At 39.2% G+C, this 57,671-nt stretch carries 55 protein-coding genes (1 of these 55 running past the window's edge); 38 read left to right on the top strand and 17 right to left on the bottom strand.

The genetic code is table 11. The annotated features are described in order from the left end of the window. The 5 genes from mutY to HMJ38_RS16045 all read left to right on the top strand — a co-directional run. Positions 1 to 229: the final stretch of an A/G-specific adenine glycosylase gene (gene mutY / locus HMJ38_RS16065; RefSeq protein WP_194975440.1), read on the top strand. The gene continues 845 nt to the left of window position 1, outside the view; 229 of the gene's 1,074 nt are visible here — the last part of the coding sequence; its start codon lies off the left edge, out of view; it ends in the stop codon at positions 227 to 229. Positions 230 to 280: 51 nt separating this feature from the next. Continuing rightward, the gene (locus HMJ38_RS16060; protein ID WP_194975439.1) at positions 281 to 724 is read left to right on the top strand and encodes a single-stranded DNA-binding protein; all 444 of its coding nucleotides are present in this window, start codon (positions 281 to 283) and stop codon (positions 722 to 724) included. Positions 725 to 787: 63 nt separating this feature from the next. Next, positions 788 to 2,137, top strand: a complete 1,350-nt coding sequence (gene gldE, locus HMJ38_RS16055) for a gliding motility-associated protein GldE (RefSeq protein WP_194975438.1) — start codon at positions 788 to 790, stop codon at positions 2,135 to 2,137. Between the two features lie 400 nt (positions 2,138 to 2,537). Then, positions 2,538 to 7,028, top strand: a complete 4,491-nt coding sequence (gene gltB / locus HMJ38_RS16050; protein ID WP_194975499.1) for a glutamate synthase large subunit — start codon at positions 2,538 to 2,540, stop codon at positions 7,026 to 7,028. Between the two features lies 1 nt (position 7,029). Then, positions 7,030 to 8,505: a glutamate synthase subunit beta gene (locus HMJ38_RS16045; protein ID WP_194975437.1), complete on the top strand. Its 1,476-nt coding sequence runs from the start codon at positions 7,030 to 7,032 to the stop codon at positions 8,503 to 8,505. Positions 8,506 to 8,660: 155 nt separating this feature from the next. Here the strand turns inward: HMJ38_RS16045 and HMJ38_RS16040 are convergent, their stop codons facing one another. Then, positions 8,661 to 9,116 carry a Spy/CpxP family protein refolding chaperone gene (locus HMJ38_RS16040; protein WP_194975436.1) on the bottom strand — a complete coding sequence of 152 codons (456 nt, stop codon included), beginning with the start codon at positions 9,114 to 9,116 and terminating at the stop codon, positions 8,661 to 8,663. A gap of 205 nt (positions 9,117 to 9,321) precedes the next feature. On the opposite strand from HMJ38_RS16040, the gene HMJ38_RS16035 reads away from it, so the two are divergent. Further along, positions 9,322 to 9,762, top strand: a complete 441-nt coding sequence (locus HMJ38_RS16035) for a gamma-glutamylcyclotransferase family protein (RefSeq protein WP_194975435.1) — start codon at positions 9,322 to 9,324, stop codon at positions 9,760 to 9,762. A gap of 2 nt (positions 9,763 to 9,764) precedes the next feature. Here HMJ38_RS16035 and HMJ38_RS16030 read toward each other — a convergent pair whose 3' ends face one another. Then, positions 9,765 to 11,108, bottom strand: a complete 1,344-nt coding sequence (locus tag HMJ38_RS16030) for an NAD(P)/FAD-dependent oxidoreductase (RefSeq protein ID WP_194975434.1) — start codon at positions 11,106 to 11,108, stop codon at positions 9,765 to 9,767. A 153-nt stretch (positions 11,109 to 11,261) separates the two neighbouring features. Between HMJ38_RS16030 and HMJ38_RS16025 the strand changes: the two genes are divergently transcribed. The 4 genes from HMJ38_RS16025 (at position 11,262) to HMJ38_RS16010 (ending at position 13,239) form a co-directional block, all read left to right on the top strand. Next, positions 11,262 to 11,969: a YebC/PmpR family DNA-binding transcriptional regulator gene (locus HMJ38_RS16025; RefSeq protein WP_194975433.1), complete on the top strand. Its 708-nt coding sequence runs from the start codon at positions 11,262 to 11,264 to the stop codon at positions 11,967 to 11,969. A gap of 67 nt (positions 11,970 to 12,036) precedes the next feature. Next, on the top strand, positions 12,037 to 12,606 hold the full coding sequence (yjjX, locus tag HMJ38_RS16020) for an inosine/xanthosine triphosphatase (protein WP_194975432.1): 570 nt from the start codon (positions 12,037 to 12,039) through the stop codon (positions 12,604 to 12,606). 80 nt (positions 12,607 to 12,686) lie between these two features. Next, on the top strand, positions 12,687 to 13,001 hold the full coding sequence (locus tag HMJ38_RS16015) for a thioredoxin family protein (protein ID WP_194975431.1): 315 nt from the start codon (positions 12,687 to 12,689) through the stop codon (positions 12,999 to 13,001). Beyond that, on the top strand, positions 12,982 to 13,239 hold the full coding sequence (locus HMJ38_RS16010; protein ID WP_194975430.1) for a DUF6952 family protein: 258 nt from the start codon (positions 12,982 to 12,984) through the stop codon (positions 13,237 to 13,239). Before HMJ38_RS16015 ends, HMJ38_RS16010 begins: the two co-directional genes overlap by 20 nt. A gap of 62 nt (positions 13,240 to 13,301) precedes the next feature. On the opposite strand, the gene HMJ38_RS16005 is transcribed toward HMJ38_RS16010, so the two are convergent. After that, a complete protein-coding gene (locus tag HMJ38_RS16005; protein ID WP_194975429.1) occupies positions 13,302 to 14,282 on the bottom strand; it encodes an NTPase in 981 nt (326 codons plus the stop codon). Positions 14,283 to 14,492: 210 nt separating this feature from the next. Between HMJ38_RS16005 and HMJ38_RS16000 the strand changes: the two genes are divergently transcribed. From HMJ38_RS16000 to HMJ38_RS15990, 3 genes are all read left to right on the top strand, one after another. Continuing rightward, positions 14,493 to 15,404, top strand: coding sequence for a M28 family peptidase (locus HMJ38_RS16000; RefSeq protein WP_194975428.1), 912 nt, complete (start codon positions 14,493 to 14,495; stop codon positions 15,402 to 15,404). 711 nt (positions 15,405 to 16,115) lie between these two features. Then, positions 16,116 to 16,607 (top strand): TlpA family protein disulfide reductase, encoded by a 492-nt coding sequence (locus tag HMJ38_RS15995; RefSeq protein WP_194975427.1) that lies wholly within the window; start codon positions 16,116 to 16,118, stop codon positions 16,605 to 16,607. 6 nt (positions 16,608 to 16,613) lie between these two features. After that, the gene (locus HMJ38_RS15990; protein ID WP_194975426.1) at positions 16,614 to 17,237 is read left to right on the top strand and encodes a thioredoxin family protein; all 624 of its coding nucleotides are present in this window, start codon (positions 16,614 to 16,616) and stop codon (positions 17,235 to 17,237) included. 64 nt (positions 17,238 to 17,301) lie between these two features. Here the strand turns inward: HMJ38_RS15990 and HMJ38_RS15985 are convergent, their stop codons facing one another. Both HMJ38_RS15985 and kynU read right to left on the bottom strand, forming a co-directional pair. Further along, complete coding sequence (locus tag HMJ38_RS15985; RefSeq protein ID WP_194975425.1) at positions 17,302 to 18,657, bottom strand: FAD-dependent oxidoreductase; 1,356 nt, start codon at positions 18,655 to 18,657, stop codon at positions 17,302 to 17,304. 24 nt (positions 18,658 to 18,681) lie between these two features. Beyond that, positions 18,682 to 19,968 carry a kynureninase gene (kynU, locus tag HMJ38_RS15980; protein ID WP_194975424.1) on the bottom strand — a complete coding sequence of 429 codons (1,287 nt, stop codon included), beginning with the start codon at positions 19,966 to 19,968 and terminating at the stop codon, positions 18,682 to 18,684. A 170-nt stretch (positions 19,969 to 20,138) separates the two neighbouring features. Here kynU and HMJ38_RS15975 point away from each other — a divergent pair, with 170 nt between their 5' ends. Continuing rightward, the gene (locus tag HMJ38_RS15975) at positions 20,139 to 20,519 is read left to right on the top strand and encodes a RidA family protein (protein ID WP_194975423.1); all 381 of its coding nucleotides are present in this window, start codon (positions 20,139 to 20,141) and stop codon (positions 20,517 to 20,519) included. A 2-nt stretch (positions 20,520 to 20,521) separates the two neighbouring features. Here HMJ38_RS15975 and HMJ38_RS15970 read toward each other — a convergent pair whose 3' ends face one another. Then, entirely contained in the window at positions 20,522 to 20,965 is a 444-nt protein-coding gene (locus HMJ38_RS15970; protein ID WP_194975422.1) for a DUF2867 domain-containing protein, read from the bottom strand. Between the two features lie 220 nt (positions 20,966 to 21,185). On the opposite strand from HMJ38_RS15970, the gene HMJ38_RS15965 reads away from it, so the two are divergent. From HMJ38_RS15965 to HMJ38_RS15955, 3 genes are all read left to right on the top strand, one after another. After that, positions 21,186 to 21,659, top strand: coding sequence for a hypothetical protein (locus HMJ38_RS15965; protein WP_194975421.1), 474 nt, complete (start codon positions 21,186 to 21,188; stop codon positions 21,657 to 21,659). A gap of 73 nt (positions 21,660 to 21,732) precedes the next feature. After that, positions 21,733 to 23,133, top strand: a complete 1,401-nt coding sequence (gene fumC, locus HMJ38_RS15960) for a class II fumarate hydratase (protein ID WP_194975420.1) — start codon at positions 21,733 to 21,735, stop codon at positions 23,131 to 23,133. An 18-nt stretch (positions 23,134 to 23,151) separates the two neighbouring features. Continuing rightward, complete coding sequence (locus HMJ38_RS15955) at positions 23,152 to 23,469, top strand: hypothetical protein (RefSeq protein WP_194975419.1); 318 nt, start codon at positions 23,152 to 23,154, stop codon at positions 23,467 to 23,469. Between the two features lie 5 nt (positions 23,470 to 23,474). Here the strand turns inward: HMJ38_RS15955 and HMJ38_RS15950 are convergent, their stop codons facing one another. Next, positions 23,475 to 24,356: a sugar phosphate isomerase/epimerase family protein gene (locus HMJ38_RS15950; protein WP_228780094.1), complete on the bottom strand. Its 882-nt coding sequence runs from the start codon at positions 24,354 to 24,356 to the stop codon at positions 23,475 to 23,477. Positions 24,357 to 24,661: 305 nt separating this feature from the next. Between HMJ38_RS15950 and HMJ38_RS15945 the strand changes: the two genes are divergently transcribed. From HMJ38_RS15945 to HMJ38_RS15935, 3 genes are read left to right on the top strand one after another with little or no spacing between them, the layout of a single operon-like run. Continuing rightward, on the top strand, positions 24,662 to 27,505 hold the full coding sequence (locus HMJ38_RS15945; RefSeq protein WP_194975417.1) for a PQQ-dependent sugar dehydrogenase: 2,844 nt from the start codon (positions 24,662 to 24,664) through the stop codon (positions 27,503 to 27,505). A gap of 8 nt (positions 27,506 to 27,513) precedes the next feature. Further along, the gene (locus tag HMJ38_RS15940) at positions 27,514 to 28,284 is read left to right on the top strand and encodes a 3-keto-disaccharide hydrolase (RefSeq protein ID WP_194975416.1); all 771 of its coding nucleotides are present in this window, start codon (positions 27,514 to 27,516) and stop codon (positions 28,282 to 28,284) included. A gap of 1 nt (position 28,285) precedes the next feature. Next, complete coding sequence (locus HMJ38_RS15935) at positions 28,286 to 29,125, top strand: formylglycine-generating enzyme family protein (protein ID WP_194975415.1); 840 nt, start codon at positions 28,286 to 28,288, stop codon at positions 29,123 to 29,125. A gap of 4 nt (positions 29,126 to 29,129) precedes the next feature. Here HMJ38_RS15935 and HMJ38_RS15930 read toward each other — a convergent pair whose 3' ends face one another. Next, entirely contained in the window at positions 29,130 to 29,573 is a 444-nt protein-coding gene (locus HMJ38_RS15930) for a hypothetical protein (RefSeq protein WP_194975414.1), read from the bottom strand. Positions 29,574 to 29,647: 74 nt separating this feature from the next. On the opposite strand from HMJ38_RS15930, the gene HMJ38_RS15925 reads away from it, so the two are divergent. From HMJ38_RS15925 to HMJ38_RS15910, 4 genes are all read left to right on the top strand, one after another. Then, the gene (locus tag HMJ38_RS15925) at positions 29,648 to 31,318 is read left to right on the top strand and encodes an amidase (RefSeq protein WP_194975413.1); all 1,671 of its coding nucleotides are present in this window, start codon (positions 29,648 to 29,650) and stop codon (positions 31,316 to 31,318) included. Positions 31,319 to 31,439: 121 nt separating this feature from the next. Beyond that, positions 31,440 to 32,618, top strand: a complete 1,179-nt coding sequence (gene solA, locus HMJ38_RS15920) for an N-methyl-L-tryptophan oxidase (protein ID WP_194975412.1) — start codon at positions 31,440 to 31,442, stop codon at positions 32,616 to 32,618. A 194-nt stretch (positions 32,619 to 32,812) separates the two neighbouring features. Then, the gene (locus tag HMJ38_RS15915; RefSeq protein WP_194975411.1) at positions 32,813 to 34,639 is read left to right on the top strand and encodes a phosphoenolpyruvate carboxykinase (GTP); all 1,827 of its coding nucleotides are present in this window, start codon (positions 32,813 to 32,815) and stop codon (positions 34,637 to 34,639) included. Between the two features lie 237 nt (positions 34,640 to 34,876). Continuing rightward, positions 34,877 to 36,229, top strand: a complete 1,353-nt coding sequence (locus tag HMJ38_RS15910) for a transglutaminase-like domain-containing protein (RefSeq protein WP_194975498.1) — start codon at positions 34,877 to 34,879, stop codon at positions 36,227 to 36,229. 47 nt (positions 36,230 to 36,276) lie between these two features. On the opposite strand, the gene HMJ38_RS15905 is transcribed toward HMJ38_RS15910, so the two are convergent. The 3 genes from HMJ38_RS15905 to HMJ38_RS15895 all read right to left on the bottom strand — a co-directional run bounded on the left by HMJ38_RS15905 (position 36,277) and on the right by HMJ38_RS15895 (position 39,223). Then, positions 36,277 to 36,486, bottom strand: a complete 210-nt coding sequence (locus HMJ38_RS15905; protein ID WP_194975410.1) for a hypothetical protein — start codon at positions 36,484 to 36,486, stop codon at positions 36,277 to 36,279. Between the two features lie 110 nt (positions 36,487 to 36,596). Next, positions 36,597 to 38,120 (bottom strand): P-loop NTPase family protein, encoded by a 1,524-nt coding sequence (locus HMJ38_RS15900; protein ID WP_194975409.1) that lies wholly within the window; start codon positions 38,118 to 38,120, stop codon positions 36,597 to 36,599. A 2-nt stretch (positions 38,121 to 38,122) separates the two neighbouring features. After that, complete coding sequence (locus tag HMJ38_RS15895; protein ID WP_194975408.1) at positions 38,123 to 39,223, bottom strand: vWA domain-containing protein; 1,101 nt, start codon at positions 39,221 to 39,223, stop codon at positions 38,123 to 38,125. Between the two features lie 64 nt (positions 39,224 to 39,287). On the opposite strand from HMJ38_RS15895, the gene HMJ38_RS15890 reads away from it, so the two are divergent. After that, positions 39,288 to 39,494: a hypothetical protein gene (locus HMJ38_RS15890; protein ID WP_194975407.1), complete on the top strand. Its 207-nt coding sequence runs from the start codon at positions 39,288 to 39,290 to the stop codon at positions 39,492 to 39,494. Beyond that, entirely contained in the window at positions 39,481 to 39,753 is a 273-nt protein-coding gene (locus HMJ38_RS15885) for an acylphosphatase (protein ID WP_228780093.1), read from the top strand. The genes HMJ38_RS15890 and HMJ38_RS15885 overlap by 14 nt, the downstream gene beginning before the upstream one ends. 56 nt (positions 39,754 to 39,809) lie before the next feature. Here the strand turns inward: HMJ38_RS15885 and HMJ38_RS15880 are convergent, their stop codons facing one another. Further along, entirely contained in the window at positions 39,810 to 40,055 is a 246-nt protein-coding gene (locus HMJ38_RS15880; protein ID WP_194975406.1) for a Kazal-type serine protease inhibitor family protein, read from the bottom strand. 194 nt (positions 40,056 to 40,249) lie between these two features. Between HMJ38_RS15880 and HMJ38_RS15875 the strand changes: the two genes are divergently transcribed. The 4 genes from HMJ38_RS15875 to prmC all read left to right on the top strand — a co-directional run bounded on the left by HMJ38_RS15875 (position 40,250) and on the right by prmC (position 43,621). Continuing rightward, positions 40,250 to 42,010 (top strand): carbamoyltransferase family protein, encoded by a 1,761-nt coding sequence (locus HMJ38_RS15875; protein ID WP_194975405.1) that lies wholly within the window; start codon positions 40,250 to 40,252, stop codon positions 42,008 to 42,010. 64 nt (positions 42,011 to 42,074) lie between these two features. Next, on the top strand, positions 42,075 to 42,359 hold the full coding sequence (locus HMJ38_RS15870) for a hypothetical protein (RefSeq protein ID WP_194975404.1): 285 nt from the start codon (positions 42,075 to 42,077) through the stop codon (positions 42,357 to 42,359). A 71-nt stretch (positions 42,360 to 42,430) separates the two neighbouring features. Further along, positions 42,431 to 42,727 (top strand): magnesium citrate secondary transporter, encoded by a 297-nt coding sequence (locus tag HMJ38_RS15865; RefSeq protein WP_317174544.1) that lies wholly within the window; start codon positions 42,431 to 42,433, stop codon positions 42,725 to 42,727. Between the two features lie 51 nt (positions 42,728 to 42,778). Beyond that, positions 42,779 to 43,621, top strand: coding sequence for a peptide chain release factor N(5)-glutamine methyltransferase (gene prmC / locus HMJ38_RS15860; RefSeq protein WP_194975403.1), 843 nt, complete (start codon positions 42,779 to 42,781; stop codon positions 43,619 to 43,621). On the opposite strand, the gene HMJ38_RS15855 is transcribed toward prmC, so the two are convergent. Both HMJ38_RS15855 and HMJ38_RS15850 read right to left on the bottom strand, forming a co-directional pair. After that, positions 43,608 to 44,225 (bottom strand): thiamine pyrophosphokinase, encoded by a 618-nt coding sequence (locus HMJ38_RS15855; protein WP_194975402.1) that lies wholly within the window; start codon positions 44,223 to 44,225, stop codon positions 43,608 to 43,610. The genes prmC and HMJ38_RS15855 overlap by 14 nt on opposite strands. Positions 44,226 to 44,563: 338 nt before the next feature. Next, positions 44,564 to 45,496 (bottom strand): hydrogen peroxide-inducible genes activator, encoded by a 933-nt coding sequence (locus tag HMJ38_RS15850; RefSeq protein WP_194975401.1) that lies wholly within the window; start codon positions 45,494 to 45,496, stop codon positions 44,564 to 44,566. 104 nt (positions 45,497 to 45,600) lie between these two features. On the opposite strand from HMJ38_RS15850, the gene HMJ38_RS15845 reads away from it, so the two are divergent. Genes HMJ38_RS15845 through HMJ38_RS15835 form a run of 3 tightly spaced genes read left to right on the top strand, consistent with a single transcriptional unit; the run spans position 45,601 to position 49,372 of the window. Continuing rightward, positions 45,601 to 46,668 (top strand): Fe(3+) ABC transporter substrate-binding protein, encoded by a 1,068-nt coding sequence (locus HMJ38_RS15845; protein ID WP_194975400.1) that lies wholly within the window; start codon positions 45,601 to 45,603, stop codon positions 46,666 to 46,668. A 9-nt stretch (positions 46,669 to 46,677) separates the two neighbouring features. Further along, on the top strand, positions 46,678 to 48,315 hold the full coding sequence (locus HMJ38_RS15840) for an ABC transporter permease (protein ID WP_194975399.1): 1,638 nt from the start codon (positions 46,678 to 46,680) through the stop codon (positions 48,313 to 48,315). A gap of 19 nt (positions 48,316 to 48,334) precedes the next feature. Further along, positions 48,335 to 49,372 (top strand): ABC transporter ATP-binding protein, encoded by a 1,038-nt coding sequence (locus tag HMJ38_RS15835; RefSeq protein ID WP_194975398.1) that lies wholly within the window; start codon positions 48,335 to 48,337, stop codon positions 49,370 to 49,372. Here HMJ38_RS15835 and HMJ38_RS15830 read toward each other — a convergent pair. From HMJ38_RS15830 to rbsK, 3 genes are all read right to left on the bottom strand, one after another. After that, positions 49,369 to 50,367, bottom strand: coding sequence for a GRP family sugar transporter (locus HMJ38_RS15830; RefSeq protein WP_194975397.1), 999 nt, complete (start codon positions 50,365 to 50,367; stop codon positions 49,369 to 49,371). The two genes, HMJ38_RS15835 and HMJ38_RS15830, sit on opposite strands and share 4 nt — an antisense overlap. A gap of 3 nt (positions 50,368 to 50,370) precedes the next feature. Next, positions 50,371 to 51,372, bottom strand: coding sequence for a nucleoside hydrolase (locus HMJ38_RS15825; protein WP_194975396.1), 1,002 nt, complete (start codon positions 51,370 to 51,372; stop codon positions 50,371 to 50,373). Positions 51,373 to 51,546: 174 nt separating this feature from the next. Then, complete coding sequence (rbsK, locus tag HMJ38_RS15820) at positions 51,547 to 52,452, bottom strand: ribokinase (protein WP_194975395.1); 906 nt, start codon at positions 52,450 to 52,452, stop codon at positions 51,547 to 51,549. 194 nt (positions 52,453 to 52,646) lie between these two features. Between rbsK and HMJ38_RS15815 the strand changes: the two genes are divergently transcribed. The 5 genes from HMJ38_RS15815 to HMJ38_RS15795 all read left to right on the top strand — a co-directional run bounded on the left by HMJ38_RS15815 (position 52,647) and on the right by HMJ38_RS15795 (position 57,241). Continuing rightward, entirely contained in the window at positions 52,647 to 53,954 is a 1,308-nt protein-coding gene (locus HMJ38_RS15815; protein WP_194975394.1) for a Gfo/Idh/MocA family protein, read from the top strand. Positions 53,955 to 53,965: 11 nt separating this feature from the next. Beyond that, positions 53,966 to 54,832, top strand: coding sequence for a sugar phosphate isomerase/epimerase family protein (locus tag HMJ38_RS15810; RefSeq protein ID WP_194975393.1), 867 nt, complete (start codon positions 53,966 to 53,968; stop codon positions 54,830 to 54,832). A gap of 44 nt (positions 54,833 to 54,876) precedes the next feature. Beyond that, positions 54,877 to 56,073 carry a redoxin domain-containing protein gene (locus tag HMJ38_RS15805; RefSeq protein ID WP_194975392.1) on the top strand — a complete coding sequence of 399 codons (1,197 nt, stop codon included), beginning with the start codon at positions 54,877 to 54,879 and terminating at the stop codon, positions 56,071 to 56,073. 306 nt (positions 56,074 to 56,379) lie between these two features. After that, positions 56,380 to 56,814, top strand: coding sequence for a MarR family winged helix-turn-helix transcriptional regulator (locus HMJ38_RS15800; RefSeq protein WP_194975391.1), 435 nt, complete (start codon positions 56,380 to 56,382; stop codon positions 56,812 to 56,814). Between the two features lie 4 nt (positions 56,815 to 56,818). Next, positions 56,819 to 57,241, top strand: coding sequence for an Ohr family peroxiredoxin (locus tag HMJ38_RS15795; protein WP_194975390.1), 423 nt, complete (start codon positions 56,819 to 56,821; stop codon positions 57,239 to 57,241). The last annotated feature ends 430 nt before the right edge of the window (positions 57,242 to 57,671 follow it).

Below are 57,671 nucleotides of genomic sequence, written 5' to 3'. Positions count from 1 at the left end.
GAAAGATTTTGTGACAGGCATTGTCTACAATTCTGAAAAAACCTATAGACATATCCTTACCCATCAAAGAATTTTTGCAAACTTTGTAAGATATTACATCAATGAAAGTTTTCGTGAAGAGTTAAAAAATTGGGCCGATAGAAATGACTTTCAGTTGGTTAGTATAGAAAATTTTGAAAATCTGGCGAAACCCAAATTGATTTCAAAATTTTTGAACGATGAAAAATAATCTTTAAATTTATACAGTAACTTTTTGTTAAACCTTTAAACAAACACAATTATGGCCGGAGTAAACAAGGTAATTTTATTGGGCAATTTGGGGGCAGACCCTGAAGTAAAGCATTTGGAAGGTGATAAAGTTGTCGCAAATCTTAGATTGGCAACTACAGAAGCCTATAAAGACAAGACAGGTAACCGTGTTGAAAACACGGAATGGCATGACCTCGAACTTTGGGATGGTCAGGCAAAAATTGCCGAACAATATCTCAAAAAAGGAATGCAACTTTATGTTGAAGGCAAAATCAAATCTGATTCTTGGCAGGACGAACAGGGTAACAACAGAAAAAGGATCAAGATCAGGGTACTCAGTTTTACCATGTTGGGTGGAAAACCTGAGGGAAGTTCTCCTTCGGGAAATAGCGGCAATTATTCAAATGCCTCATCTTCTAGTCCTGCACCTCAGGTAGCGGAAGCCTCTGTTGAAGATGATGATTTACCCTTCTAATTCAAATAGTTGAAGATTTGAGCCAGAATTTATTAATTTTGCAATCATAATGCTAATAAATTAATGGACGACCCATACCCGAGTCTTTTATTGCTGGCTGAAACCAGTCCGGTTTCAGCCAGTTATCTCCTGATAAATGCAGTTATTTTTATCTTGCTGTTAATTTCATCCGGGTTAGTTTCCGGTTCAGAAGTGGCTTTTTTTTCATTAAACTCAGATGATCTTTCATCTTTAGATGAAAAATCCGATAAAAGAGTTTCTAAAGCTATACACCTCGTAGAATCACCCAAGAATTTATTAAGCACAGTCCTCATCCTGAACAACCTGATCAATATTGGGATCGTAACGCTGACGACGTTTTTATCATGGAACATTTTTGGGTTAGGAGCAACAGGCATTGTTATTATTTTGGTCCAAACTATCGGAGTCACTTTCGCCATTGTCTTCTTTGGTGAAATAGTGCCAAAAGTTTATGCCACCAAAGCAAAAGTGGAATTTTCACTTTTTATGGCCCCATCCATTTATTTCTTTTCTTTATTACTCAGACCAATTACAATTTTCCTGATGTCTATGAGCAATTTCATAGAAAAAAGAATTGAAAAAAAAGGTTACTCACTTTCTGTTGATGAACTAAACCAAGCTTTGGAAATTACGGGAGAAGATACTTCCGAAGAAGAAAAAGATATCCTGAAAGGAATTGTAAATTTTGGAACCTTGTCAGTAAAACAGGTCATGCAGTCAAGGATGGATATTACTGCTGTGGAAATTGAAACGGATTTCCACGAATTGATGGACAAAATCAATAAAAGCGGCTATTCAAGGATTCCGGTATTCCGGGAGACCATTGACAGCATCGAAGGAATTCTCTATATCAAGGACCTCCTGCCACATGTTGAAAAGGATGAAGATTTTGAGTGGTCAAACCTTATCAGGAAAGGTTTTTTTGTGCCAGAAAACAAAAAAGTGGATAGTCTGCTGAAAGATTTTCAAAAAAAACGTGTCCATATGGCCATTGTGGTGGATGAATATGGAGGCACTTCCGGTCTGGTAACCTTAGAGGACCTTATTGAAGAAATTATCGGCGAAATCAATGATGAATTTGATGATGCCGAGGACTATTATTTTAAAGAACTTGATCCTAACACCTATATTTTTGAAGGAAAAATCTCACTGAATGATTTTTCCAAAAAACTGGATCTTGATCCACAGATTTTTGACGAAGTGAAAGGAGAAAGCGAATCCCTAGGCGGTCTCTTGCTGGAAATTAATTCCAATTTGCCCAAGAACGGTTCGAAAATTTATTTTGAATCATTTGAATTCACTATTTTGGCTGTAGATACCAAAAGAATCAAAAAAGTAAAAGTCCATCTGAAATCTGATGAAAAAGAAATGGAAGGTCATAACCTCGACTAAAAAAACCTCTTCTCTCTTTTGTTGGTTTTTGAAAAATTTACAGAATTATATTTTTAAAGTTAATAAGGACAACATTTCGTTAAATGATTTATTAACAAAAACCATATAAAACATCTAAATTATTTTTAGATTTTCTTGATACCACCGATATATGAAAAATTCATGTAAAAGATTCATATTTTGGTTTATTTAAAAACCATATTTTCTAAGTTCAACAAGTTTTTATAAATTTTTGCTTGTATTTTTAACCAAATTTAATTTTTTGTTAATGATAAAATAGGGTTCGATTATATATAAACTATTTATTACAAAGCCACTTTCATTGCATCAATTTTAATAAAAAGAAAATTTTTTGTAATTTTTGCAACTCAAATTAATAAACCTATTAAATCAAATGATGATAAATCAAGGATTATATCGTGATACTTTCGAACACGATTCCTGTGGGATTGGGGCTGTAGTGAGTGTTAAAGGCAATAAGAGTCATGAGATCATCAGCGATGCTCTTTTTATGTTAAGCAACATGGAGCATCGAGGTGGCCGGGGCAGTGACCCGAAAACAGGGGACGGGGCAGGAATTCTGATACAGATTCCGCATCCTTTTCTAAAGGAAGTAACATCAAGGGCTGGATTTCAAATTCCAGATGAGGGTAGTTATGGTGTCGGAATGACTTTCTTTCCAAAAAACAAACAGCTTTATAAAAAATCAAAAGCACTTCTGAATAAAATTATAGCGGAATCCGGCTTCAACTTATTGGGATACAGGGATGTTCCCGTAGACGAAACAGTGCCGGGGTCGGGAGCACTTGAAGTCATGCCTAATATTGAAATGGTTTTTATAAGCCATCAAGAGGGCCTGCAAGGAATCGAGCTTGAGCGAAAGTTATATGTATTGAGGAATTATTCATCAAGAACCATCAATGGGAATATTCCCGGGGTAAATTCGTCATTTTACTTTGCCAGTTTTTCTGCATTTACCTTAATCTATAAAGGACAATTACGAACTGATCAGGTTCTGCCATTTTATAAAGACCTGCAAAACAATAAAATCACCTCTGGACTGGCCATTGTCCATTCCAGATTTTCTACCAATACCTTCCCCAATTGGAGATTGGCGCAGCCTTTTAGATACCTTTCACATAACGGTGAAATCAATACCATCAGAGGTAATCTCAATAAAATGAAGTCAAAAGAGACCTTGATGAAGTCTGCTCATTTCACTGATGACCAATTGGCAAAACTGATGCCCGTCACTAATAAGCATCATTCGGATTCAGCCAATCTAGACGCCATGGTGGAGTTATTGACCTTAAGCGGAAGGCCCCTGCCACATGTAATGATGATGATGGTCCCTGAAGCTTGGCAGGACAACCAAATGATGGACAAAGACAGAAAGGCATTCTATAAATTTCATGCTTCTTTGATGGAGCCTTGGGACGGGCCGGCAGCACTGTTGTTTACAGATGGAAAATCTATAGGAGCAACCTTAGACAGGAACGGATTAAGGCCCTTGCGCTATTTTATTACAAATGATAACAGGTTGATACTTTCATCAGAGGCTGGTGCTTTACCAATTAGGGAGGCAACTATTACCGAAAAGGGTCGAATAAGCCCTGGAAGGATGCTATTGGCAGATCTTCAAAAAGGAAAAATCTTCTTTGATGATGAGATTAAAGCCAGTATCTGCGACAATAAGCCTTACGATAAATGGGTAAGGGAAGAAAGGCTAAAACTTCGTTTAATGCCCGATCCGGAAAAACTGGAATACCCCTATACAACGGAAGACATCAAAAAAAGACAAACTATTTTTGGGTATACTTCGGAAGAAATCAAGGTTGTGCTGTCTCCAATGGGAGAATCCGGCTATGAAGCTATCGGTTCTATGGGTGCTGATACACCCTTGGCCGTATTGTCCAAGCAAAGCCAGCATATCTCCAATTACTTCAAACAGCTGTTTGCACAGGTTAGCAATCCACCAATCGATCCTATCAGGGAAAGACTTGTTATGTCCCTATTTACCAGAATTGGGGAAAGTCATAATATCTTGGCAGAGAGTCCGCGACATTCAAGACAAATCCATATTTCCCAGCCGGTATTATTGAACCATGATTTGGAAAAAATCAAAAACCTGGAGGATGAGGGCTACAGGTCTGTCACTTTATATGCTCATTTTGAGGCAAATCACAAACCCGGAAGTTTACTTGAAGCCTTAAATCAATTATGCAGGGAAGCAGAAGGGGCCATTTATGCCGGAAAAAATGTGATTATCATATCAGACAGAAATAGTTCTGAGTCAAAGGCACCAATACCCTCTCTTTTAGCAATAGGTGCGGTACATCACCACTTGGTCAAAAAGAAATTAAGGACCAGGGCAGGTTTGGTGGTTGAAGCAGGAGATATCCGTGAAACCCATCATTTTGCCACAGTCATTGGTTATGGTGCTTCTGCCATCAATCCTTATATGGCTTTGGAAACACTTTTACACCTTAATGAAAAAGGTGCATTTGGAAAAGAATTGAGTCAAAAGCAATTATTTCAAAATTATCAGACTGCTATCGGTAAAGGTTTGTTGAAAGTGTTGTCCAAAATGGGAATCAGTACGCTACAATCTTATCAAGGTGCACAGATTTTTGAAGCAATTGGCTTAGGGCCTGAGGTAATTGACAGATGCTTTAGAGGAACAGTAAGCAGAATCAGTGGTATTTCATTTGATGAACTGGCCGAAGAAGTATTGATCAGGCACCACGCTGCCTACCATACCGAAAGTCCAATTTTGGAAGCAGGAGGTGTGTACCAATGGAAAAGAAGGGGAGAGAAACATTTATTTAATCCTGAAACCATCCATTTATTACAAAAATCCACCCGTCTCAATGACTATGCTTTATATAAAAAGTTTGCCCAAAAAATCAATGAGCAGACCAAAGATGCCCTGACATTAAGGGGGCTTTTTGAATTCAAAAAGAGAATATCCATTCCCTTGGAAGAAGTGGAGTCAGTTGAGTCCATTATGAAGAGATTTGCCACAGGAGCAATGTCCTTTGGCTCAATATCACATGAGGCCCACAGCACCCTAGCCATTGCCATGAACCGAATTGGGGCTAAGAGCAACAGTGGAGAAGGCGGAGAAGATGAAATTCGTTTTGAAAAAAAAGATAACGGAGATTGGGAAAGATCGGCCATCAAACAGGTCGCATCCGGTCGATTTGGCGTTACCAGTAATTATCTCACCAATGCCGAAGAATTACAGATCAAAATGGCCCAAGGAGCCAAACCTGGAGAAGGTGGACAGCTACCCGGGCATAAAGTCGATGATTGGATTGGAAGGGTTAGGCATTCAACCCCGGGCGTTGGATTGATTTCTCCGCCGCCACACCATGATATTTATTCCATAGAAGATCTTGCTCAGCTGATCTATGATTTGAAAAATGCAAACAGAAAAGCGAGAATCAATGTGAAATTGGTATCTCAAGCAGGAGTGGGTACAGTGGCTGCCGGAGTGGCAAAAGCACAATCAGATGTAATCCTGATTTCAGGTGCAGATGGAGGTACCGGTGCTTCTCCCCTAAGTTCAATCAGACATGCGGGATTACCATGGGAGCTTGGACTTTCGGAAGCACATCAGACCTTGGTCAAAAATAATTTGAGAAGCAGGGTGGTCCTTCAAACAGATGGACAACTGAGAACGGGAAGGGATATTGCCATTGCCACCCTATTGGGTGCTGAAGAATGGGGCATTTCTACCGGTGCCTTGGTAGTGGAAGGCTGTATCATGATGAGGAAGTGCCATTTGAACACATGCCCTGTGGGTATTGCTACCCAAAATCCTGAACTGAGAAAACTATTTACCGGAGATCCTGACCACGTTGTCAATTATTTTATGTTCCTCGCACAAGACCTAAGAGAGATCATGGCTTCACTTGGTTTTTACAGTATTGACGAGATGGTGGGACAGAGTGATGTACTCAAGGCAACCGGAAACATGAACCATTGGAAATGGGACAAAGTGGATCTGAGTCCGATATTCCATAAAGTGGAGGTTCCTGACCACGTGGGTATACATAAGCAGATTGACCAAGAATTTGAATTAAAAAAGGTCCTTGACAGGAAACTGATCAAAGAAGCAATTCCCGCTTTGGAACAAGCCAATCATGTGAGTGGAAGCTTTAAAATCAAAAATACCGACAGGACTGTAGGTGCCATGTTGTCCAATGAAATCTCCAAAATTTACGGTAGTCCAGGACTACCGGACGACACTATCCAATATAAATTTAGCGGTTCCGCCGGTCAGACTTTTGGAGGATTTCTTACCAAGGGTGTAACCTTTGAGCTGGAAGGAGAGTCCAATGACTATTTTGGCAAAGGGCTTTCGGGAGGAAAATTAATCGTTTACCCGAGTAGGAATTCAAATTTTGTAGCACATGATAATATCATCATCGGAAATGTTGCTTTTTATGGCGCTACTTCAGGCCAAGCCTTCATCAATGGTAAAGGCGGAGAAAGGTTCTGTGTAAGAAACTCAGGAGTCAAAACAGTAGTTGAAGGTATTGGAGACCATGGATGTGAATACATGACAGGAGGTCTTGTCATCAATTTGGGAGAAATAGGTAGAAATTTCGCAGCAGGAATGAGTGGAGGAATTGCCTATATCCTCAAAGACTATATTTATTTGATCAATCAGGAAATGGTGGATTTGGATCCTTTGAATGAAGACGATTTTGTCACCATCAAAGATCATTTAAAAGACCACAGAGAGTTGACAAATAGCCAATTGGCCGGTGAATATTTGGACAATTGGGATGAATACCGAGAGCGGTTTATCAAAGTGATTCCAAGGGATTACAAAGAAGTATTGAGAAAAAAAGCATTGGAAAACACAACAACATTAGTGTAAGATGGGAGCGAAAGAAGGATTTATAGTATTCAAAAGGGAGCTGCCCGAAACAAGGACTCCTGAAGAAAGAACTAACGATTACAAAGAAATATATAAGCCGTTTGATGGAGAAAAACTGAATCAACAGGCTGCAAGGTGTATGGATTGTGGGATTCCATTCTGTCATCAAGGGTGTCCCCTTGGCAATGTGATCCCCGATTTCAATGATGCGGTTTACAGAAATGAATGGGAAGAGGCTTTCCATATCTTAAGGAGCACCAATAATTTCCCTGAATTTACGGGAAGAATTTGTCCTGCCCCTTGTGAGGCCTCTTGTGTTTTGGGAATCAATAAAGACCCTGTAGCCATTGAACTGATAGAGAAAAATATTGCTGAGAAAGCCTATGAGATGGGGTTTGTGGTACCAAAACCTCCAAAATCAAGAACAGGAAAAACAGTAGCAGTGATCGGTTCAGGACCTGCAGGATTGGCTGCTGCCGATCAACTCAATCAGGCGGGTCATGAAGTGACAGTATTTGAAAAGGACCACAAAGTGGGTGGACTATTACGCTATGGCATCCCCGACTTCAAAATGGAAAAATGGGTAATTGACAGAAGAGTAGCGGTGATGGAAAAAGAAGGGGTCATATTCAGTACCAATACTGATGTGGGTTTCAATATCAAAGCGGACAATATCCTAAGGAATTTTGATGCTGTTATTTTGGCAACAGGTGCCCAACACCCCCGAGAACTTAAAATAAAGGGGGCAGATCTTAAAGGAGTCCATTTTGCAATGGAGTTTTTGGGAAAACAGAATCAGGTAGTGGGTGGCGAGCTACAGGAAAATCCCATTTCGGCAGAAGGCAAACATGTAATCGTCATCGGCGGTGGAGATACAGGTTCAGATTGTATTGGAACCTCCAATAGGCATGGTGCTGCTTCAATTACGCAATTGGAGTTATTACCAAAACCACCAAAACAAAGGACTATCCTGAATCCATGGCCAGAATGGCCGATGACGTTGAAAACTTCTAGTTCTCATGAAGAAGGAGCGGAAAGGGTTTTCTCTATACTGACCAAAGAATTTATCGGCAACGAAAATGGTGAGGTCACAGGATTGGTTTTGGTAGATTTGGAATGGAAAGAAGAAAATGGCAGGATGCAGTTTGTGGAAGTTCCCGGAACCCAAAGAACCTTACCATGTGACCTTGCATTCTTGGCCATAGGTTATACTGGACCTGCTAAAAATGGATTATTGGAGGCTTTTGGTGTACAGATCTTGGAAAACAGCCTGCCTAAATCCAAAGAATACCAAAGTACAAATAAGAAGGTTTTTCTTGCAGGAGATATGCGGAGAGGCCAATCACTTGTAGTATGGGCTATTTCTGAAGGTAGAGAAGCTGCCGTACGTGTGGATGAGTATCTTCAAGGGACTTCATTTTTACCAAGAAAAGATGAAGGATATTATGAAGTGGAAGAAGAGATGCTGTCAGAATAAATTTCGATAAATAAACCTAAGATAAAAAGTAAGCGTAGTAAGTTTAGTTTATTGAGAAGTTGTTCCCTGATTTTAGGAAAAGCTTCAGCAAAAAAGAGCAGGTCAATGACCTGCTCTTTTGTTTTCAAAATTAACCAACCTTCGTCTATGAAATTCTATTTATTTGCTGATGCACCGGTTCCTCTTCCTCCTCTGAATCCGCCTTTTCCATTCTTAGTGCCCCTTCTCTGATTTTCTCTTTTATGCATTTGTTGCCCTTTTTCTCCATTGGATTCTTTCAATTCCGACCATTTGGTTTTTTGTTCAGGTGTCAGGATTGATTCGATTTGCTCATTTTGAGCTTTTCTCGATTCTTGCATTTCAGTTCGTTTGGCTTCTCGTTCAGCCCTCATAGCTTCCATTTCAACCTGCCTTTTTTGGGCGTTTTCCAAGTTGATCTGGTAAACCTGCTCTTTTTGTGTTTCAGTCAGTTCCAATTCTTCTGACATTCGGTCCGTGGCTTTTTCAGCCCTTTGTTCGGGAGTGGAAGCCTCTCTTTGTTGGCCCCTTTGTGCAGATGCATTGGCAAATGTCAAAGAGAAAATTGTGGCAATTAATATTAGCTTTTTCATGGTTTTATCTTTTTCTGTTTTAAATTAATCTTATAATTCAGCAGATCGATTTGTGAATTTTCCCGGGTATTCATCTTCTCCTTGCTGAGTTATTGTTGATTAGACAGAGTCTTTTATCGAAGGTTTAAGCAAGGGTCATGAATAAAATGTTAATGAATCTTAAAATAATGATGGCGACTTTAACCAATTATGTTTAAATATGGCTATGGAAAAATTTTACTATTTCGGCTATGCCAGTAATCTGCATCAAGCAACTTTGGATAGTCGACTTAAATTTAAAGCTGAGAAAACCGCAGTAGGCGTACTGCCGCATTTTGGATTTAGATTCAATCATTTGAATGATGATGGTTCAGCAAGGGCCAACATCGTACCTAGTCAAAATGAATCAGTATATGGTGTGATTTATGAAATCAGCTCGGAAAATTTTGATCATTTCCTGACCTCTGAACCAGGATATGATTTTGTTAAAAAAGAAATATTTATTAAAAATGGCAAGATTGAGGCTTACACCTTCTTGTCTACCAAAACTGAAATAGGGATATTTCCAAAGGAAGATTATTGGCAGACCATCATTCTAGGAGGCAAAGAGCATAATCTTCCAAATGGCTATTTGGCTCAGATCATCAATCGAGTGGGAAAAGTTTAATTTCAGTCCTCATAGTCTTTTTCTTCCAACATCCACTGTCTTTTGAATTCTTTGACATATCTAGGTCGGATCAAAAGCCTAAGACTGGGATCAAAGGACAGGTACTTCCAAGACCAAGTCAGGAAAACCATAAGTTTGTTTTTTACACCCAAAATAGCCATTAGGTGTACAAATAACCAAACAAACCAAGCGAAAAACCCATGAAAACTGACAAAGGGTAAATCTACGACCGCCATTGATTTACCTACAGTGGCCATAGAACCGAGGTCTTTGTACCTAAAAGGTTTCCAATCCTTGTTGTTTAATTCTGCTTTGAAATTCTTTGCAAGATTAGCTGCCTGTTGAATGGCTACTTGGGCTACTTGGGGATGACCATTTGGAAATTTTTCCTCAGTTTGCAAACATTGGTCACCTAAAACGAAAATATCTTTTTCTTGAACTAACCGATTGAACTCATCCACCAAAAGTCTTCCATTTGGTGCTCTTTGTTCTTTCTCAACACCTATCAGAGAATTGGCCTTAATTCCTGCCGCCCATAACAATGTTAAGGTGTTTATGGATTCTTTATCTTTTAATTTAACCGTTAGCCCATCATAATCTTCCACCATGGTATTGAGCATGACTTCAACTCCAAGATTTCGAAGATATTCCAGCGCCTTTTCCCTCGATTTGGGCAACAATCCCCCTAATAATGAGCCTCCGGCCTCAATCAAAATTACCCTCATATTCTTGAAGCTAAGCTGAGGGTAATCTCTTGGTAGGACTTTGTTTCTGAGTTCTGCTATAGACCCGGCAAGTTCTACTCCAGTAGCCCCTCCCCCGACTATAACCACATTCATGATTGGTTTTCTGTCCTCTTCATTTGAAAGGTTTACAGCCCTCTCATAATTGGAAATAATTTTATTTCTAATATAAAGTGCTTCGGAGGTGGATTTCATTGGAGCACAGAATTTTTGAATATTCGCATTCCCAAAATAGTTGGTGTTTGCTCCTTGGGATAAAACAAGGTAATCATACGAAAGTGAACCCAAATTGGTGTACAGCTGCTTGTTTTTCTTATCCACTTCTTTTACTACAGCCATCCTGAACACAATATTATCGGTTTTGTGAAAAAGTCTTCTCAAAGGAAAAGAAACTGCACTTGGGGATAATGCTGCGGTGGCTACCTGATACAGCAAGGGCTGAAACATGTGATAATTGTTTTTATCCAAAACAACCACCTGAAAATCAGAATGCGCAAGTTTTTGTGCCAATTTTAGACCAGCAAAGCCTGCCCCGACAATTACAATTCTTTTATAGTTTGGATTTGGAATGTTAGGTATAGATTGGATTTCAGAAACTGTCATTCTAAAAATTTATTTAAATTAAAACTATTGTAAATCTATCAATTTTTCGCAAATCCCGGGCTTTTGTGGTAGAATTGTTTGGTTTGAAAAGAGTTCATTTTAGGCCATTTGAAAAGATTTATTAATTTTACCCACCTTTAAAAATGAATAGCAATGGGAAGAGCATTTGAATTCCGAAAAGAAAGAAAATTTAAGCGTTGGAGCCAAATGTCAAAAGTCTTTACGAGACTGGGCAAAGAAATAGTCATGGCCGTCAAGGCCGGTGGTCCTGACCCGTCAAATAATTCAAGACTGAGAACCATTATTCAAAATGCCAAAGGTGCTTCCATGCCAAAAGATCGGATCGAAGCAGCCATCAAAAGAGCCTCCAACAAAGACGAAAAAGACTATGAAGAAATAGTTTATGAAGGCTATGGTCCTTATGGAGTAGCAGTCATTATTGAAACTTCAACAGATAATATCAATAGAACAGTAGCCAATATCAGGAGTTATTTTACCAAATCCAGCGGATCTTTGGGTACATCAGGTTCGGTAAGCTTTATGTTTGACAAAAAGGCTGTTTTCCGATTTGCCCAAGCTGACTTGGATATGGAAGAACTTGAACTTGAACTCATAGATTACGGCTTGGATGAGATTGCAGAAAATGAAGGTGAAATTTTTGTTTATACCGCCTTTGAAGACTTTGGAAAAATGCAGAGTGCACTGGAAGAAAAACACATTGAAATCATTAATGCCGATTTTCAGTGGTTCCCCGCCACGACAGTGGAACTTTCCGAAGAACATGAAGAAGAAATTAATAAATTAATTGAAAGACTTGAGGAAGATGATGACGTCAATCAGGTCTTTACCAATGTAGCATAATTATATCCAATCAAACCTATCTAAAGATTTAATTATCTTTATCAGTATTTATCGTTAACCAAATATCATGATTTTTCCGAAGCGAAAGAATATTAAAGACCAAGAGCGTCAGAATTTAGTTATTGTTGGCAGCAGAAATCCAGTTAAGATCAATTGTACAGAATCAGCTTTCCATCTGATGTTTGAGGGGGCTTATTTAGTCGAAGGATTAAATGTTTCCTCAGATATAGCGTCCCAGCCAATTGGAGATGAACAGACCTTCAAAGGTGCCATGAACAGGGCCAAAAATTCCAAAATGATATTTCCGGAAGCAGATTTCTGGGTTGGTGTCGAAGGTGGTGTTGCGGATTTTAATGGTGAAATGATGGCATTTGCCTGGGCAGTTGTACTTGACAGGGATGGAAAAATTGGTAAAGCGAAAACCTCTGTTTTTTTCCTTCCTCAGGAAGTGGCCAAACTCGTGCGAAAAGGTATGGAACTAGGAGAAGCAGATGACAAATTTTTCCAGAAAGAAAACTCAAAAGAAGGAGAAGGTGCCGTAGGTATCCTTACCAATGGGATTTTAGATAGAAAAAACTATTATCAGCAAGCTGTAGTTTTAGCTTTGATTCCTTTTGTGAATCCTGATATTTATTAATCACAATGGCAGATAGATTTATTCAATTGGTTACTGAATTAATCTAGGCGTACCTTTATGGGAGATTTAATAGAAAGAGAATGTTACAAGAATTAGAGTCAGATATTTTACAACAGATAGTCAGTAATAATGAATTGGTTTTGGTACAGTACGGTGCCACTTGGTGTGGAAACTGTAGAATTATGAAACCAAAAGTTAAAAGGCTTTCCGGAGAATTTGAAAACATTAAGTTTGTTTACGTTGATGCCGAAAAATTTCCTGAATCAAGGAAATTAGCACAGGTAACTAATTTACCTACTTTCGCAGCATTCAAAGGGGGCGTTTTGGTAAATCAAAATCAAACTAATAAAGAGGAAATACTTAAATTACTGATCAATGAGATTGCCGATAATTAAGCATGTCCTGAAATTCATAGAATCCAATGATGAGGATTGGGTTCATGAATCTATAGAGTTGTTGGAAAATATGACGGAAATACCTTCATTGAAAGATGAAGAATTAGAAGTGATGGGAGAATTGCTGTCAAACCTCTATGGTACACTTGAAGTCAATCAAATGATCAAAGAAGGTATGGATAAAAAAGAGGCAATGAATGCTTTTATGAAAAGAGTAACGGGTTCAATAGACAAATAATTAGTCTAGCGGAGAGTAGTTTATCATCCAACGTACCTTTTTAAGCCCTTTATGGGCTTTTTTTATTTCAGGTTTTTAAGGAAATTCTCCAATGAAACCCTCCAATCCGGATCAGCATCCCATACAGGTCCAATGTACAATTCGTTTCTGACCAAAAACCTAATATAATATTTTACTACAATCCTGTTCTGTAGTTCAGGATTTTCAACCGATAATCCCATATTTTGTAAGAGATCAGCTTCCCTTGCTTCGATCCGCATCAAGACAAATTGGATACGGTCTTTGATCAATTCATCGTCTGTTTTGGGATCTGTAAGAAACTCTATTTGATGGGGATACAATTCTGAAAACAACCTCTCCAAGCCTTCCTTTTCAGTTTTCTGTTCGGCAAGGATCAATTCCTTTGATTTTCCTAAAAGATCATATCGAAATGTATTCAGAAAGCCACTTTCTCCTGATGAGCCTGATAAAGGAATGCCTAACTTAAAGACATCCAAGTTCAACGGGTTTTTATTGATAAATTTTGGTGCATTGGCTGCAGCAGTCGCTCCCGATGGAAATTCGGGAACTTCGATCACAAGTAGGTTTTTTGTTCTTTGCTCTTTTCCCAAAATTACCAAAGACTCCTGAAGTTGATCCAGAGAATTTCCTGATAGATTCCAAAGTCCCGAGGTGGGAAGGATATTTCTGTTTTTGGTGTAAGGCCCAATATTCAACTCCACACTTCCATCCCCTTTTCTGGTAAGTATAACAATATTTGCTATTAATCTTTTATTGAACATTTCAGCAAATCCGGCCTGCACATCTTCAGAAATTGCAATATCCTCAAGTTCATAGTAAGCAACAGGATCTCCTCCTGCCTCTACCAAGGCAGGATGGATCTCATCTGCTAAGACAGTCCAGGAAATTGCCGGTCTCGCTTGTGGTGCATTGGAGATCAATACCACAGACTTTCCATCAAGAAAATGATCGGGAAGGGCAGATTGGGCAAATAAGACATTAAAAAAAGCAAAAAGGAACAGCAGCGCTGAAAGATATTTCATGATTGTTAAGATACGAGCGATTAATCCTTAGTATTTTTACGAATATACACAACGGCCAATGATTATCCATAATGAAGCTGGTTTTTAGAAACAAGCTATTCAAGGGAGTCATAATATTCTCTGCACAGTTTAGTTTCAAATTCTTTTCATTACAAATGTGGGAATTGAATCTTTCACAGATATAAATAACGGTCAAATCTAATAACCGATATGAAGAATAATATCAAATTTCTTGCTACAATATTAATAATGGTGCCAATTACCTTATTTGGCCAAAAAATAAATAAGGGGCAACTACTACAAGATATCCAATACCTGTCCTCTGAAGAACTTGAAGGAAGAAAGCCATTATCTGAGGGGAGTTTAAAAAGCCGATCATTTATCAAGGAAAGGTTTGAATCACTTGAAATGTCATCACAATATCCTGATTTTACCCAATACTTTGACTTTCAAAATCAAAGAGAAGGGAAAAAATATGAAAAGGCTGCAAATATTGTAGGTTTTATTCCTGGGTCAGAATCAGACAAATTGATCGTGGTCATGGCACATTATGACCATTTGGGACGCAGGGGCGATAATGTTTTTTTGGGTGCTGATGACAATGCCTCCGGAACTGCAGCAGTTATGGCTATTGCGGCTTATTTTTCAGAAAACAGACCTTTGCATTCCATGATGTTTGTTGCTTTGGATGCCGAAGAAATGGGTCTTCAAGGAGCCAAAGCTTTGGTCGATGATTTTCCCTTTTCCATGGAACAAGTTGTATTGAATATCAATATGGATATGATCAGTAGAAATGAGGACAATGAGATATATGCTGTGGGAACTTATCATAATCCTTATTTAAAACCTTTGATTTCAGAGGTATCGAAAGGAAGAAACCCGATATTACTGTTTGGCCATGATGAACCGGGATCAGGAAGAAATGATTGGACACGCGCTTCCGATCATGCACATTTTCATGATAAAGGGATCCCTTTTATTTATTTTGGGGTAGAAGATCATGAGGATTATCATAAAACAACAGATACCTTTGAAAATATTCAACCTGAATTTTATACAAATACAGTTGAATTGATATTGGATATCATTATTGCCTTGGATATAGGATTGATAAAAATGTGACACATAATAACCTGAGAAGTTTCCTGTAATTGCATTGAATTTTTGGCGATAAATTACCTCATAATTGATTAAATCTAGTGTTTCCATACATTTCTTTATTATTTATAAATTTTTCTTGGTAATATTCAAAATACTTTTTTATCACCTGAATTCATTTGAATAAAATCTTGCCCTTTATAATCGGATTCATTGTTGATTTATGATGACCTATAAATAATTTTTTTAACCGGGTTTTTTGAAATATTATTAGACAAATCCAAGAAAATATTCCCTGGCATCTAGACCTGCTAAATAAAGTTATCCTATCTTTTGCTTGATGCAAATAATTGTAAAAAACTCATTTACAGTTAGATATCCACAAAAACACCTATTTTTATAATATTATAAACTACTGATAATCAATCATATGATCAATGTTTTTAATCGAGTGTGGATAAATGTGGATAAATGTGGATAAAAAAGGCTTGTTTTTTACCTTCATTGTTTACAGCCTGTATTTCAACATTTTGATAAACGGCATAACAATTTTCGACACAGATCGTAACCTATTTATTGTGGATCTATTGTCTCAAATATGAACATATCTTTGAGGATAATTCCTTCACTTTATCTAAAATATAAATACGATCAATTTAACTATCTGAAACAAAAGGGTATTATCTAGATGTTAATTGGAATATTTCAATTTTAACCTAAAAAGTGAAATTTTAAATGAAAGTCTTGGTTTACAGTTTTTTGTTAATTTTCATTAACCCAAATTCCAATGGAGAGTTAAATCAGTCCATGACAGATTCCACTTTTCAGATAATCAGTTATCCGGAATTTGAAGAGATGATAAATACTCCTTCCGAAAAAATACGGATTTATAATTTTTGGGCAACTTGGTGCGGCCCCTGTGTGAAGGAAATGCCTTATTTTGAAAAAACACAAGAGGAAGATAATTCAATAGAATTAAATTTTATTTCCATGGATGATGGTAGAAAACCCGAGAGGGTTACTTCTTTTATGAAAAAAAAAGGAATACAAGCTCCTGTATACTTATTGAATGATGTGGATTATAATAAGTGGATAGATAAAGTAGACCCATCATGGTCGGGAGCGATTCCTGCTACACTTTTTATTAGATCGGATGGGACGAAATCATTTCATGAGGGAGAAATGACTGAAGATGAATTAAAATTAATCATAAACCAATTAAAGTAATTTGCCATGAAAAAAATACAAATAGGTTTTATTTTGACCTTCGTATTGGGTATGGGTCTGATTTTTGGAACGGTGGCGCAAAATCAGGGATACAAAATAGGAGATGTTGCTACGGATTTTAAATTGCAAAGTGTGGATGGTTCTTGGGTTTCACTCCCAGAAAATGCCAAGGGTGCTATGGTAATTTTCTCCTGTAATACTTGTCCCTATGTAGTCGCCTATGAGGACCGAATGATCGACCTGCATAAAAAGTATGCTCCTAAAGGCTATCCGGTCATAGCCATCAATGCAAATGACGCTAAAGTGAGTCCAGGTGACAGCTTTAATAAAATGAAGGAAAGGTCTAAGTCCAAAAAATTTCTTTTTGCCTATGTTCATGATCAAAGCCAGGAAGTAATAAAAGCCTATGGTGGTTTAAGAACTCCACACGTTTACTTGCTTCATAAAGAGGGGGATGATTTTATAGTCAAGTATATTGGTGCTATTGATAACAATTACCAAGACCCAAATGGTGTAACAGAAAAGTATGTCGAAAGGGCACTTGACGATGTTATGAATGGAAGAAAAGTTGCAGTTGAATCCACCAAGGCAATTGGCTGTACCATCAAATGGACCAAGAAAGCTGAATAGCAGGATATTTTTCTATCAGTCTGAAAAATTTAAAGGCTGCCTCCTAAAGAAGCAGCCTTTTTCTTTATACGGCTTTCGCCTTATCCATTTGATTGATGATGTCTTCGTAATCCAGCTTATCCCAATTTTGGGTTATCAAAGGATCAGCCATTACCCTATCCATGATCATTTCCTGTAGTTTGCCTTGAGCATACGCTTCTGAATACGGAATACTGGAAAAGGTAACCATGGTGTACAGTGGAATCCAATCTTTTGGATATAAGGCATGGAGCTTGGCTTCAATCCTTTTTCGGAGCAAAAACTTCGGATCTGCTACCTGATCTCTCATTTCTTCAAAATTCTCCATAGCAAGGCGGCAGATGGCATCAGTATCGGGCTTTCTGATTTTTTGGAATTTGGCAAATACTAATTCCCAGGCATTGGTACCTAGTTTCCCAATGAGCTCATCCAAAATAAAGACATCCTCAAAACCTGAATTCATTCCCTGTCCGTAAAACGGAACCATGGCATGAGATGCATCCCCTATCAGCAATGCTTTATTCAACATCCAAGGATAACATTCTAGATTGATCAATGACGCTGTGGGATTACTAAAAAATTGCTTTGTCAGTTCAGGCATCAGTTCAAAGGCATCATCAAAGTAGGTTTTGAAAATACTTTCAACATCCTTATTATCATTGATATTTTCAAAACAAACTCTTTCCCCATCAAAAGGAAGAAATAAAGTACACGTAAATGATTTGTCAGGATTGGGTAAGGCAATTAACATAAAACTACCTCTTGGCCAAATATGAAGTGCGTTGGGATCCATCGCAAACTCACCCTCAGCCGTAGCCGGGATGGTCAATTCTTTGTATCCATGTGATATATACTCTTGCCTATAATTGAACCTTACCTGCTTGAGCATGGCAGTTCTCAGCGAAGAATAAGCCCCGTCAGAACCAATAATGACTTTGGATTCCAATTTTTCAATGTTTCCATCCGGTGTTGAAAAAGTAAGGTGATTATGCCTAAGGTCTACTTCCTCGCATTTATATTCAAAATTCAATTTAACACCCAACGATTCCGCCTCATCCACCAAAAGCTGATTGAATTTTCCCCGTGAAATAGAATAAATTGCCTGATTGTCCTTGCCGTATGGGATAAAGGTGGTTTTGCCATGTTCATCATGGATTTTTCTGCCATACATAGGAATGGTCAATGGAAGAACCTTTTCTTTTAGACCTGCTTTCTCTAAAGACCTCCAACCCCGGTCGCTGAGGGCCATATTGATGGACCTCCCCTCTTCAGAATAGGCTCCTTTTCGGTTATCTGCCCTTTTTTCATAAAGGTTGACGTCCAAGCCTCTTCTTTTTAAATATATGCTCAACAAGGACCCGATAAGACCGGCACCAAGTAGACTGATTTCATTTTTTTTCATGGTTTGAGATAATACTCCTTACACTTAAGCGAATTTTTGTAAGGATTGTTCCAGAATGCGGGCAAATTGATAAACATCCAAGTAGCTGTTGTACAAGGGAGTTGGAGCTACTCTGATAACATTTGGATGGCGCCAATCTCCTACAATACTCTCTTCATAAAGAGCATCAAAAACTGCTTTTCCTCCTTTATGAACCAACAAAGATAACTGACAACCGCGTTCGTCGGCATTTTTAGGGGTAATTATTTCCAAAACACCGCTCTCTCCACTTATTGCCTCTATCAAAAACTCGAGATATCCTGTCAATAGCATACTTTTTTCTCTAAGATTTGAAAACCCTGCTTCTTCAAAAATATCCAAAGAAGCCTGATGCGCCGCCAATGCCAACACATTTGAATTGGCCAATTGCCATCCATCAGCACCAAACATGGGCTTAAAACCTTTTTCCATTTTGAATCTCTCCGCTTCATCATGTCCCCACCAACCTGCAAATCTTGGCAATTCGGGTCTTTCGGCATGCCTTTCATGAACAAAAACTCCCGATATATTGCCCGGGCCTGAATTCATGTATTTATAACTGCACCAAGTTGCAAAATCCACCCCCCAGTCATGAAGCTTTAGGGGTGCATTCCCTGCAGCATGCGCCAGGTCAAATCCAACCTTGGCCCCTGCTTCATGTCCTGCTTTTGCAATCGCTTTCATATCAAAGACCTGTCCTGTATAATATTGAAGACCTGCCATCATCACCAAAGCCAATTGGCCCTTGTTTTCCTGAATGGTTTTTATAATATCCTCTGTCCTTAATGTATGTTCGCCATGTCTTGGATGGATTTCAATGATTGCCTCATCAGGATCCAAGCCATGGAACTTGACTTGGGTTTCCAGCATGTACATGTCCGAAGGAAAAGCACCTGCCTCGGTGATGATTTTGAATCTTTCTTTGGTGGGTTGGTAAAATGAGACCATTAAAAAATGAAGATTGGAACTCAGGTTATTCATTGCCACCACCTCGTGCTCGTGGGCACCTACTATCTCCGCTAAAGCTGGCTTCGATTTTTTCCGGATATGGTACCAGGCGTCCTCACCATGGAAATGACCATCTACGGCCAGATTCGCCCAATTGTCCAGTTCTTTTTGGATATAAGTTTGTACAGACTTGGGTTGAAGCCCCAGAGAATTACCACAAAAATAGATTGCCTGTTTACCATTGACTTGCGGGAATAAAAATCTATCCCTAAACGACTTCAAGGGATCTTTTTGGTCCATCTCTCTGGCAAATTCTTCTGAATATTTATAAATTGGTTTTTCCATTTTTGAATTAATAATTGATCATTTCTGCATCTTTACAAACCAACAAATCGTTGGGATGTTCATTAGAATCCATATAGTAGATCAAACATAATATCTTTACTACAGTAAAAAAATTCTTTTGTCCTGTGTCTTTGCTGCCAAATAATTAATTTGCACAAAAATCAAAAATCATGTCTAAAGAGATCATCTTTTCAAAAGAAGCACCTGCACCGATTGGTCCGTATTCTCAAGCAGTAAAAGCTGGAAATACTTTGTATGTCTCCGGTCAAATTTCCTTAGATGCAGATACAGGAGAATTGATCAATGAAAATATCACAGAAGAAACACATGCAGTCATGAAAAATCTGGAGGCGGTTTTGAGAGCGGCTAGTTATGAATTTGCAGATGTGGTAAAGTGTACGATTTTTATCAAGGACATGGGACAGTTTGGGACCATCAATGAAGCTTATGGACAATATTTCAAAACCAATCCCCCTGCTAGGGAAACGGTCGAAGTAAGCAGACTGCCAAAAGATGTCAATGTGGAGATATCCTGTATAGCTGTGAAGTAGGTTTATTTGACCAATCTCTTGCCCAAATTGTAAAAAATCCAGAAATGGAAAGGCCTGACAAGAAACCAATAGGCCTTTCCTTTCCAACCATTTGGGATAAAATCAATAGTTTGTATTAGTTGATTTTGTTTGATTTCCCATAGGAGAAAAACCATTCCCGGAAGGCTCATTTCAGCTTTTAGCTTGAGAATTTTGTTTTTCCTATCAGCTGTCTCCACTCTCCAAAAATCAATCGGATCACCTTCGGAAAGCTCAATAGGATCTCTTCTTCCTTTTCTGTAACCGATTCCCCCTGTCATCTTATCCAGCCATCCTCTGATTTTCCAAAGATGGGTCGCATAATACCAACCTGATTCACCTCCAATGCTCCAAATTCTTTTCATCACTTTTTCAGGGTCTCCATCAATTTGGAATGTCATTCTTTCAGAAATGATTTTGGAAGTCATATTTGTTAAGGTAATATTTATGCTAATGTAATATGGTTATCCGCTTCTTTACCAGTATCCCAATATTCTACTTCAAACAGGTTGCCTGCCGGTCAGGCAGAGATGCTACGGACATTTCAGTTTCCTGTCGAGAATTAAATTGAATTACCATTTTACGGCCTTCATTGCGTACATACATATAATCTAAATAACAATAACAACCCTAATGGGTTAGCCAAATATGTCATTTTGTCCAAATCATAGCGAAGTGCTGGTCTCAACACTCAAAAAAGAGGAGATCTTGAAACGATTGGATTCGGTTACTAAAAACGCAAATTTTTTGGATTTCAATACCAATGCAAACAATGTTCAACTGTTTAACGGTAACCTAGGAACAAATAAATTCAGAATTTCTTTGGTAATCGATAGGGCAGATAGTTTTTTACCTTTGATTAAAGGAGAAATTGAAAGCACACCCTCAGGCAGTATTCTTTTTCTGGAATACAGTCTCTTTCCAGGATCTGTTTTTTTCTTGGGACTTTGGACTATGCTTTCAGGAATTTTGGCCTTGATATTTACTTTTCTAGTAGGTAATTCCTACTTGACAATGATCACAATTGCTTTGGGAATCGGGAATTATTGGTTTGCGTGGGTCCATTTCAAGCGGAAAATAAAAATATCACAGGGGATTTTTTTAGGTCTACTTAATAATTAATCCTTTGCTTATGTATTATCCCTCTTAGGTACTAATTTAGCAGACCAAACAAAGTAATCAAGATTTTAAGCCTATGAACTTTAGAACAGAAAAAGATACAATGGGGCCCGTGGAAGTTCCTGCAGACAAATACTGGGGGGCACAGACTCAAAGATCCATCAATAACTTCAAAATCGGCGGTGAGCGTAACCGCATGCCAATAGAAATCATCAGGGCTTTTGCGATCTTAAAAAAATCCGCGGCATTGGCCAATACCGAATTGGGTGTTTTGACTCAAGATAAGGCCGATATCATTGCCAAGGTATGTGATGAAATCCTTACCGGACAACACGATGACCAATTCCCATTGGTAATCTGGCAGACAGGTTCGGGAACGCAATCCAATATGAACTCCAATGAAGTAATTGCCTACAGGGCACATGTATTGTTAGGAGGTTCACTAGAGGATGAAAAGAAGAAAATTCACCCCAATGACGATGTCAATAAAAGTCAATCATCCAATGATACATTTCCCACTGCAATGCATATTGCAGCTTACAAAATGGTGATGGAAACCACTATTCCCGGAGTGGAAAAACTAAGAGATACCTTGAAGTCAAAATCAGAAGCTTTTATGGAGGTGGTCAAGATAGGCAGAACCCACTTTATGGATGCTACGCCATTGACTTTGGGACAAGAATTTTCCGGATATGTCGCACAGCTCGACCATGGATTGAAGGCTTTGAAAAACACCTTATCTCATCTATCAGAACTGGCATTGGGAGGAACAGCTGTAGGTACGGGGTTGAATACACCCAAAGGTTACTCTGAACTAGTGGCAAAGAAAATAGCGGAATTCTCTGGACAAGCGATGATAACAGCCCCCAATAAATTTGAAGCTTTGGCGGCACATGATGCGATTGTGGAAACTCATGGTGCCTTAAAACAATTGGCAGTAAGCTTAATGAAAATCGCAAATGACATCCGCATGCTTTCATCAGGTCCAAGGTCAGGTATTGGAGAAATTTTGATTCCTGAAAACGAACCCGGCTCCTCCATCATGCCCGGAAAAGTAAATCCTACCCAGGTTGAAGCCATCACCATGGTAGCTGCGCAAGTAATGGGCAACGATGTGGCGATTTCTATTGGTGGATCTAATGGCCATTTCGAGCTGAATGTCTTCAAACCAATGATGGTGGCCAATTTCCTGCAATCCGCGAGGTTAATCGGTGATGCCTGTGTTTCTTTCAATGACAATTGTGCAGTGGGAATCGAACCAAACAGGCCTTTTATCAAAAGACATCTTGAGAATTCATTGATGTTGGTTACGGCATTGAATCCTCATATAGGATATGAAAATGCTGCCGCAATTGCTAAAAAAGCACATAAAGAAGGTACTAGCCTCAGAGAAGCAGCTTTGGATTTAGGTTTATTGACCAATGAACAATTTGATCAGTGGGTTAAACCTGAGGATATGACTGGTAGTTTAAAATAAAAATCAAATTTTATATCTATGAAAAAGCCCCTTTTAACACTTGCTGCAGCTGCGGCTTTATTTGTCTTTAGCGGAAGTCCCGTTGAGGCTACACCTTTCAAATCAAAAGAACCGAAAGTTTTATCGGTCGAAGAATCTGAAAGACTTTTGGAAATCGAATCCAAGGTTCTTGAAATCAAGGAAATGGATTTGCCGGCCCTTTCAAAAGAAGAGAAGAAAGAATTGAAAAATGAACTCAGATCTCTTGAAAAAGAGGCAAAAGCCTTCCGGGGAACTGGTATTTATATCTCAACCGGTGCATTGATAATTATCATTCTGTTGATTATCATATTATAAAATTTCTAAAGTTTCAGCTTGGAGAGGAAGTTAAAACTTATCATCAATGCGCTTTCAAATTCAGGAGTATTGTCTTTTTCAAGGAAAAAGTGCTTTACTCCTGATTTTTTTGCCTGTTTCAAAATTCCTGGAAGGTCCAAAACCCCATCTCCTGCATCTGTCAAATAAGGGAAAAGACTCATCCATTCTGAAGGGTTTCCACCATCTCCGGCAAACGTTTTTGCCTCGCTCATATCTTTAATATGAAGCAATGGGAACCTGCCCGGATTTTCCTGGAGTATCTTTTTGGAATCTACTCCTGCCGCAGCAAACCAGAAAACATCCAATTCCATTTTTACCAATTCAGGATCAGTGTTTTTTAGAATTAAATCAAATGGGACTACACCTTCCATTGCCTTGTGGCCATAGCCGTGATTATGATAAAAAAACGTCAGTCCATATTTTTTGGCAGATGCACCAACCCTATTGAAAGTATCTATTGTTTTCTTAAACCCTTCCAAATCCGGCCTCATTTCTTCCGGGATCATCGCAATTCCTACGTATTTATGGCCGAGAACATTTGCAGCCTCTGCCACTTGACCCATATTATCATCCAGAGTTTGAAGGTCCACATGAATCGCAGGAGCTGTTAATCCATACCTGTCCAATATTTCCCTAGTTTCTTTGTAGGAATGACCAAAATATCCGCTTCCCGAAAACCCAAGAAGTGGTGTTAGCTGATTCCAACTCTTTTTTACACCTTCAACACTAAAATCGTATGGACCAAAAAACTCCAGTTCCTTGTACCCAATTTCGCTGATCATTCGGATTGTACCTTCAAAATTCTCAGAAAGGGCTTTGGGTAGGGTAAAAAGTGCTACTCCAAAATCTGTATTGGCTATTTTCATATTTTTTGAATGAGAGAAAGCAGGCATTAAACCCAATCCTGCAGTTGACAAAGTACTGTTAATAATAAATTTCCTGCGGTTCATCGGGGATCAGCTATATAAGTTTCAAACTTAAAAAAAGATTCTAAAAAATTGGTGTTTTCTTACAAAATTCAGGTATCATGGAAATGCCCTTTATTAGGAATTATTAGTCGATTGGAAATAAATTCAAAGTCATAAAATTTGCCGATTGTCAATTTTACTTTCTCTTTTCAAGAGACAATTTCCATATTTATATATCATTCAACATCCCCCAATAATCACCTATGATTGCTTTCCCTAAAAATTCAGGTAATTTTTTTTATTCAATAGTCAAGACGAAGATTATCTTTCTTCTCTTTCTCGGATTCGCCACAGCCTGTAAAGAACATTCTAAAGAAGTTGAATCCATTCGACCTGATGACAGTAGATTTACCCCAACAGTTGTTGTCGAAGGTTTGGAAGAACCACTCCAAATTGAATTTGACGATAATGGTTACGTCTATTGGATAGAGCGTATCGGAAACGTCAAGCGTTTCAATGAAAAAACAGGGGAGGTTGAAATGTTGGGTACGCTGGATCTGACCAAAGAAACTGCTCCCGGCCTGATAGGGATTCTATTGGACAGGGATTTTGAAAGTAGCCAACAAATCTATCTTTTTTATTCTGCTGCTGCCGACAAGGGTGATGCCTTACGCCTCTCGAGATTTGAACTGGGAAAAGATGGTCTATTGGACATTGCCAATGAAAAAATTATACTATCCGTTCCTTGGGAACAGCCGGACGGACAACACTTTGGTGGAGGAATGACCTGGGACAAAAATGGAAACTTATACCTTAGTATTGGGGCTGATTCCCATCCCACCCAATATTCTCCGCTTCCATTTAAAAATGAAGGAGGAAGAGGTGAAGATGAAGCGAGAACAGCTGGAAACACCAATGATTTAAGGGGCACAATTATTAGAATCAAACCCCATGCCGATGGCACTTACAGCATCCCTGAAGGAAACTTGTTTGCTCAAGATAGCCCTAACACTTTGCCGGAAATCTATATAATGGGCAACAGAAACCCTTGGAGATTGTCCATTGATTCCAAAACCCAATACCTACATTGGGGAGAAGTGGGACCGGACGCAGGCGTGGACTCCGAAGAATTTGGACCCATGGGTTATGATGAATTCAATGTTTCCAAAGGTCCTGGAAATTATGGCTGGCCGTATTTTATTGGCTACAACAGGGCTTACAATAGCTATGACTACAATACTGGAGTTTATGGAGCACCATATAGACCCGATTCCAGCTACAATGATTCTCCCAACAATACTGGACTCAAAATACTTCCACCTGCTAAGAAAGCACTTATCGCTTATCCTTACCAAGTTTCGGAAGAGTGGCCCATTTTGGGAAGTGCTGCCCGTTCGGCGGTGGGTGGACCGATTTTTAGAAGAAATGACTTTTCAGAAAATGTGGAAAGGATGTTCCCGGCTTATTTCGAAGGCAAGTGGTTTATCACAGATTATGTCCGTAACTGGATTATGGTGGTTGAAATGGATGAATCACGCTCCAAAGTGCTTTCCCTCGAGAAATTTCTCCCTGCTGAAATGTTGACCCATAGCCAGCCATTGGATATGGATTTCAGTCCTAATGGGGACTTATATTTGGTAGAGTATGGGATAGGCGGACAGGGAAAAATCTCCAGAATAGAATACAATGCCGGAAATAGGGCACCCATCGCAAAAGCAAGTTCATCTGCAATGGATGGTAAAGTACCTTTAAATTTAAAGTTGTCTTCTGAAGGGAGTATGGATATGGATGGAGATCCATTGACGTATAATTGGACGATCAAAGGTATGGATGGAAAAATTGTCCAAGATTTCACAGATCCAAACCCAACATTAATACTTGAAGAACCAGGAAAATATTTTGTAAATCTCAAGGTAAAAGATTCCTATGGACTTTCTTCAGAAGATTCATTTCAAATCATTGCCGGGAACAGCCGCCCCCAGGTAAAATTTCAAATTTTAGAAGGGAACCAAAGTTTTTATTTCCCTGAAGGGATGATCGAATATGTACTTTCTGTGGAAGATAAGGAAGATGGAAGTTTGATGGATGGAATGATCAAAAAAGAAAAGGTTTTGGTCACAGCACAATATATTCCTTCAGGAATGGGCTATCCACAATTGGAATTATTGGAGATGCAAGATAAACTGAATCCCGAGATCAGGTTAAAACATCTCAATGCGAAAGGTTTGGTACAAAAAAGCAATTGCCTCTCTTGCCACCTTGAGGATAGAAAATTGGTTGGACCTTCTTTTCAGGATATCGCAAAGAGGTATAAAGAAGATCCCAAGGCTTTTGAAATATTGTCAAAAAGTATTGCTGATGGTGGTTCGGGTAAATGGGGAGATTCTCCTATGCCTCCACAGCCCATGCTGAATTCTCCTGAAATCACCCAGATCATTGATTATATCTTAGAAATAAATTCTGAAAATCAGGAAAACACCAATTTGGGAACCTCAGGCCAATACCAGACAAAAGCATACAACAAAAGGGGAAGGGGTAAAAGGCTTGACTCGTATTTTCGAACTCCTTTAGAAATGGGGTCTTATGTTTTTTTGGCCAGTTATACGGACAAAGGTTCCGAAGAAAAGGATGGATTAAATCTGGATGGCAAGGATTATTTTCTACTTAGATATCCTGTTTTGGCACCTGAAGATGCTGATATCTTCTCCGAAAAGGGCATTTCCTATACCCCTTCCACCAATGATCCGGGTTTTATTTTTACAGGCCGAGGTGGGCATATAGGATTTAGGGCGATAGACCTTTCCGGAATCAATCAAATTAAAATCGGTGCACCAAATCGCTTTTGGCATTGGTCTCATTTTGTTGGAGCAACCATCGAGCTCAGATCGGGCAATCCCGAAGGACAGATAATTGGAGAGGCATATACAATACCACCTGCTCCCAAAGGCGATAAGGGTCCTTTCTTCGGAGAGGCTATGGGTCTTCCGGCTACCTTTGATGTTTCTAAATCAGATGGATTGCATGATTTATATATCGTGGTAAAGAATTTGCAGGCAAATGAAAGCGACGCTTTGGTCATGATGACGGGAATCGAGTTTATAAAATAGAAATACTGATGGCAAAACCACTTCATTCAGTTTTTAGAATTGACCTTCCATACTTCTCTTCTTTTGGGTTTGCTGGAAGGAAATTTGCAGGAATATTTCTCATTCTAATAAGTCATATAAGTTTTGCACAACATAATTATGCACCACAGGAATTTGTTTCAATTTTTAATGGTAAAGATTTAGAAGGCTGGCATATCAGCAAAACCAATCACCATGGAACCATGGGCAATTTTTATGTAGAAGATGGGGCTATTGTCATGAAGCAATATCCATATGGTCAGGGAGGAATCATTCTCACCGATAAAAAATATCAGGATTTTGAGCTACAACTTGAATTCAAAGGCCATCCAGGAACAAATGGCGGAATTTTTCTAAGGTCAAGTGAGAGTGGGTCTGCCTATCAATTGGAATTGGCTGGAGATGGGGAAAAAGGAACTGGAAACCTTTTTGGAGAAATGCTGAGGACTACGGTCAATGCCAGAATTGAACATATTGAAGAGGTTTGGAAAAAGGGAGATTGGAATAGTCTCCGCATCCAGATCACGGGAGAATTACCAAAAGTCTCTTTGTGGATAAATGGAAATCACATGTGGGATGCAGAGGGAATAAGGAATGATTTGATTGGAGATGCAACTGAAGGGATGATTGCTTTTCAGTTACATTGGAGTGCCACCTTGCAACCTGTGCCGGGTGGAAGATGCTGTGATTTTTCTTGGAGGCCGGATGCTGCCCATTCCTACAGGAATATTATGATCAAGGAACTTAAACCGGCTGAATAGTATGAAAAACCTTTATCCAATCCTGCTTCTAATTGGCTTTTTGGCTTCTAGCCCTGTTTCTGCTCAGCAGATTCAGATTCGGTCAACCAAAAGCATTGATATGGAATTTCAGAAAATCGATCCAGGAAAGATGCTTGTGGGAAAAATTGAAATTGAATGTCCTAGCTTTCCTGATACCCGTGATGTTCCTGAAGAAATCAAATGGACTGAAAAGGAATTCAAACTTTGTCAGGAAATGGCTGAAAGGGATTCAAGACCAGGCTTTTGGGTTTATATTTCCCAACCATATTACATTGGAAAATATGAAGTCACGCAAGGCCAATGGCAAGCGATCATGGGTACCAATCCATCAATTTTTAATGAAGACAAAGTGGGTGAAAACTCGGATTTACATCCTGTTGAAAACGTCACTTGGCAAATGGTGCTGGGGTTTTTGGAGAAACTGAATGCCAGGGATGAAACTTACCACTACAGGTTGCCCACAGAATTTGAGTGGGAATATGCGGCAAGGGCGGGAAATGATGAATTACTCTCTTGGTCAGAGACAAGTGAACAGGCATGGATTCAACAAACAAATAAAGGGACCACAAAACCTGTTGGTACAAAAAAGCCTAATCCTTGGGGAATATATGATATGCTGGGCAATGTGTGGGAGTGGGTTGAAGATTACTACAACAATGAAGTTTTAGCAGATCCATCCCCTCCGTCCAAAGGCGAAGTACATGTATTGAAAGGAGGTAGTATAACATCAGATGTCACCAATGCTACATATTTATTTCATGGTGCTGGTCCGGGAAATGGTTATGATGTCGGGTTTAGATTGGTGAGGGAAAACAGATAAATGTTTAATCCTCCTCCGGTAAATCCTTTAAATATTTTTTCACTTTGATAGCCCTAATCAGAATGATGGATAGAGGAATCAACCAAATCAATTCATTGAAAACCAAGTGAAAAATTGAACGCTTATTCCAACCCAATTCGGGGATAAAAGTAAGGACAAACCAAGCTGCCAAAATCAACTTTCCAGCGATTCCAATCATGATAAGATAATGCCAACTGATGGGATAAAAAGCACTAAGAAATATCAGAAAACCAATTATCATCCCTACAGTACCAAAAACCCTTCCGCTGATTTCGGGGATTTCTGTTGGATTCATGGCAAGCCACCTCATGAGGTCCCCCCCGAAATACCTAAAAAATGCCGACCATGCAAAGGTGTACATTCCTGTAAGCAAAAGAAGTCCACGCATTGGCATAGGGAAACTTGGCATAATGCTGTTTTTGTCCATGATGTTATTTCTTTATATTCAGGAAAATTAACTTATCCCTTTCAGATTGGTTTTCAATACAAACACAAAACTACATGATGCCTCTTAAAAACAAGTCAAAGCTTGGATTATTTGTCCTTGGCTTCAGTCTCCTGTTTATTGGTTTTATAGCTGGAAAAAAAGCAAATGAAATCAGTCCTGCAATGATTTCCGGAGCAGAAAGCCTGATCGGAATGGAATTCAGTCCCGCCGAGAAAGACAGCATGATCCAAAACCTGACCAATCAGCGAAACGGTTTTGAGCGGATGCGCGACCAAAAATTGGAAAACGCAACAGCCCCTGCCCTCTATTTTAATCCGCTTCCTCATGGTTTTATACCTGATCAGGTTCAAAAACCGCATGGTTGGGGTTTGTCCAAAGATCTCCAATTGCCGGCCGATGACACTGATATAGCCTTTCTTCCTGTTTCTGATTTAGCAGTTTTGATACAAAATAAAAAAATCAGTTCTGAAAGGTTGACGAAAATCTATTTGGAAAGGATAAAAAATTATTCAGACACCTTACAATGCTTGATCACGCTGTTGGAAAATGAAGCTATCGCGTCGGCAAAAGCCATGGATGCAGAGATTGCTCAAGGAAAATACAGAGGTCCATTACACGGAATACCATATGGTATCAAAGATTTATTGGCTGTAAAAGATACCAAGAGTACTTGGGGAGCAATGCCGTACAAGGATCAGGTGATCGATGAAACAGCAACTGTGGTAGAGAAACTACAGGATGCAGGCGCCGTTTTGGTTGGTAAATTTACTTTAGGCGCTTTGGCTATGGGAGATGTTTGGTACGGTGGAGTAACAAAAAATCCCTGGAATCTGAAACAAGGATCGAGTGGATCTTCAGCAGGATCTGCATCTGCAGTCAGCGCCGGATTGGTACCATTTGCTATTGGAACTGAGACCTTGGGCAGCATTGTCTCTCCTTCCACAAGAAATGGGGTGACAGGATTGAGGCCTACTTTTGGAAGGGTAAGCCGACATGGGGCCATGGCTTTGAGTTGGAGCATGGATAAACTCGGTCCAATTTCCAGATCGGCCCTGGATAATGGCATTGTGCTTTCAATAATTAATGGTTTAGATACGAAGGACAAAAGTACCATTGCTGCTGCTTTAAATTATGATGCCTCCAAAAGCATAAAAGAACTTAAAATTGGATACTTCCCCGGTTTGTTTGAAGGAGAAGGATTGGAAAATGACCGAAAGGTCTTGGAAGACCTTAAGAATCTAGGCCTTACTTTGCATCCTTTGGAATTAACTACCTCCATGCCTATTGCGAGTTTAAGGTTTATTTTGGTTGCTGAGGCAGCGGCGGCTTTTGATGATCTAACCAGGTCAAACAGCGATGAACTCTTGGTCGCTCAGCATAAGAATGCATGGCCCAATATTTTTAGGTCTGCTAGATTTATTCCCGCAGTGGAATATATTCAGGCAAACAGGCATCGCTCAATTCTTATAGAAGAAATTCATTCATTGTTTCAAGAATTTGATGTGATCATCAGTCCGTCATTCGGAGGAAATCAGCTACTCATCACCAACCTAACCGGACATCCGGCATTATGTCTTCCAAATGGATTTACAGAGAATGGAAGCCCAACCTCCATCACCTTCCTGGCAAATCTATTTGAAGAGGAAAAACTCATCATGTTGGGTAGGGCATACCAAGATCATACAGATTGGCAGAAAAAAAGACCTCCATTGTTTGATAAATAGAGGCGAGATGCGGGAACCGAGATTTGAGAACCGAGAGTCGAGAAGTTAGGAAATGAACAATGACCGATGTTGGAATATTCATGAAAAAAGAGGATGAAATCGATAAAGATAATAGCACAGTATGAACAGAAATTCTTTCGATGTAGCTGTAATCGGCCTTGGTGCAGTAGGGTCTTCTACGCTTTGGCAGTTGAGTAAATCCGGTAAGCGAATCTTGGGAATTGACCAATTTTCTCCTCCACACACCATGGGTTCTTCCCATGGAGAAACTCGGATTACAAGGTTGGCAGTGGGTGAAGGAATGGATTTTGTTCCCATCGTAAAACGCTCCCATGAAATATGGGAAGCGATTGAAGCTTTGACCGGGCAAAAAATCATGACAACAACAGGAGGCCTTCTGTTTGATTCCGGTGGAAAAAGCTGGTCAAAACACGGATCTGAAGGGTTTTTCAAGAGGACTGTTCAGTTTGCAAAAGAGGGGGACATCCCTTTTGAGGTCTTTGATAGCCATGAGTTGAAAAAACGTTTTTCAGAATTCAATTTGGAAGAATCAGGAATGGCCTATTACGAACCAAGTGCAGGATTTCTAAAACCAGAATTGGCGATTACCACCCAAATCAAGTTGGCTGAAGAAAACCAAGCTGTGATCAAAACCCATACCAAGGTGCTTGGCATCAGACCTTTGGAAGGTGGAGGCGTAAACATCATTACCAATCAGGGACAGTTTGAGGCGGGAAGGGCCGTTATCAGTGCAGGGGCTTGGGTCAAAGACTTTTTATCTGAAAGCGAAAAACCTCATTTCAAAATCTGTAGACAAATTTTACATTGGCTTCCGAAGATCGGCAATGCTTTTGAATTGGGAAAAACGCCGGTCTATATGTGGGGATTTGGAGAAGGTGCGGAAGATTTTGTGTATGGTTTCCCTTCTTTAGATGGAAAATGTGTAAAAATGGCTTCTGAATCATTTTTAGAAAAAAACCATCCGGATACCCTGTCCCGTGAGGTTAGCCCGGATGAAGATTCTCTATTTATCAAAGAGAAAATTGCAAACAGATTTAATCATATAGAAAAAAAAGTACTTCAATCTAAAGTATGTATTTATACAGTAACCCAAGATTCCTATTTTGTTGTGGATGAATTACCTGATTTTCCAGAAGTAATGGTTGCTTCTGCTTGCAGCGGACATGGGTTCAAACATTCAGCAGCATTGGGAGAAGCAATTTCAGGAAAAATTTTGGAGAAATCCATCTTATTTTCTTTGGATAAATTTGCATGGCAACACAAAAAAAATCTCCAATAATTGCGATTTAACAATAAAATTATACCAAATTTAATGATATGAATCATTGAATTATAGAATTATAATCAATTTATCTAATCATCAATTATGGTTTTTATTCTGTAATTTCAAGATACCAAAAAGAAAGGAATAAATACTTGGTAAAGTAAATCTCCAAAGCAGAAATATCTAATTTTTAACTAAATCAAAATGTCATGATTGCAAATATCAAAACAGAATTAAAGACTTGGGTAGAAAGTATGGCTAGTCATTTTAATCCTGAAAAAACTCATTGGTGTGATGGGTCTCAGGAGGAATATGATTCACTTTGCCAACTTATGGTGGATAAAGGAACCTTTATCAAACTGAATCCCAAAAAGAGACCTAACAGTTTTGCCTGTTTTTCTGATCCAAGTGATGTTGCTAGAGTGGAAGATAAAACTTTCATCTGCAGCAGAAGAAAAGAAGATGCGGGACCTACCAACAATTGGATGAACCCTGCAGACATGAAGACCATACTTGATGACCTCACTAAGGGAAGTATGAAAGGAAGAACCATGTATGTCATTCCTTTTTGTATGGGTCCACTTGGATCTCCCCTTTCCCGATATGGTGTTCAGATTACAGACAGTGAGTATGTAGTGGTGAATATGAGGATTATGACCAGAATGGGAAAACAGGCCATACCCTACATTGATGAAAACTTCGTGAAATGCATCCACACATTGGGCGCTCCGCTTGAAAAAGGTCAGGAAGATGTCAAATGGCCCTGCAATCCAAATGTAAAATACATATCCCATTTTCCTGAAGAAAAATTGATTATCTCCTATGGAAGTGGCTATGGTGGAAACGCCCTTTTGGGTAAAAAATGTTTTGCCCTCCGTATTGCCAGCACCATGGGCAGAGAGGAAGGTTGGTTGGCAGAACACATGCTCATCATGGGCGTGGAGAGCCCGCAAAATGAAAAAAGCTATGTAGCTGCTGCTTTCCCTAGTGCCTGTGGGAAAACCAATTTTGCTATGATGCTACCTCCTGAAGAGCTGGAAGGCTGGAAAATAACCACAGTAGGAGATGATATCGCCTGGATTCATAAAGGCAATGATGGCAAATTGCACGCCATCAATCCTGAAGCTGGATATTTTGGTGTTGCTCCGGGCACCAACTACAATACCAATCCCAGCGCCATGGAAAGTATCAAAGAGAATACAATTTTTACCAATGTGGCCATTACCGAAGACGGTGATGTTTGGTGGGAGGGTATGACCAAAGATATTCCTAAAGGACTTACTGATTGGCATGGTAATCCTTATGATAAAAACAGTGGAAAACCTGCTGCCCACGCCAATTCCAGATTCACTGCACCAGCTTATCAAAACCCGGTAATTGATCCGGAGTGGGATAATCCTGAAGGTGTTCCGATTACTGCCTTTATTTTTGGAGGACGTAGAAGTACTGCAGTGCCTTTGGTATATCAGGCCTTCAACTGGAACTTTGGGGTATATATGGCTGCGACCATGGGTTCTGAAATGACTGCCGCAGCTTTTGGTGAAATAGGAAAAGTAAGACGTGATCCATTTGCCATGTTACCTTTTATGGGTTACCATATGGGGGACTACTTCAATCACTGGCTACAATTTGGCAGGGATTTGGAAAATGCTCCAAGAATATTCGGGGTCAATTGGTTTAGAAAAGACAAAGACGGAAACTTCGTATGGCCTGGATTTGGGGACAATATGCGGGTTTTGAAGTGGATCATAGGTCGTTGCAAAGGGAAAATATCCGCGGTCGAATGCCCTATTGGTTGGAGACCAAGGTACAAGGATATGGACTGGAATGGTCTTGAAAGCTTTACCAGAGAAGACTTCAATAATATCATGATGATAGAGACAGAACCTTGGAAAGCTGAGCTATTGGGTCATTCAGAGCTCTTTGAAAAAGCCTATGATAAAATTCCCAAAGAATTTCTTTTTATGCGGGAGTTATTGCTTTCAGCATTATGGAGGTCACCCGAAAAAGTCGGATTAGCTCCTGAGAGACACTGAGGGGAAGGCTGAGGGATGAAAGTAGAAGTAACAGGCAAATATTTGTGTTGTATGAATTCCAAATAACCTTTTAAATTTTGACCTTGATAGGTTTATGCCTATCAGGGTCTTATTTTTTAGAATAAAAAAAAATAAAGATAAACCCTTTCATAAATTATCTTTGGTTCCATTAGGTATGAATACTTACCTTTTGGGTAAAGCCAAGAATTAAAAATATAATCATTGAAAAATTCTGTCATGATCTCCTCAAGACTTCTAATAATCATTCTGTTTGCTGTTCTCACTTCTTGTTCTTCCAATTCAAAAGAAAAACAAGAAAAATTAAATGCCTATAATGAAAAACCTGTTAAAAAAGTATCAATCAAGGAAATAGAAGAAGGTATCAAAGCCTTTATCGATAAGGAAACTACACAGCATGATGGTTATTTTTTGATCAATGACACTGACCGTGATCTAAAATTAAAACTAGTCCGTGTCCATACAGAATACCTTTCCAATCTGGGACCAAACAGACATTTTGCTTGTGTCGATCTCGCAGATGAGAAGGGGGATGTCTATGATGTGGACTTTTTTCTTGAAGGGGAGCCTGGAAATATGGTCGTCACCGAAACTTCTCTTCACAAATTAAATGGCAAACCCTTCTATACCTGGAAGCAAGTAGTGGACAAAACATGGCGAAGAGTTCCCGTAGAAACAGCCTCTTCTGACCTTTTAGGAGTAGTTGAAGGTAAAGATGAATTCGAATTCCTTTATCAGGCAAAAATTCCTCTAATCAAGGAAAGCGCAAAAATTTGGATACCGATTGCCCAATCGGATGATTTCCAAGACATCGAAGTGATTTCAATGCAAATTCCTGGAAACCACAGAATGTTGGAAGAAAAAGTATTCAATAATAAAATTTTATACATAGAACTAGGTCCGGAACAAAGTAATGAGCGATTGGAAATAAAGTATAAAGTCCAAAGGAAAGAAAAGGGTCCCTACGACGCTGTTCAGCCGATTGCTCAAATTTATTTAGAACCAAATATACTGATGCCTATTGGTGGACAATTCAGTGAAATAGCCAACGAAGTAATAAAAGGAAAAGAAAATGACAGTAAATTAATACAAGCCAGGGCTCTTTATGACTATATCATTGACAACATGCGCTATATGAAATTTGGAGACTATGGAAGAGGAGATGCAGTGTATGCCTGTGATTCCAAAACGGGAAATTGCACAGAGTTTCATTCATTTTTTATCTCTTTGGCAAGATCAATAGATATTCCAGCAAGATTTTCAATTGGGGCATCTATCCCTTCTGACAGGGATGAAGGAGGCATAGATGGATACCATTGTTGGGCGGAATTCTATGCAGAAGGAAAATGGTGGCCAATTGACATCAGTGAGGGGAATAAATACACTGCATTGGCAACTTATTACTTTGGTCGCCATCCCGCAAATCGAATTGAATTGAGTCAAGGAAGGGATCTGAAAGTGTCTCCTAGTCCTGCATCTGGCCCAATCAATTTCCTAGCTTATCCGCTGATGGAAGTAGGAGATGAAATTGCTTATCCTTTGACTACCTTTTCATTTCTAAGAAAAAATTAAGGCTGTGAAAACACAGCCTTTAAAATTAACATTTAAGTGAACAGCTACTAATTATTTGGATGCTCACTTCCTGTTGTGTCAGATTTGGGGTGCTCATCACCTCCGCTTGGATGTTCGTCTCCATCATGTGAGTGTTCAACATGTTCGGTATCCTCAGCTGTTTTTTTGTTACCACAAGATGTCGTTGCTGTAGCAAACAAGAATCCAAATACCAAAGGAAGAATTAGAAATGATTTAAATTTTTTCAATAAGTCCATATTTATAATGTTTGTTGTAAATAATTAAGGGCGTGTAAACTCCAAGGTAATAAAAAATTTTTGTATTTCTAGTTTATACCCCTATTCGGTATACTGTTATTGATACAGAATTAAATATCATCTTCATCAAAATCATCTTCACTTGGTGCACCCATATCAAACATTGAACTAAAGAGATCTTTAAACTGTAAACCTGTATCTAAGAGTTTTTTGCTAAGTTGACTGTACTCTGCAAGCCCATGGAGAGCAAATTCCATAAAGAATTCTTTTTCTTTATCGTGTAGGTTTTTTAAGGTCCCTGTAATAATATCCTCCAATCCTGGTACTTGATGCAAACTGGTTTTGTATTCCTTATCACTTTGAGAAGCCAAAATATCCAGAGAATTCCCGTCACCAAACCATGACAAAGGAAGTATATACGTATTTGGTTCTTTCTCTTTTTTCTTCTGTTCAGGTGAAGGGAAGTAATCTGTAAACAAGCTTCTTACCGCTTTTCCAATCAGCGTATAGGCAACAAGACCAGCACCTTCCTGTTCTCCTTCATAAACCAACTCTACTTTTCCTGTAATGGCCGGGATAATGCCGATAAGGTCTGCAACCCTCACCACAGTATTTTCTTCATGATTCATATAAATCCTTCTTTCTGCGGCAGAAATAAGGTTTTCGTAAGCAGAAATAGTCAATCTTGCAGATACACCACTTTTTTCATCCACATATTCACTTTTCCTTGCTTCGACAGCAATCTGCTCGATCAGATCCTTCATCAATTCCGGGACATGGATTTTTGAGATAGGCCTACCATCCAACTTTGCTTCTTGTTTGGTAATTCGCTTGCCGATTTCAATGCTTTTGGGATAGTGGGTAATGATCTGACTTTCAATTCTGTCTTTCAGCGGTGTGACAATACTTCCCCTATTGGTATAATCCTCCGGATTGGCAGTGAACACAAACTGAATATCCAAAGGCAATCGGAGTTTGAATCCCCTGATTTGAATGTCACCTTCCTGTAGGATATTGAATAACGCCACCTGAATCCTTGCCTGTAAATCAGGCAACTCATTGATCACAAAAATAGATCTGTGGGACCTGGGCACAAGTCCATAATGAATGACACGCTCATCATTGTAGGACAGTTTCATTGTTGCTGCTTTGATAGGATCTACATCTCCTATCAAATCCGCTACAGAAACATCTGGCGTGGCGAGTTTTTCTGTATACCTGTCATTTCTATGCCACCAAGATATGGGTGTATGATCTCCTTTTGATGCTATCATCTCTCTGGAAAAAGTAGAGATAGGATTCATAGGATCATCATTCAATTCAGCACCCGCGACCACAGGAATATACTCATCTAACAACTGAGTCATCAGACGGGCTATTCTGGTTTTAGCTTGTCCTCTAAGACCCAATAGATTGATATTATGCCTTGAAAGAATGGCCCTTTCGATATCAGGGATAACAGTATCCTCATATCCCCAAATCCCTTCGAATACATTTTCCTTATTCCTCAATTTATGAATCAGGTTTTGTCTCAACTCTTCTTTGATGGACTTTGGCTGATATCCTGATACTTTCAGTTCTCCGAGGGTTGCTATTTTCAATAAATCTTTTCCTGATAATTTTTGGTAATCCATGTTTAAAATTTTTTGGTTCTGTTTCGTCTATAATCTTCAAAAATCAAATCCCCCAAACCTTTTAGGCTACTATAGTAGGCATTTCCGTTATTTACCTTTGTGAATTCTTTTACAAATTCTTTAAGATATGGGTCCGAGGCAATCATAAATGTGGTAACGGGAATTTTCAGTTTTCGACACTGCGCTGCGAGTCTGAGCGTCTCACTGAGAATTTTACTGTCTATTCCAAATGCATTTTTATAATACTTGATACCCACCTTCAAACAGGTGGGTTTTCCATCAGTAATCATAAATATCTGCTTATTCGGGTTTTTTCTTCTTCTGAGCAAATCCATAGCAAGTTCCAATCCAGCTACGGTATTGGTATGATAAGGCCCGACCTGTAGATATGGCAAGTCTTTGATTTCAATTTGCCAGGCGTCATTTCCAAAAACAATGATGTCCAAAGTATCTTTCGGATACCTGGTTTTGATCAATTCTGCCAATGCCATAGCCACTTTCTTGGCTGGGGTAATTCTATCTTCCCCATACAGAATCATTGAATGGGAAATGTCAATCATCAAAACAGTAGATGTCTGAGTCCTGAATTCGTTTTCAACAACCTCCAAGTCATCTTCCGTCAATAGATAATCTCCTCCGAAGCCGTGATTGACCTGCGCATTTCTGATAGAATCTGTGAGAGCGATTTGGTCCAGGTTGTCACCGAAAGTGTAAGGCCTTCTATCAGTGCCTTTTTCTTCTCCCTGACCTGAATGCGTTGTCTTGTGAAGTCCGCCTTTTCCTTTTTTCAGTTTACCGAATATCTCCTCCAAGGCATTTTTCCGGATGGACTGTTCGGCTTTCCCTGTGACTTTAAATTCCCCTTTTTGGTTCTCCTCTGTAAGATATCCCTTGGTTTTGAGGTCTTCTATAAAATCTCCTATTCCATAATTGGGGTTTGTCATGTTGTACCGCTTGTCTAGATTGGTTAACCAAGCCAAAGCTTCTGCAACATCTCCTCCCGTCATTGTAACTAATTGTAGGAAAATATTCAGTAAATTATCGAAGGTATTTTTCTCCGGATCATTTGGGGGCACATACTGTGTAAAACGAAATCCTTTCATAACAGCAACATAACAATAAGAGTCTGTTAGTGGTTTAATAATTGAAAACAAAATATCAACCAACATGAAAAATTACCTCTTTCCTGTCTATATGGTGACAGCTTTCCTGATCATTTATGTCACAGCTATCCAAGCCAATTTGAATACCAGATTGATTTTGTTTATGTTTTCGGTCTCACCCATTCCAATCATTTGGATGGTATACAAAGTACTGACCGCTGATGTGGAAGTAAACAGTACATTTGATGAAAAATGGTATGAAGATCAATAAACAGGTCAGGGTATTTGGAAAAGTACAAGGTGTCTTTTTCAGAAAAAGTACCCAACAAAAAGCAATGACTTTTGGTATCCATGGCTGGGTTAAAAATGATGTTGATGGAACAGTTTTGGTAGAAATTGAAGGTGATATCAGGGCAGTCCAGGAAATGGAGAATTGGTTAAAAAAAGGCCCACCAATGGCAGTTGTTGAATCTTTGGACGTTTCACAATCAGAAGAAAAAGGCTATCAGGATTTTTTGATCCTACATTAAAAATATATTCTTACGATTTGGAAGAAGTTTTCAACATTGGTGGATAGTGAAGAATATCATTCACATTTCCCTTTGACAAACTTCAAAACACCACTGTTGATGGCAACACAATCATTGGAATAGGTTTTTCCATCACAACCACAGACCGGATCAAAAATCATATAACAGGCTGCATCCGTTTTGATTTTTGAAGTATCAATGCAACCATCTGATGCCAATTCCTTATTATCTGTACTCTGACATTGAAATGAAAGCAAGATTACTGTAAAAATAGTTAATGCAAAAGGAATTAGTTTCTTCATAAAGTTAATAAGGCTTTGTCCTCAAAACGCAAAATAATGTAGAGATGCTACAAAATAGGTAATTTTTTTTTTGACATTAAATAAAGTCCAAAAATTCTTGCCTAGAAATTGTATTTATTTAATTTAAAATTTTAATTTTCACGTTCCATTTGTTCCTAATTTCCAGTTCTCACCCACTGGCAAAAAATATATTTATGGTTATTTTAGGTTTAAATTACTATTTCCACGACTCAACTGCCTGTATTTTGGTGGATGGTCAATTGATTGCAGCCATTGAAGAAGAACGCCTTAATAGAGATAAGCATACGAAAAGATTCCCTGAAATGGCGATTGATAGGTGTCTCAAAATGGCTAATTTGACTTTTAAAGATATAGACCATATCGCAGTTTCGATTAAGCCTACTCATAATCTTGGAAAAAAATTACGATATGCCTTAAGCCACCCAAAAAGCTTAAGATATTTCATAAGTCATGAATTTGTTCATGCTTACCGAAAACAAAAATCATTTTGGAGATGGTATAATGATGCTTTCAAATCAAAGGAAAATGGCCCCAAAGTACATTTCATTCCCCATCATTATTCGCATGCACCAGGTTCATTTTTTGTTTCTCCTTACAAGGAAGCCGCCCTTTTAGGCATTGATGGTTCAGGAGAATGGGCCACAGCGATGATGGGTTTCGGGAAAGACAATAAAATACAAACCTTTGGGGAAAGCTTTTTCCCTCATTCTTTAGGATCTTTCTATGAAGCCGTGACCTCTTTCTGTGGTTTTATTACCAACTATGATGAGGGTAAAACCATGGGTTTGGCCCCCATGGGTGATCCCAGTGTTTTTAAAAAGGAAGTTGAAAAAATAGTAAAAATTGACAAAAACGGAGGAATCCATATAGACCTGACTTACTTCAGGTACCAAAACCTAAAGCATGGGAAACACTCCCATCTATCCCCAAAATTTATTCAAATTTTCGGGCAACCACGGTCAGCGGGAGAACCTTTCAAAAAGCACCATATGGATGTGGCTGCTGCTTTCCAACGTGTATTGGAGGATCGGGTACTTGAAATCTGTGAAATTCTTTATCAGAAAACAAAAACAGATTATTTGGTGATTTCAGGGGGTGTTTCTCTCAACAGTGTCATGAACGGAAGGATTGTAAGGGAAAGTAAATTTAAAGATATCTACGTAATGCCTGCTGCCGGAGATAATGGAACAGCAATTGGTGCGGCATATTATCTCTACAATGGCATTTTGAAGAATCCCAGAAATTTTGTCCACCTCAATCCATATGTCGGGACAAGTTATACCAATGAAGAAATAGAAAAAACCCTAAAAGCCTGCAAGTTAAATTACCAATATCATGAAGATATTTGTGAAGAGGCTGCAACTCTTTTGCAAAATGGTAAAATAATAGGGTGGTTTCAGGGAACAATGGAAATTGGCCCTCGAGCTTTGGGTAGTAGAAGTATCCTTGCCAATCCTGCTTTTCCGGATATGAAAGACAAAATCAATTCCGAGGTCAAATTCCGAGAAGCATACCGGCCTTTTGCCCCTTCAGCAATCGTAGAAGCTAAGGACAAATTTTTTGACCTTGAGGTTGAAGCACCATTTATGCTCAAAGTATGTAATGTGCTGAAAGACCAACAGCACGTTATTCCAGCAGTAACTCACGTTGACGGAAGTGCAAGATTGCAGACCGTTAGAAAAGAATTGCATCCCAGATATTATGATGTTATCAAAAAACTTGGGGATAAAACAGGTGTTCCTGTGGTACTGAATACAAGTTTCAATATTCAAGGTGAACCTGTGGTAGAATCTCCAAAAGATGCCATCCGCTGCTTTTTTTCAACAGGTCTGGATTCTTTGGTAATCGGGAATTTCGTCTTAAAAAAGAAAACCGCTTTTATTGAGAGTGAAGATTTTGAAGAAAAGTCCTCCTTGGAATTTAATCAGCACTGAATAGTATAAGGAAGTTTTATTCAGATAAAACTCCTATCTTGGTTTTGTTCTCTATTTTTGTGCTATGGGAGAGAAAAAATGTCCACATTGCGGAAGATGGTCCAAATGGACCACCGATATCAAAGATACCTGCGAACATTGCGGAAAACCTTTGGGTGGCCGTGATTTGGAGTACCATGAAAGCCGTCAGAAAGATATTCAGGCCAATAAAGAACAATGGATTTTTCATATTAAAGATTCAGACAATGACCTTATGAAAGGTCTTAAGAAAGTCGGAAACTTTTTTTATACCATTTACATGGCAATCATTACATTTCTGGCTGCGCTTATTGCGGCATTGCCTGGATGATGTCAATTTTTAAAAATCCATATTTTTTGGCCGCATCCCTGTTTTTTTGGGTCAATCAATTTTTGGAAAAAGTGTTAAAGATTTTCATCCCATATGTTCATGCATATCTTGATGATTTACTGGCAATGCCGGTAATTTTGGGTATCACTTTACAGGTTTTTAAGTGGATACACCCTCTCAAAGATGATTTTGTTTTTAGTAAGACACAAGTGTTAGTAGGTTGGGCTTATTTATCATTTCTGTTTGAATTTCTCTTACCCAAGTGGTCCTCAACCTATACTGGAGATATCTTAGATATTGTATGTTATGGTCTGGGTGCAGTGGCTTTTTACAAACTGATCAATCTTAAAAAGAAATCTCGAATTTGAAGTTTTAATTTATCTGCCTCAATATTATACCTTTGAATTCAATTTCTATATATGACCTTATCCGAATTATTCCAATCTCTTACTAAGCAGCTTCAGGGCTTATATTCAAAACAGGAATCGGAATCACTTCTGATTTGGCTTTTTGAGGAATATTTGGGTAAAAGTAGAAAAGATATTAGGGGTGATTTTGTTTTGAACCCTTTGCCAGTAGAATTCCAAAATGCCTTTAAAGAACTGCTTGAAGGAAAACCGATTCAATATATCATCGGAAAGGCGCCTTTTTATGGAAGAGAATACTTGGTCAATTCCAGTGTATTGATTCCAAGGAATGAAACAGAAGAGCTTGTGCATTTAATCATCAAGGAAAACAAAAATTCAGGAATGCGGATATTGGATATTGGAACAGGTTCGGGCTGTATCCCTATTACTTTAGCATTAGAGATAAAAGGAACTGATGTGTTTGGCTTGGACATCAGCGAGGAAGCACTTACAGTCGCTTCTCAAAATGCCTCCCTCCTTGGTGCAAACGTCGTTTTCCGTAAATCTGATATTTTAACAGAGGAAATACCTTTTAAAAATTTGGACATCATTGTCAGCAATCCACCTTATGTGAAGATCTCTGAAAAAGAACTGATGCATGGTAATGTATTGAAACATGAACCACATTTGGCATTGTTTGTCCATGATGATGATCCACTGTTATTTTACAAACATATAGCCCATAAGGCCAAAATAGCCCTCAAACCTAAGGGCAGAATCTATTTTGAAATCAATGAAGCATTAGGTAGAGAAACTGTGAATCTATTAAAGGAAACTGAATACACTGAAGTATCCCTAATCGAGGATCTTAATGGAAAAAACAGAATGGTAAGTGCTAAATTCAATCCTGCATGATAATCTCCCCTACCCAAAATATCCCATTAGATTTAAATGTGCTGCTACCTTCGGGCATTTCAAGGACTGTGGCGTACTTGATTTCAATAATTCCGGAATCTTCAGGAGTCTTGAATTCTATCAAAGTCCCCTCGGGTGCATGCAACTGAACAGCACAGGTCGGAAACCACTTTTTGAATTCCCCATTTTTGACAGGAAAATACCGTGTCGGTCCATCCCAAACTACAATATCCAAAAATTCAAGTTTTGCCTCCAATTCAAATACCCTTTGATGATCAAATCCAATTATGTTTACCGCGGAATGTTTGGAGGCAATCAGGTATTGCAAGCCCTCATTTAGGAAATCTCCGCCCTGAACTCCAAAAAATTTGACCGGATACTGTTCTTCAAGTAAATGATAATGTTTCTGCTGAAAATCCATTTCTGCCAAAATCAGGTCTATTTTAATTCCCCAAGATATCACGGTAAAAACTTCCTCTTGCGCTACCAAAACCGTAGGAACCCACTCCAATAATGGCGCAACCACATCAAAGCCGATACCTTCAGTATTCAGAATGATTAAAGCAGGTTCTTGCTGCTCTTTGACAAAATGGTGGGAGGACATTTTTATTTAAGATTGGTGGATTTTAGATTTTAGATTTAAAGAACTTGTCCGCCGTGACGGATTGGAAAATTATAAATTCAATAAGAAATCGATTTTTAAATCATCCAATTATCTTATTCCCCTGCTAAGGACTGATTTTTATAATCTTGGGATTTGTGCACCAAACTAAAATGTCAGCCTTAAATCTCAAATCTTTTTTGGTTCTGGAATCCCGATTTTCGGGACAGGCTATGGTTCTTGTTTCTCCCATTGCTTCTTACTTCTCACCCGTCAACAAACTGAGACTGCCCTCTGCCTACAAAGCACTGCTCACTGAACACTGCCAACCGAAAACTCCCTCACTTAAACCGCACCATCTTCCCATGCGACTTGGAAGTCATGGCCTGTGGAATGGCATCACAAATTTCATTGTAAAGTAATTCTACAAGCTTCTTTTTCAAAAAACTTCTGGTCAATACAATACTCACTTCCCTCGTTGGTTCCTCTCCGCTGAATTTCCTCAACCGCTGCTTTTCTTCCTCATTCAATGAAAATGTCGCCAATTCAGGAAGCAGGGTAATGCCGGTGTATTGATTGACCATATTTTTCAAACCTTCCAAAGATCCGCTTTCATAGTGGAAATTATTCCTTTCGAACTTGGTCTGATTGCAGAGATTCAAAACCTGATCCCTGAAACAATGACCTTGCTGAAGCATCCACATGTCGTCTGATTCCAAATCCTGAACAGTTAGCTTATCTTTTTTGAGGAGTTGATGGTCTTTGGATAGGTAAGCAAAGAATTTTTCGTAAAACATCGGCTTTTCCACAATGCCGGGTTCACTGAGTGGAGTGACCACTACTCCCAGGTCAAGCTCATCGTTTTTAAGCTTTCGAAGAATCTCTTCTGTGACAGTTTCTTCAACTTGAAGCTTTACATTGGGATATTTGTCCAAAAAACCCTTGATAAAACGATGCAATAAATATGGCGCAAGTGTAGGAATAATCCCCAATTTGATCACACCGCTGATATCACCCTTCAATTGTGACAACAATTCGTATATTCCTTTACTTTCAGAGACTACCCTCTTTGCTTGTCCGATTACCTGAACTCCGATTTCTGTAGGAATCACGGGCATTTTGGAACGATCAAAAAGAATAATGTCAAGCTCCTTTTCCAATTTACTGATCTGCGCACTGAGAGTAGGCTGGGTTACAAAACAGGATTCAGCAGCATTACCAAAATGCCTGTGTTTGTCTACCGCAATGATATATTCAAGTTGTTGAATAGTCATAATTCTATTTTAAATAACACCTATTACTCCTAATAATCACATAATGTTTGAAGGCCCACAAATATAAAAATCTTTTTTCTTTTTATTTAGATTTGATTTAAATAATGATTAATTTTGCCTCCTTAACAAACTATCTTATGTTAAAAAACATTATCAAATCAACTCTAATCGCCTCTTTTGGGGCAATTTTGTTTTCATGTGGATCAGGTGGTGAAAAGGTAGAGGAGGTCAATGTCTACACCCATAGGCATTACGAGGCAGATCAAAAGCTCTTTGATCTGTTCAGTGAAGAAACAGGTATTAAAGTAAATGTGGTGTCAGCTTCTGCAGATGAACTGATCCAAAAACTCGAATTGGAAGGAGCCAATTCTCCCGCAGATGTGCTCATCACCGTGGACGCAGGGAGACTACATAGGGCAGAGGAAAAAGACCTACTGCAATCTGTCAATTCTGACATCCTCAATCTAAATATTCCTCCCAAATTCAGGGATCCGGAAGGATATTGGTTTGGTTTAACTTATCGTGCAAGGATAATCGCCTACAGCAAAGAAAGGGTTAATCCCGAAGACTTAAGCAGCTATGAAGCACTGACAGAACCACAATGGAAAGGAAAGGTACTTACCCGAAGTTCAGAAAATATCTATAACCAATCTCTTTTGGCCTCCATCATTGCCCATCATGGTAAAGATGGTGCAGAAAAATGGGCTGCAGGATTGTTGGAAAATATGGCAAGGTCTCCCAAAGGAAGTGATAGAGATCAGGTAAAAGCTGTAGCTTCCGGAGAAGGTGATGTAGCGATCGTCAACACCTATTATATCGGTATCATGCTCAACGATGCCAATGAGGAAGAAAGAAAGGCTGCTGACAAAATCTCTATATTCTTTCCAAACCAATCAGATAGAGGAACACATATCAACATATCAGGTGCAGGTGTAACAAAATATTCCCCAAACAGAGAAAACGCAATCAAATTGATCGAATTTCTTTCCAATGAAGAATCTCAGGATATTCTTGCAAATATTAACTTTGAATATCCCGTTAATCCTAAAGTTGAATTTTCAGATTTATTAAAAAATTGGGGATCATTTAAAGTTGATGATCTTAATTTGTCAGTTTTGGGAGACAACAATAGGGATGCTGTCATCATTTTTGACAAAGTGGGTTGGAAATAAATCACCGTTTTGGACATATTAAAAAGAAATTACTTTTGGTGGAATAAATGGACTGGCTACTCGCTGCTGATATTGCTGCTGGTAGCCACTCCTTTGTTTACAATTTTTATAAAACTTTTTGATAGTCCCGGAGGTAGTTGGTCGCATATTGCCAATAACCTGCTTTTGGGTTATTTCCAAAATACCATTCTTTTACTTTTAGGAGTGGCATTAATGACATTCCTTTTGGGTGTCAGTACCGCTTGGTTGGTTTCAAATTATGAATTTCCCGGAAGAAGATATTTCGAGTGGCTTTTGATTTTGCCTCTGGGATTCCCCGGTTATATCATGGCCTACACCTATGTGGGATTGTTAGATTACACAGGACCCATTCAGGTTTTTTTCCGAAACAACTTTGATTTACAGGTTAAAGGAAGTTTGATTGATATCATGAACCTTCCCGGTGCTATTTTTATCTTATCCATTACGCTGTTTCCTTATGTATTTTTAATCACCCGGTCATCCTTCCTCCAGCAATCCAAAACTTTACAGGAGGCTTCATTTCTGTTGGGTGCAAACCGATTCAAAACTTTCTTTAAGGTCGCCTTGCCCATGGCAAGACCTGCGATTGTTGCAGGTATTGCACTTGCCTCCATGGAAGTATTGAACGATTATGGTACCGTCAAATACTTTGGGGTAAATACATTCACTACCGGAATCTTCAGGGCATGGTTTTCTATGGGAGACTCATCCACAGCGATATACCTTGCGGCCATTTTGATGGTATTTGTTTTCGTGATTCTGTATCTCGAATCCCTGCAGCGGGGAAACCGACAATATTCCTCCGTCAACGGAATCCAAAAGCCAATTGCCCGCGTCCATCCCACCTTGGCCAAAAAGATCATATACACAGGTATTTGCTCCTCCGTTTTCCTCTTAAGTTTTCTTTTTCCATTTCTTCAATTGTTACAATGGGTAAGCCTGACTTATAGTAAAGTGGTAAATCAGGACTTTTTTCTTTTGATTTATAGAAGTTTTGGATTGGCAGCAATGAGTGGGATATTAATTGTTGTACTTTCCATTGTGTTATTATATGCACTAAGATTAAGTCCATTCAAATGGGTTAAAAACATTACCAAAATAGCTACTTTGGGCTATGCCATTCCAGGTGCCGTGATTGCAGTAGGGGTCATGATACCATTTATTGCCTTGGACAAATGGGTTTACGGTACGCTGTTCACCTCTCAGGTTGCAGGACTGTTTTTTTCAGGGACATTATTTGCTTTGGTCTTTGCATACATCGTAAGATTTATGGCTGTTGGGTATAATCCTGTAGAAGCAGGATTTCAAAAAATCGGAATCCATGTCAATGAGGCCAGTCGGCTACTTGGGGTAAGAAGCACCCGGACATTATGGAGGATTGACCTGCCATTGATCAAAACAAGTTTGGTTTCAGGTATATTGCTGGTATTTGTAGATGTATTAAAAGAATTACCATTAACTTTGATTCTTCGTCCGTTCAATTATCAAACTTTGGCCACCAAGGCTTTTGATATGGCTACAAATGAGATGATTGCTGAATCAGCCAATGCCGCACTGATTATCATTCTGACAGGAATCATTCCGATCATTTTCCTGAATAGATTAATCAAAAAAAGAGAACTTTAGAGACTGCTTAATATACCGGATGAGGATTTTATCACTCCAACACATCAATAAAAAATACCATAAAGCAGATGAGTTTGCTGTCAATGATGTTTCCTTCGAAGTAGAAGAGGGAGAGATTCTTGCCTTGGTTGGAGAAAGTGGTTCAGGAAAAACAACCCTCTTGAGATTAATAGCAGGCTTGGAACATCCGGACTCAGGATCAATTTCACTTTTGGGACAGACCATTGTGGAAGGTGTTAGATCTGTTCCCGCCCATGAAAGGCAAGTCGGGATGGTTTTTCAGGATTATGCGTTGTTTCCACATCTGACCATCCTTGAAAATGTAAAATTCGGGTTGAAAAAGGCCAAAGGAAATCCAGAACAGATTGCTTTGGATACCCTCAAACTTGTCGGATTAAAAGAGGATTTTTCAAGATATCCACATCAACTTTCCGGTGGTCAGCAACAGCGAGTCGCCTTGGCCAGGGCAATTGCCCCCAATCCCAAAATACTTTTGATGGATGAACCTTTCAGTAATCTTGATGCTTTGCTCAAAGATCAGGTAAGGGAAGAAATCCGTCAGATTATTAAAAAAACTGGCATTACCGCAATTTTTGTCACCCATGATACCAAGGATGCTTTATCCACAGCGGACCGTATAGCCATACTTCACAAGGGTTACCTTCAGCAAATCGATATTCCAAAAAACCTATACGAAAATCCCGTCAACCCTTACGTGGCAAACTTTTTTGGTAAAAGAAATGAAATTTTGGCAACACCCACGGAAGAAGGTTACTACACCTCTTTCGGATTTATAGCTGATCCTGAAGCGAAAAAATTCAGGGCCAAAGTTGTTCTTCAATTTCGTCCCGAACACGGTGAGGTAGTACAAAGAGACGGACAACAATTGACCGGTAAAATCGTCAAGATTTCCTATTTCGGCAGTCATCAAATGGTAAAATTGGCAGATGATGAAGGCAAACGTGTAACCATACGGACCAATCCAGGAAGATCCTTTGAAGGAATGGAAAGGGCAAACTTTTACCTGTGGAAATATGATGTGGAAGAGGCTTTCTAAACCCCCGCATAAACAATCAAGCCCAAACCCAATACAAACAGCAAAAACATACCGCCAATCAGGACATGGGTGTCTTTGGGAGCATTTTTGAATTCCCGCCAGATAAACACTCCCCAGAAAGCAGCAATCATCGTAGCCCCCTGACCCAATCCGTAGGAGATGGCAGGTCCGGCTTTCTCGGCGGCAAGGATACTGAATGACATCCCCACACACCAAATGATTCCTCCTAAAATGCCAACAAGATGAACCCATGGTTTGCCTGCAAAATAATCCGCACCCGAAAGTGGATTCCCTTCAATAGGCTTCTTCATCAAAATGGTATTGAAAACAAAATTGCTTAGTAGGATTCCAATTGAAAATACGAATACTGCCCCATAAGGAGTGAATTTTCCCCCTTCAGGACTGGAAAAATCCAAAGACATGGACTGGGCAACAAAGAAATAGAAAAATGACATCAGAAAACCTCCGACCAAGGCCAATGCCAATCCCACCTTGGGGTTTTTTTGGTTGGACTTGGCAAGTTTCTGGTACGCCAAGGCATCAAGAACTATTGCAACTGCCACCAAAGCAACACCAATAAACAGTAAAATCGGATCTCCTTTTTGAGTTGAAATATAATTCACGAGAACACCTAGTACCAATGCCAACCCAATACCCACAGGAAAAGCCACAGACATCCCTGCATAGGCAATCGCTGCTACGATAAGAATATTGGCCAGATTGAAAATTATCCCACCAATTAACGCCAAACCATAATTTTTGCTGCTTGCCTGAAACAGATCTTCCGAAAAACTCCTGCCGTATTCACCGTTGCTTCCAAGAGTATATCCAAAAATCAATGCCAACACCACTATCCCGATTACATAATCCCAGTAAAAAAGTTCAAACCTCCACTTGCTTCCTGCAAGCTTTTGGGTATTGGCCCATGAACCCCAGCATAACATGGTAATGACACAGAATATGACGGCCAAAGAATAGGATTCAATAATATACATGGCTTATAGTTTGGGTTTGACTATACGGTAATTGGAAAGGGAAAGATAAAAATCATTGATAACAGCATCCCTGTTAAAATTTTCCCAAAGGGCAATTTTCCGGGAATTTTCCGGTCTTTCTACCCATTGATTGTCAATCAAAATCGGTGCAGGAATTTCCTTTATTTCTCCCCAATTTGGGTTCTTCAAAATGGCAACTGACACCAAATCAAATAAAGCTCTTGATGGTGGATCTCCATGGTAATCAATGTGCTCAAACAAACTCACCGCATAATCCCCAAATGTTGTAAACTCACCACCATGTCTTCCGGTAATAGGCTTAGTTGTTTTTGGACCCATGCCTGGCATACGTGTATTGATCTCTGCTTGCGTCACCCTGACTGCGTCTGTACCGGAGGGTTCTCCGTAGCGGACGGTGACCATTTCAAAGGGTACTTTTGTATTCAGAATATAATTCATGGAAACAGTATCGTTATCCTGATTGTATTCTCCAGGTTTGGGATAATTGGAACCCAACCAAACAACCTTCATTTTTGAAGCAATAGATGGATCTTTTTTCAAGGCCAATGCCACATTGGTCAATTTACCCACAGCCAAGACTACCAAATCATTCCTATTCCTTTCATTGGCTTCTTTCACAATAAAATCTACCGCAGCTTTTCCATCGTAATTGGCATCATCCAAGGTTGAACTGATTTCTTCAAACGATCCATCTGCCCCCTTAAACAATGGAACTTTGTCATAAGAGAATGCCAATTGCATGACTCTTTGGGCTTCGTCATAATGTTCCCTGATATCTCCACCACTTTTGGTAGCATTGACGGTGACCCCCTCCACATCAAAACTGCTGCCATTGGCCAAAAGGTACATCAGGGCAAATTGATCGTCCAATTCATTATTGGCGTCGGTATCGAATATTATTCTGACTTTGTCCGGTTGATTACAGGAAAAAAGTATGGGGGAAATGATGATCAATAAAATCAGTCTGAAAATAATGGTTTTCATGGTTTTATGGGTTTTTATGGAATTCTTTAATTTTCAATGAATATCAAGTATCTCACATTTGGGGATATATTGAATAAAATCTACAATAGAATTATCACACAATATCCCAATATCAACTTTATATCAATCAATATCGAATGACTTCTGACAATATTCAGTCAAATTTTCGAGACCTTATAAATCCTTCAAATAGGGTATAGAACTTTGCGCACCCATTTTTGTAACAGACATGGTCGCTGCTTTTAGGGCAAAATCAACAGCCTCTTTTATTCCTCCCCCATTAACTAAAGCCAATGCCAAAGCACCATTAAAAGTATCGCCGGCAGCAGTGGTGTCCAAGGCTACAACTTTCTTTGTCGGGATGAGTCCCCTAAATTCGTTTGTATGGACATATGCACCTTGTGCACCCAATGTAATGATCACATTTTGGACTCCTTTTGCCAAAAGTATTTCAGAGGCAACTTCAGCAGTTTTTTCATCAACTACTTTTACACCTGTCAATTGTTCGGATTCTGTTTCATTGGGCGTTATCAAAAAAAGATACTGAAATATTTCCGGCTGAAGTACTGCCGCTGGGGCCGGATTCAAAATGATTTTTTTCCCAAGACCCGAAGCCAGTTTACAAGCCTCAAATACCACAGAAAGTTGGATTTCCAATTGGACCAAAATCACATCCGCTGCTTCAATTATTTCTCTTGCCTTGTGGATGTCATCCACAGAAATCGCCTCATTCGCCCCCGGGGCAACAATGATGGTGTTTTCTCCCGACTTATCCACAGTAATCAGGGCAACTCCTGAAGGCTTGTTTGAATTAAGCTTTATGAAAGCAGTATTGATTCCCTCCTTTCGATAATTTTCCAAATTCTGTGCACCAAAAACATCATCACCCAACTGTGCCAAAAAACTTACCTCTCCACCCAATCTTGCTGCAGCCACCGCTTGATTGGCTCCTTTACCGCCAGGGATTAGAGAAAATTCCCCTCCAATCATCGTTTCACCCGGTGCCGGAAAATGATCCGTTTTGATGACCATGTCCATATTGGCACTACCAATGACAAGAATTTTGGGTTTATTTTTCATTACCTTACAAATAAAGATTAGGGCCTTTTATCAAACTAGAGATGGACTTAGGCGACTTTTACGAATTTTAACTTTTATCAAAGATCAAATTAGATTATTATTATACTGAACTTATCCTAGAGTTGCAAATAATCGAACACTTTACGCAAATTTCAAGAGCCTGATATTAACAATAAACCTAAACCCAATTTAGTATGAAAAAGAACATTTTTTCCAGAAGAAAATTCTTGGGAACCTCTCTACTCAGTGCCACAGGACTTTCATTCCTACCTAAAACAGCTTTTGCAAATAACCCTCAGTTTTCTATTGCCGAAGATATTCATCAAATCCGCTTGGGATTTATAGGTGTGGGGAGACAAGCTATGGGAATATTGAACGGTATGATGAAAATTCCTGGAGTCGAAGTTCTGGCTTGTGCAGATGTCTATGAAATAAAAAGAGATCGGTTTAGATTACGGGCCGAAAAGATCAGCAATGAACTTGGTAAGCCTATCATAAAAGTAGATCTATACAAAGATTACAAAGAGCTTTTAGCACGGCCGGATATCGATGCTGTGGTCATAGCCTCTCCCGACCATTGGCATGCCCTGATGGCAATAGATGCCTGCAAAGCTGGCAAAGATGTCTATTTGGAAAAACCTCTGACGCTAACCATCAAGGAAGGGCAAGAACTCGTAAAAGCCGTTCGACATAATGGCATTGTGTTGGCCGTAGGAAGCCAACAGCGTTCGGACCTCAACTTCCAGCATGCTGCTAGGATGGTACAAAAAGGAAGATTAGGTAAAATCAAACAGGTTTTGGTTCATGTAGGACAACCCGAACATCCCGCTCCCTATGACTTGGAAGCTCAGCCAATTCCAAATGGATTAGATTGGGAGGCTTGGATTGGACCACTGCCAAAAATTGTTTTCAACGAAAAACTCAATCCCTCAATTTCTTTGAGCCCAGAAGAAAACGAGAAATCTTGGGCTGCTTGGAGATATTACCAGGAAACAGGTGGAGGCTACATGACTGATTGGGGTGCACATATGTTTGATATTGCCCAATGGGGTTTGGGAATGGACAGAAGCGGACCTGTGAAAGTCATTCCTAAAAATGCCGGAAATCCATTGAAATACCTTTATGAAAATGGAACAGAAATGATTGTTGGACCTTTTGAAGAAGGCAGACAAGGTGTTAAGTTTATTGGAGAAAATGGCTGGATCAAAGTTTCTAGAGGGAATTTTGATTCCTCGGATAAAAGCCTAAAACCCACCATGGAAAGGCCAAATTTAGGATACCCTCCACATTATTGGGATTTTATTGATTCAGTGGTGAAAAGAAAAGATCCTATAGTACCTGTTGAAATAGGTCATAGCACTTGTGTGGTCTGTACTATAGGTAACATTGCCGATGAACTCGGTAGGCCCTTAGATTGGGACCCCATCAGCCAAACTTTCCCAAATGATTGGGAAGCTGCTTCTAAATTACATTATAACTACGAAAACGGATACAAACTCTAAACCAGATAACTATGAACCAGAGAAGAGAATTTTTGAAGCTTACCGGAGCCTTGGCTTTGGGTACTATTCTAAAACCAAATGAATTAATGGCTGGAGTACCTGCCAAAAAAATGCCTATAGGTCTTCAGTTGTATTCCCTAAGGGAGGACATGAAAGTGGATCCCCAAAATACTTTGAGGCTTGTGTCTTCCATCGGGTATAAAAGTCTGGAAACTGCCAACTACACTGATGGAAAAGTTTATGAAATGGAGCCGCTCTTTTTCAGAAGGTATATTGAAGATTTGGGAATGAAACTCAAAAGCGCCCATATTGGAGGGCCAAGAGATTATGACCCGGCTAAAAAAGACGAAGCCATGGATTGGTGGAAGCAGGCCGTTTCGGACCATAAAAAGATGGGCGCAAAATATATCATCAAACCGTCCATGCCAATTCCAAAAACCTTGGATGAATTAAAAGTTTGGTGCGACTATTACAATGCCATTGGCGAGGTGGCCAAAAAATCCGGAATGATGTTCGGATTTCATAACCATGCGCGGGAGTTTGAAAATATAGAAGGAAAAATGATGATGGATTTCATGATTGAAAATACCGACCCCAAATTGGTATGTTATGAACTTGACGTGTATTGGTCTCAAAAAGGCGGACAGGACCCTGTTGATTTCCTTCAAAAATATCCGGGCAGATTCCCTGTTCTCCACATCAAAGATGAAGAAGAAATCGGTGCAAGTGGCACTTTGGACTTTGAGCGCATTTTTGAAGCTGCCTATAAGCAAGGAATGAAAGATTACTTTGTGGAAGTAGAAAGGTATAATTTTGAACCCATAGAAAGTGTAAAACAAAGTTTTGACTACCTCAACAAGGCCAATTATGTGAAATAGAAGATTCTCATAAAATAATTTACCTAACCCAAAACAAGATGAAAATGAAAAATATAAACTTATCCACATTACTGCTTACAGTCATGGGCTTGTTTATTTGGGGGTGTGGTAATTCAAATCAAATCGAAGAAGAAGCTATTTCAGAAGAAGGCTTTACTCCCAATCCGCAGGAAATGGCAGAACAACCTGTGGGAAAATTAGAAATAGGTGACAAAGCACCTTATTTCAAGCTTCCCAATGTTGATGGTAAATATGTATCTATTGATGATTTTAAAGATTCAGAAGCCCTCGTCGTTTATTTTACCTGCAACCATTGTCCCACGGCACAAGCTTACGAAGAACGGTTCAATGATGTTGTCGATGATTATGCAGGAGAGAAAGTCGCTTTTGTGGGTATTTCTCCCAACAGCCCGATTGGTATATTGCCTGAGGAATTGGGCTACACCGATTTAGACGATGATTTTGAAAGCATGCAAATCAGGTATGAAGAAATGAACTATAATTTCCCCTACCTCTATGATGGGGATATCCATGAATATTCTTTGGCTTATGGGCCTACGGCCACACCACATGTTTTCGTCTTTGACAAAGACCGGAAACTGACCTATTCAGGCCGCTTGGATGCTTCTGAAAAACCGGGAACAGCAAATGCTGAGGATTTGAGAATGGCCATTGATAAGACCTTGGCAGGAGAACCTTTGGATGCTGACAAAGCCATTACACCTGCCTTTGGCTGCTCGACCAAATGGGCATGGAAAAACGAATACACCAAAAAAGTAAATGCAGAGTGGAAAGAAAGGCTCGTGGAAGTCGAAAAAATATCCCCCTCAGGATTGGCCGACCTACTGAAAAACCCAACCGATAACTTGTTGCTGATCAATTTCTGGGCAACATGGTGTGGTCCCTGTGTAGTGGAATACCCCGAATTCATAGAGATTCAAAGGATGTATGGAGGAAGGGATTTTCAGTTTGTATCTCTCAGTATGGACAATCCGAATCAAGAAGAAAAAGTCCTGAAATTCCTTAAAAGCAAATATTCAGCAGTACCCAACTACCTGATAGATACCGAAGACAAATATGCAGTCATTGATGTGGTGGGAAATGAATGGGACGGGAGTTTACCCATTACTCTATTGATCGAACCCGGAGGAAAAATTGCCTATAAGATAATGGGGGAAATAAAAGCATTGGAATTGAAAAGGGCAATTGTGGATCATCCGATGATTGGGAGGTATTATTGAGTGGAAAATTAAAAGGAGATTTAACTCCAGTTGCAATAAATTGAAATAGCTCACGCTATTGAAAATGACTTTGCCTTGTCACTTCGACGGCAGGAGAAGTCTAAAACCATAAGGCTAGCAGATTTCTCCCCACGGTACCAATGACAAGGAGAAGCCTTTTTCACATTCAACCAGTTTTATTAATATACCCCTCCTTCGCAACAAAGTCTGTCTTATAAAAATCTGTTCCACACAACTTCATCCTCATTCATTGATTCTTAATTTTTATTTTCATAAATTCAATTGTTGACAATTAATAATATTCTTATGGATAATGAACCTTCCCTTCAAAATGATCCCGGGTTTCAGTTTTATGTAGCTTCCCGGCTTATCTCACAGGCTTACAGGGAACCATTGGAGGAGTTGGGACTTACCTACCCGCAATACTTGGTCATGTTGGTACTTTGGGAAAAAGATGGTCAGATGGTTTCACAGATCGGGGAAAAACTTCAGTTGGACTCAGGAACATTAACACCATTACTAAAAAGACTTGAATCCGTAAACCTTGTAAAAAGGGTCCGAAGTGAGACCGATGAAAGAAAGGTGGAGATTGAACTGACTTATCCCGGAAAGTCCCTTCAGTCCAAAGCCAAAGAGATTCCTGAAAAAATCAAGGATTTTTTTAACACTTGGGAAGATAAAGAGTTTCATCAATTGAAAATGCTCATGGAGCGTTTGATTGAAGATTTGAACAAGAGCTAAAATCATGGAAAAAATCAATAAAAGTTATACGGCTACAGCAACCAATCAAGGAGGAAGGATTGGTCATGTAAAGACAGATGATGGAATGTTGGATTTGGAATTGGCCATGCCAAAAGAGATCGGAGGAACAGGAGGAAAAACCAATCCCGAACAATTGTTTGCAGCAGCTTTTGCTTCATGTTTTGGTGGTGCCTTGGCATTTGTTTCAAAAAGGATCAATACCGACGATGCGCAAATCACTGTTCAGGTTCACAGCGGAGAAGCAGAAAGTGGGGGTTATGGATTGGCTGCTGATATTTTTGTAAAAATTCCACAGGCCGGTTCTTTGGAAGAAGCCCAAAAATTGGCCAACCTTGCCCATAAAAACTGTATGTATTCCAATGCAGTGAAAGGGAATATAGCGGTGAATGTGAAGGCGGTTGAGTAATGGTTGTTTTAAGGGTTGAAGCCTCTGATTTCGATAGAATCAAAATGGTGTGAATAAAGACATTTACATGGGCAAAGTATTTTAAAAAGCTCTCCAAATTTAAAAGGATAGCTATTGGCATTTTGCTTCTCCTTGTCGAGTTTCCAACATTTTGTAAATGTTCAGAATAGGTAATGACATAAGGTTATCCGTCATGCCGAGGCACGAGGTATCTCTAAAGGTTCTATTTATGTTCAAAATTTATCATTTCCTGAACCTCGGGAGATACTTCCTGCGTCGCATGACGCCTGCCTGCCGTAGGTAGGGCTGCTCCGATTTATGTCAATGGTAGTAATTAAAATTTCGCATTTACAGAAAAGAAAATGACATCAAGGCGGGCTGCAGACCTCTCCTGACGTCGAGGTGACAAGGCAAAGTTCTTTATAGTCTT

Source organism: Aquiflexum lacus, from assembly GCF_015476655.1.
Taxonomy (GTDB): domain Bacteria; phylum Bacteroidota; class Bacteroidia; order Cytophagales; family Cyclobacteriaceae; genus Aquiflexum; species Aquiflexum lacus.
Note: the sequence above shows the minus strand (reverse complement) of the source record. Positions and strands in the feature narration are given on the sequence as shown.

What these genes read in the sequence shown, in the direction of transcription:
- HMJ38_RS15880 (WP_194975406.1), bottom strand. Translation starts at nt 40,055, where the DNA reads ATGAAGAAACTAATTCCTTTTGCATTAACTATTTTTACAGTAATCTTG.
- HMJ38_RS15955 (WP_194975419.1), top strand. Translation starts at nt 23,152, where the DNA reads ATGAAAAAGCCCCTTTTAACACTTGCTGCAGCTGCGGCTTTATTTGTC.
- HMJ38_RS15925 (WP_194975413.1), top strand. Translation starts at nt 29,648, where the DNA reads ATGATGCCTCTTAAAAACAAGTCAAAGCTTGGATTATTTGTCCTTGGC.
- HMJ38_RS15895 (WP_194975408.1), bottom strand. Translation starts at nt 39,223, where the DNA reads ATGAAAGGATTTCGTTTTACACAGTATGTGCCCCCAAATGATCCGGAG.
- HMJ38_RS16060 (WP_194975439.1), top strand. Translation starts at nt 281, where the DNA reads ATGGCCGGAGTAAACAAGGTAATTTTATTGGGCAATTTGGGGGCAGAC.
- HMJ38_RS15870 (WP_194975404.1), top strand. Translation starts at nt 42,075, where the DNA reads ATGGGAGAGAAAAAATGTCCACATTGCGGAAGATGGTCCAAATGGACC.
- prmC (WP_194975403.1), top strand. Translation starts at nt 42,779, where the DNA reads ATGACCTTATCCGAATTATTCCAATCTCTTACTAAGCAGCTTCAGGGC.
- HMJ38_RS16000 (WP_194975428.1), top strand. Translation starts at nt 14,493, where the DNA reads ATGAAGAATAATATCAAATTTCTTGCTACAATATTAATAATGGTGCCA.
- yjjX (WP_194975432.1), top strand. Translation starts at nt 12,037, where the DNA reads ATGATTTTTCCGAAGCGAAAGAATATTAAAGACCAAGAGCGTCAGAAT.
- HMJ38_RS15965 (WP_194975421.1), top strand. Translation starts at nt 21,186, where the DNA reads ATGTCATTTTGTCCAAATCATAGCGAAGTGCTGGTCTCAACACTCAAA.
- HMJ38_RS15855 (WP_194975402.1), bottom strand. Translation starts at nt 44,225, where the DNA reads ATGTCCTCCCACCATTTTGTCAAAGAGCAGCAAGAACCTGCTTTAATC.
- HMJ38_RS15915 (WP_194975411.1), top strand. Translation starts at nt 32,813, where the DNA reads ATGATTGCAAATATCAAAACAGAATTAAAGACTTGGGTAGAAAGTATG.
- solA (WP_194975412.1), top strand. Translation starts at nt 31,440, where the DNA reads ATGAACAGAAATTCTTTCGATGTAGCTGTAATCGGCCTTGGTGCAGTA.
- HMJ38_RS16045 (WP_194975437.1), top strand. Translation starts at nt 7,030, where the DNA reads ATGGGAGCGAAAGAAGGATTTATAGTATTCAAAAGGGAGCTGCCCGAA.
- HMJ38_RS15850 (WP_194975401.1), bottom strand. Translation starts at nt 45,496, where the DNA reads ATGACTATTCAACAACTTGAATATATCATTGCGGTAGACAAACACAGG.
- rbsK (WP_194975395.1), bottom strand. Translation starts at nt 52,452, where the DNA reads ATGAAAAATAAACCCAAAATTCTTGTCATTGGTAGTGCCAATATGGAC.
- HMJ38_RS15935 (WP_194975415.1), top strand. Translation starts at nt 28,286, where the DNA reads ATGAAAAACCTTTATCCAATCCTGCTTCTAATTGGCTTTTTGGCTTCT.
- HMJ38_RS15815 (WP_194975394.1), top strand. Translation starts at nt 52,647, where the DNA reads ATGAAAAAGAACATTTTTTCCAGAAGAAAATTCTTGGGAACCTCTCTA.
- gldE (WP_194975438.1), top strand. Translation starts at nt 788, where the DNA reads ATGGACGACCCATACCCGAGTCTTTTATTGCTGGCTGAAACCAGTCCG.
- HMJ38_RS16015 (WP_194975431.1), top strand. Translation starts at nt 12,687, where the DNA reads ATGTTACAAGAATTAGAGTCAGATATTTTACAACAGATAGTCAGTAAT.
- HMJ38_RS15990 (WP_194975426.1), top strand. Translation starts at nt 16,614, where the DNA reads ATGAAAAAAATACAAATAGGTTTTATTTTGACCTTCGTATTGGGTATG.
- HMJ38_RS15975 (WP_194975423.1), top strand. Translation starts at nt 20,139, where the DNA reads ATGTCTAAAGAGATCATCTTTTCAAAAGAAGCACCTGCACCGATTGGT.
- HMJ38_RS15830 (WP_194975397.1), bottom strand. Translation starts at nt 50,367, where the DNA reads ATGTATATTATTGAATCCTATTCTTTGGCCGTCATATTCTGTGTCATT.
- HMJ38_RS16035 (WP_194975435.1), top strand. Translation starts at nt 9,322, where the DNA reads ATGGAAAAATTTTACTATTTCGGCTATGCCAGTAATCTGCATCAAGCA.
- HMJ38_RS16025 (WP_194975433.1), top strand. Translation starts at nt 11,262, where the DNA reads ATGGGAAGAGCATTTGAATTCCGAAAAGAAAGAAAATTTAAGCGTTGG.
- HMJ38_RS15910 (WP_194975498.1), top strand. Translation starts at nt 34,877, where the DNA reads ATGATCTCCTCAAGACTTCTAATAATCATTCTGTTTGCTGTTCTCACT.
- HMJ38_RS15900 (WP_194975409.1), bottom strand. Translation starts at nt 38,120, where the DNA reads ATGGATTACCAAAAATTATCAGGAAAAGATTTATTGAAAATAGCAACC.
- HMJ38_RS15885 (WP_228780093.1), top strand. Translation starts at nt 39,481, where the DNA reads ATGAAGATCAATAAACAGGTCAGGGTATTTGGAAAAGTACAAGGTGTC.
- HMJ38_RS15805 (WP_194975392.1), top strand. Translation starts at nt 54,877, where the DNA reads ATGAAAAATATAAACTTATCCACATTACTGCTTACAGTCATGGGCTTG.
- HMJ38_RS15970 (WP_194975422.1), bottom strand. Translation starts at nt 20,965, where the DNA reads ATGACTTCCAAAATCATTTCTGAAAGAATGACATTCCAAATTGATGGA.
- HMJ38_RS16040 (WP_194975436.1), bottom strand. Translation starts at nt 9,116, where the DNA reads ATGAAAAAGCTAATATTAATTGCCACAATTTTCTCTTTGACATTTGCC.
- HMJ38_RS15800 (WP_194975391.1), top strand. Translation starts at nt 56,380, where the DNA reads ATGGATAATGAACCTTCCCTTCAAAATGATCCCGGGTTTCAGTTTTAT.
- HMJ38_RS16010 (WP_194975430.1), top strand. Translation starts at nt 12,982, where the DNA reads ATGAGATTGCCGATAATTAAGCATGTCCTGAAATTCATAGAATCCAAT.
- HMJ38_RS16005 (WP_194975429.1), bottom strand. Translation starts at nt 14,282, where the DNA reads ATGAAATATCTTTCAGCGCTGCTGTTCCTTTTTGCTTTTTTTAATGTC.
- kynU (WP_194975424.1), bottom strand. Translation starts at nt 19,968, where the DNA reads ATGGAAAAACCAATTTATAAATATTCAGAAGAATTTGCCAGAGAGATG.
- fumC (WP_194975420.1), top strand. Translation starts at nt 21,733, where the DNA reads ATGAACTTTAGAACAGAAAAAGATACAATGGGGCCCGTGGAAGTTCCT.
- HMJ38_RS15985 (WP_194975425.1), bottom strand. Translation starts at nt 18,657, where the DNA reads ATGAAAAAAAATGAAATCAGTCTACTTGGTGCCGGTCTTATCGGGTCC.
- HMJ38_RS15875 (WP_194975405.1), top strand. Translation starts at nt 40,250, where the DNA reads ATGGTTATTTTAGGTTTAAATTACTATTTCCACGACTCAACTGCCTGT.
- HMJ38_RS15810 (WP_194975393.1), top strand. Translation starts at nt 53,966, where the DNA reads ATGAACCAGAGAAGAGAATTTTTGAAGCTTACCGGAGCCTTGGCTTTG.
- HMJ38_RS15995 (WP_194975427.1), top strand. Translation starts at nt 16,116, where the DNA reads ATGAAAGTCTTGGTTTACAGTTTTTTGTTAATTTTCATTAACCCAAAT.
- HMJ38_RS15930 (WP_194975414.1), bottom strand. Translation starts at nt 29,573, where the DNA reads ATGGACAAAAACAGCATTATGCCAAGTTTCCCTATGCCAATGCGTGGA.
- HMJ38_RS15940 (WP_194975416.1), top strand. Translation starts at nt 27,514, where the DNA reads ATGGCAAAACCACTTCATTCAGTTTTTAGAATTGACCTTCCATACTTC.
- HMJ38_RS15835 (WP_194975398.1), top strand. Translation starts at nt 48,335, where the DNA reads ATGAGGATTTTATCACTCCAACACATCAATAAAAAATACCATAAAGCA.
- HMJ38_RS15825 (WP_194975396.1), bottom strand. Translation starts at nt 51,372, where the DNA reads ATGAAAACCATTATTTTCAGACTGATTTTATTGATCATCATTTCCCCC.
- HMJ38_RS15845 (WP_194975400.1), top strand. Translation starts at nt 45,601, where the DNA reads ATGATTAATTTTGCCTCCTTAACAAACTATCTTATGTTAAAAAACATT.
- HMJ38_RS15795 (WP_194975390.1), top strand. Translation starts at nt 56,819, where the DNA reads ATGGAAAAAATCAATAAAAGTTATACGGCTACAGCAACCAATCAAGGA.
- HMJ38_RS15945 (WP_194975417.1), top strand. Translation starts at nt 24,662, where the DNA reads ATGATTGCTTTCCCTAAAAATTCAGGTAATTTTTTTTATTCAATAGTC.
- HMJ38_RS15890 (WP_194975407.1), top strand. Translation starts at nt 39,288, where the DNA reads ATGAAAAATTACCTCTTTCCTGTCTATATGGTGACAGCTTTCCTGATC.
- HMJ38_RS16030 (WP_194975434.1), bottom strand. Translation starts at nt 11,108, where the DNA reads ATGACAGTTTCTGAAATCCAATCTATACCTAACATTCCAAATCCAAAC.
- HMJ38_RS15950 (WP_228780094.1), bottom strand. Translation starts at nt 24,356, where the DNA reads ATGAAAATAGCCAATACAGATTTTGGAGTAGCACTTTTTACCCTACCC.
- HMJ38_RS15905 (WP_194975410.1), bottom strand. Translation starts at nt 36,486, where the DNA reads ATGGACTTATTGAAAAAATTTAAATCATTTCTAATTCTTCCTTTGGTA.